The organism is Microbacterium aurantiacum (genome assembly GCF_021654035.1).
Lineage (GTDB): Bacteria > Actinomycetota > Actinomycetes > Actinomycetales > Microbacteriaceae > Microbacterium > Microbacterium aurantiacum.
In genome coordinates this window covers 1-48,558 of record NZ_JAJPDW010000010.1, presented here as the reverse complement: position 1 = coordinate 48,558, position 48,558 = coordinate 1, and the positions used below count along the sequence as shown (strand labels likewise).

Below are 48,558 nucleotides of genomic sequence, written 5' to 3'. Positions count from 1 at the left end.
ATGTCCGAAGAGCCGGTTATGGCGCAATGCTCATGACCGCTGATCAGGTGCGTCGCTTCCGCGCCGCAATCGATGAGTCGCGACGACCGGCGCATTCGCATCTGATGCGAACATGTCAGAGTTTGCTGGGGACCCGCGTTACCCGTTTTCTCACCAACGTCCGCGAGTTCGCGTCACGATCGCGCTGCGTCTTGAAGAACTTGGCCGATCCATTCGTGTCGGTCGAGGGCGTCAAGGTCGGCGAGTTCGACCCAGCTCGTTTCGATGAGTTCTGCCCGTTCGAGTGCGAACCTGTCGCTGGACAGCGAGCAGGCGTATGCGATCGTGACGTAGCCGACACGATCCCCGTTGGGATACGCGGCCTCCAGGGGCGGCCCGCCGTATGCACCGACGATGCCCTCCACCGTCGCATCGACGCCGAGTTCTTCGCGCACCTCGCGCCGGACGGCATCTGCTGGCTGCTCGCCAGGCTCGATGCCACCGCCGACGAGGCTCCACCGCTGTGTGTCACGCTGCCGTGCGAGGAGGAACCGATCGCCGTCGCGGATGACGGCCGTGACGGCTGGCAGCAGCAGAAAGTCGGTTCCGACGCGATCGCGGAGGCCTTGGACATAGTCGGATGCTGGCACGGCCTCGACACTATCCCGCAGCTACCGCTCGCTGACTAGGCTCCGCGGCCGTTCGGCAGGCGGTCGGGGGAGCGATTGCAAGAAACGCAAACGGGTAACGCAACTTCGGCTGGGAAACTGCGTTACCCAGATTCGCGGCAATTCTGGCTCAGCCGTTCGTTCGATCGTGGTTTCGCCCCCGCTTGAGGTCGACGTAGTCGCTCATGCGGGTGCCTGTCCGGGCGGCGTGCTGGGTGATGACCGCAGGGCTGTAGCCGAGCAGGTTGATGAGGGATCGGGCGTCGACATCGTGGACGAGGTCGCGAAGCGTGGCGTTGCGTGCGCGCTGTGCGTCAATTCCCAGAGCCTTGAGATGGGTCGACAGCGTTCCAGGGTGCAGGTGGGCTCCCGCTCTCGTCCCGGGAAACAACCAATCTGTGGAGGTGTTGGTGGTTTGCTGATTCGAGGGCCGTTGAGCGTGGCGCCAGAACAGTTCGGAGATCGCTTCGGGCACTGCGGCCGGTCGCGTTCCGAGCAGGATGGTCATTCCTGTCGGGCTTTGTTGCAGGTGATCGCTGCGAAGCATGACGATCTTGTTCAGTGGGTGAGCCCAGAGCAGCAGGATGAGGCCGGCGACGCGGAGCGATATGCCGACGCGTTCCCATTCGAGGCAGTTGCGCACGAGCGCGATCCGCTGGGTCTGGGTGATCATGGGCACCGACTTCGCGTCCCGATGCGGAGCGTCGAGGCGGCGGCTGGGACTGGATCGTTCGTGGTTGAGCCAGCGGACGTAGTTCCGGATGTGTTTGCGGGTGCTCGGGCCATCTGCGAGGTAGTCATCGACGTAGGCCTGGGTCAGGCTCGCGGCGTCGACGCCATGGGTGTCGGCAAGCCAGATGAGCAACTTCGCGGCTTCGGTGATCTCTTGTTTGGCAGCGTGAGTCACGGTCTCCAGATTCGCGGCGGGGTCAGCTGCGCGCTTGCGGAGGCGGTTCAAGTGGTGCCAGGTGGCGAACCGCTCGATCGCGGTGCGGGTGCTGTCGTCCGGCAGCGCATCGAGCTTCTGGGACAGCCACCGTTCGAAGCGGGCAAGCGGTTCGGGGCCTCGTTGCGGCAGCATCCCGTGGTGCATGAGCAGGGCGCGCAGGTGTTCGGCCGCGGTGGATCGGGCGAGCTTGTCGAAGGCGTCGTGTCGGATCGCGAGGCGTCGCTCTCCGATGGCAGTCAGCAGCTCACGTGTTTTCGCCCCACGCGTGTAGGTGTAGATGCTCTCGGGGCGCTCGGCGTCGGCGAGCACGCGGATGAGGCGATGCAGGCTGATGTTGTCGCCCGGTTGCAGCAGCGCGGTGAGGTCTTCGGTGACGACGCAGCGTGCGCAGTTCCCGGCTCGAAAGCGTTCGGCTTCGCGGCCGCATCGGGCGCAGACGAGTTGGGTGGTGATGCCGGCGCAGTGTCGGCAGATCGGCTTGCCTTGCTTGTTGCGGCCGGGGAGCATCCGGTCGGGCTCGAGGCAGTCTGGGCAGGTGCCGAAGGTGTGGGTGGCGGTGGTGAAGCAGATGCCGCAGATGGCGCCGTCGGGCCACCGGACGCGGATCTTCGCGACGTCGGTGCGGTGGCAGCGGTCGCAGGTCAGGTCACCGACCGAGCGGGGGCGGCCGCGTGCGGGCGGTTCGGCGGCGATGCGGACTGTGGGCGGTCGAGTAGAGCCGTTGCCGCCGGTCGCGGGTCTACTCATCGTCGTCGTCGACGATGCGGGCGCGGACCGGTCGGTAGTCGCGAAGATCGGGGAGGTCGTCGCCGGAGGCCTTGCGGCGGTGGCGGACTGTTTTCGCGTCGGCGGCAGTGTAGGTGATGAGGTCGTTGGGGGTGACGTCGAGCGCGTCGCAGAGCGCGACCAGCATCTGGAAGGAGATCCGTTCCGGGTCCTGCGACACGATCCGCCAGATGGCGTTCGGGGTGAGCGTGATTCCTCGCTCCTGGAGCAGGGGAGCGAGCTGCTTGGCGTTGAAGATGCGGCGGCGAGCCATGACCTCCCGCACCCGCCAGGTGTAGGTGATCTCGCGTCTGGTCATGGGGTGCTCCTGTCGTCGTTGCGCGGCCGGCGTGCCGCCGCGAGGGTGCGGTCGTGGGCGCGCTCGAGCGCGAGCCGCTGGTAGTCGGGGGAGGGGAGGGAGTAGATCGAGGTGGTCGAGGCGTGCTCGTGGCCGAGCTGCATCTGCACGAACGTCACGTCGAATCCCTCGCCGGTGATCAGGTGGGTGGCGTAGGCGCGTCGGAAGGAGTGCAGGTCCAGCCCGGGAGGGAAGCCGAGCTCGTCGACCAGCGTCCGCAGCTTATGGATCAGGTGCGTCTCGGAGAGCAGACCGCCGGTGCCGGTGGGGAAGAGGTCGGTGACGGGGTAGCCGTAGCGGGGGAGCCCGCGTTCCACCCAGTCATGGATGGTGTCGGCAGCCCACTGCCAGACGGTGAGCACGGTGCGCACCTTCTTCGCGGAGCCGCGGTGCGATTTACCCCACCGCACCCGGAGCACACCGTGATCGCCAAGGTAGGGCGCGCGGTTGTTTCGGGAGAAGTCCACCTGCTGCAAGTGGCGGAGCTCGTTGACCCGCAGCCCCCAGCCGTAAGCCGTCTTGAACGCGACCGAGTCTCGCCATGCCGCCAGAGCGCCACGCCGACCGGAGTCGAGAATGCGGTGCACCTCGAGGTCGGCGAGATCGAAGAACTCCTGCAGCTCGCGCTGCGTGAAGGGCCGTTTCGCCGGCCGCGCGTCGGTCGGGTGCGCATGGGTGACCTTATTCAGCTCGGTGACGATCTGCCCGAACACCCGCCCGAACAGCGTGGCCGCCTGCTCCGACCAGTCGTAGCGGGGGTCGCAGGCGTAATCGCAGAACAGTTTGATCGCGCCCTGGTAGGAACGCACCGTCGAGTGCGAGAGATTGCGGACGCCGCGGGCATGCGAGAAGAAGTCGTCCGCGTCCGCCATCGTCCAATCCCACGGATAGTGGCCGGTGAAGTCCACCATCGCCAGCACCAGCCGCCGACGACTGCGGATCGTGGCGGCGGAGAAATCCTTCGCGCGCTGCTGACGCTCCCACCCGTCCAGCACGCTCGCCAGGAACATCTCCGGATCGGGCGCCTGTCCACCGAACGGCGCGAACAGCACGTTCTCCGGACCATCTGCCATCGGCGCTCCCGACCCCTCAAGTCGATTGCGAGTTTCGCACACAGATTGCGAGAACCGCAATCATCGTAAGAGAAACACCAGGTCAGGCGCGGGTCAAGGGGCGGCTGTACGTACACATCTCAGCACAACGCGACCCACCGCGGGCAAGCAGCGTGATGGGTGAGAATACCTGGTCAGGTTAGCTTTCAGGGGAGCGCGTCGGGTGATACCCGTTTCTGCAGTAATTGCGAATCTCGCAAATAGTACAAGTTCAAGCTGACATAATGTGCATTATCGGCAATTACGATCTTCTCGGGGTGACCCCGATCGGGGTCGTCATCCGTCGTGCCGAACTCCTCTGATTCGACGCGACGCGTCGCGAGACCGCGGCGTCCCTGCCGCGGGTGCGCCGGATCTGAGGAGTTCGGCACAGGGCGCCCGCGGCGGGCCGAGCGCGCCGGACCGGGCTGCACCGAACGCAGCTGAGTCGGATGTCGGGCTTCGCGCCGGACCCAACTCCTCCGAATCGCCCGGTTTCCCGGTCCCCTCGATGTGGAACCGATTCCATCCAGTGGGAATGAGGAGTTAGGCGCGGGCGGGGCGGACCATCCGGGCGTCGGTGATGGCGGGCGCCCCGGGGTCGGACTTCTCCGTGCCGTCCAGGACGAACCCGTTCCTCCGGCATCGCTCTCAGGCGACGCAGGATGGCTCATCCACTCCGAGAGGTCGTCGAGGTCGTCCGCACCGCCCGGGTGCGCCGTCCCGGACGGCGGCGTGATCACGGGGAGTCCGCGACGGCCACCTCGAAGGTGACCGTGACCTGCGATGACGGCGTGTCGACGGTGATCTTGGCGGACGAGAGCGCGCCGTTGTGCTGGACGGGCTCGATCGCGGCGGAGTACTGATCGGCGCCCTCCTCGCGCGATGCGGCGGTCAGATCGTCCTGCAGGGCTGCGACGTCGGCCGCCGTGAAACCCCATCGCTCTGCCACGGAATTCAGGTAGGGGAAGACGGTGAGCCACGCGCCATCGCTGACTCGTGAGAGCTCGATCGAATCCACCCGTCCGTCGGTGGTGGTGACGGTGAAGGACCGGACGAGGTCCATGCTGAAGACGCCGTCCCCGCCCAGGATGATCGCGGTGACCGGCACGATGGGTTCGAACCGCTCGCTGCCGTCGGCGGGCAGGCCGAGCTCGTCCGCAGGCAACGCGTCCTCCGTGACGCGGATCTTCATCAGGCCCTGGCGGCCGATGTAATCGATCCCCGCGCCGGTGAAGATCGACATCCCGTCCGCTGCCTCCTGATCGGCGGATGCCGGGCGATCGGCGTCGATCCACCAGGAGTTCTGCATGGCGACCGCCGCGACGACGAATCCCACGCACAGCAGAGCCACGATGGTGATGGGTATCCAGGACAGCAGCTTCCGTCGCGAACGGCGTCGCGCGATGATGCGGGTCGAGGACGCGGCACCGGGGGGCCGCGTCGCAGGCTCGGTCGTGGTCATCTCGTGTCTCCGCGCTCAGAATCGGCTGGTGGGGGCGAGGAGCGTGCGGCAACCCTAACAAACCTCTCGACTCTCTAGGCTCGAAGGGTGTGCGAGTCGCTCACGGGATTCGTCGTCGTCGGTGTGGCGATCGTCGTCGGATGGATCATCGGCCGCATCGATTTCCTGGGAGAGCATGCGCGTCCGGTCCTCGCGCGTCTGACGTTCTTCGTCCTCTCCCCCTTCCTGCTGTTCGTGGTGCTGGCGCAGGCAGACGTGCGCACGCTGTTTTCCGCCCTGCTCCCGGTGTCGCTGATCGCCGCCGTCGCAGTGATCGCCCTGCACGCGGTGATCGCGCGTGTCATCTGGCGCCGGAGCGTCGGTGAGACGGTCATCGGCGCACTGTCGGCCGGGCAGGTCAACTCCAACAACATCGGCCTCCCGCTCTCGCTCTACCTCCTCGGGAGCGCCGCCTTCCCCGCGCCGGTGATCCTCATGCAGCTGCTGCTGTTCACCCCGGTCACTCTTGCGATCCTGGATGCCGCGACGTCCGCACGATCGTCCTGGCGATGCACGCTCGTCCGAGCGATCACGAATCCGCTGGTGCTCGGATCCGCACTCGGCGCGTCCGTCTCCGTCAGCGGCGTGCCGCTTCCCCCGGTCCTCCTCGAGCCCGCGGTCCTCATCGCCAACGCCTGCGTGCCGGTGCTCCTCATCTCCTACGGGATCTCGTTGCACGGGCAGCGCGTGCTCGGCGCGCCTGGGCGCCGCCGCGACGTGATCCTCGCGAGCGGTCTGAAGCTCCTCGTCATGCCCGCCGCGGCGTGGGCGGTGGCGGAGTTCGTCTTCGGGCTGTCGGCGCAGGATGTGCTTGTCGTCGTCGTGCTCGCGGCATTGCCCACCGCCCAGAACGTGTTCAACTACGCGCAGCGGTACGATGTCGGCGAACCGATCGCCCGAGACACCGTCTTTCTGACGACGATCGGCTGCATCCCCGTGCTTCTGGCTGTGACGCTACTCCTCGGGTGACCCCTCCCCCGGCGTCACACACGGATATCATCCTGCGCGGCTGAGGGAAAGCGTTGAACCGCGGGTCTACAATGCAACCGACCCTTCCCAGGGAACTCTCAGAAAGGACGGACATGTCCATTGAATCAACGGTCGAGAAGTCGGCCGTCAACGGAATTCGCACGGCGCTCGGAATCGGCGGTGTCCTCGCGGTCATCGTCGGCATCCTCATCCTCGCCTGGCCGGGCAAGACCGCAATGGTCGTCACCGCCATCATCGCGATCTACGCCATCGTCGCCGGTCTCGTCTACGCGGGGCTCGGCATCTTCGCCAAGACGAAGGGCGGCTGGGCGCGCGTCGGCCACATCGCGCTGGGTGTGCTGTTCATCATCGCGGGTGTCGTCGCGCTGTTCAACCTCGGTCAGACGACCGTCTGGCTCGCGTTGTTCCTCGGCATCCTCGTCGGCATCATGTGGATCGTCGAGGGGATCGTCGCGCTGTCGACCCTCGGCGACGCCGCATCGAAGGGGTGGTCGATCGCGTTCGCCATCCTGAGCATCATCGCCGGTCTGGTGCTGCTGTTCTCGCCGATCTGGGGCGCCGTCGTACTCTGGTGGCTGATCGGCATCTCCCTGATCGTGCTCGGCCTGATCAACATCATCCGGGCTTTCACATTCAAGGGCGCCATCTGACGCGCAAGATAACGAGAGGGCGGGTGGGGAAAGCCGGATCGGCATCCCCCACCCGCCCTCTCGTGCGCGGGGTGGTCAGCGCGGTTGCGCGTCGCTCCAGTGCGGGACGTCGCCGACACCGTCGGCCTCGGCGGATGCCCGCGCGACCGGGATGCGCGTCCCGACGACCTGAGCCACGACGTCCTGGGCGATCTTCGCCGCAGTGAGCCCCGCATCTTCGAGGATCTGCTCGCGGCTGGCGTGGTCGATGAATTCGTCCGGCACACCGAGCTCGTCGACCGCCGTGTCGACGCCGGACTCACGGAGAACCTGGCGGACACGCGTACCGATACCTCCGACGCGGATGCCGTCCTCGATCGTGATGACGAGCCGGTGGCGGGCGGCCAGATCGACGATCGACGGCTGCACCGGCACCACCCAGCGGGGGTCGACGACGGTGGCGCCGATGCCCTGGGCGCGTAGCCGCTCGCCGACCTCGACAGCGACGTGGGCCATCGGTCCGATGCCGACCAGGAGCACGTCCTCGGAGTCGCCGCGGGCGAGCACATCAACGCCGTCGTGCAACCGCTCGATCGCGGGAAGGTCCGCGCTCACGCTTCCTCGAGGGAAGCGGACGACGGTCGGCGCATCCTCCACCGCCACCGCTTCGCGCAGTTCCTCGCGAAGCCGCTCGCCATCCCGCGGAACGGCGATCCGGATGTGAGGCACGAGCTGGAGCATGGCGAGGTCCCAGATGCCGTGATGGCTGGGGCCGTCGGGACCGGTGACGCCGGCCCGGTCGAGGACGAACGTCACACCGGCGCGATGGAGGGCGACATCCATCAACACCTGATCGAACGCACGGTTCATGAAGGTCGCGTAGATCGCCACGACCGGATGGAGGCCGCCGTAAGCCAGGCCCGCGGCCGAGGCCACTGCGTGCTGTTCGGCGATGCCGACGTCGTAGACGCGATCGGGGAACTTCTGAGCGAACGGCAGGAGTCCCGTCGGGCGGAGCATCGCGGCGGTCATGGCGATCACGTCAGAGCGGTCTTCACCGACGGCCAGCAGCTCGTCCGCGAACACATCGGTCCACGCGGGTGCTCCCCCACCGCCCAGCGCGACGCCGGAGACGGGATCGATCTTGCCCACGGCGTGGAATTGGTCGGCTTCGTCCTTGCGGGCGGGCTCATAGCCGCGGCCCTTCTCCGTGATCGTGTGGACGATGACCGGGGCGCCGTAGCGCCTGGCCTGCTCGAGTGTCTCGATGAGCGCCGTGAGGTCGTGTCCGTCGATGGGCCCGAGGTATTTTATGTCAAGGTTCGAATACAGATCGCCGTTGTTCGTGAAGCGCGACAGGAACCCGCGGGTTCCGCCGCGGACACCGCGATACACCGCACGGGCGGCCGGGCCGAGCTTGCGGAAGAGGTCGTCCGACCCGCGACGGAGATGACGGTAGGTCTCTCCCGTCCGGACGCGGTTCAGATAGCGGGCCATGCCGCCGATCGTCGGGGCGTAGGAGCGACCGTTGTCGTTGACGACGATGACGAGGTTGCGGTCGTTGTCGTCGGAGATGTTGTTCAGCGCCTCCCACGTCATTCCGCCCGTGAGGGACCCGTCTCCCACGACGGCGACGACGTGGCGGTCTTTCCGCCCGGTGAGGGTCATGGCGCGGGACACGCCGTCGGCCCAGCTGAGCGAACTGGACGCGTGGGAGGACTCCACCACATCGTGCGGGCTCTCGGACCGCTGCGGATAGCCGGCCAGTCCCCCACGTGCGCGAAGGCCCGAGAAGTCCTGGCGCCCCGTGAGCAGCTTGTGCACGTAGGACTGGTGGCCGGTGTCGAAGATGACCGGATCCTCGGGAGAGTCGAAGACCTTGTGGATCGCGATCGTGAGCTCGACGACTCCGAGGTTCGGACCAAGATGCCCACCCGTGCGCGCGACGTTCTCGATGAGGAATGCACGGATCTCGTCGGCGAGATCGACGAGCTGGTCCTCGTTCAGGGCATCCAGATCACGAGGTCCGCTGATCGATGAGAGCAACGACATGGCGAGCTCCTTTCCGCCCCCGGGCGGGGTCGTCCCAGTGTAATGGCCGGGAAAGGAAAAGGGCCGGGCCTCGACGGCACCGGCCCTTTCCCTCACGGATCAGACGAGCGACCGGAGAACGTACTGCAGAATGCCGCCGTTGCGGTAGTAGTCGGCTTCACCGGGGGTGTCGATGCGGACCGTCGCGTCGAACTCGACGGTCTCCTTGCCGGCGGGCGAGAACTCGCTCGGTTCGGCGACCACGCGCACGGTCGTCGGGGTGACACCCTCGTTGAGCTGCTCGAGACCGGTGATCGAGATGATCTCGGTGCCGTCGAGGCCCAGGGACTTCCAGCTCTCCCCCGCGGGGAACTGCAGCGGCACGACGCCCATGCCGATGAGGTTGGAGCGGTGGATGCGCTCGAAGCTCTCGGTGATGACGGCCTTCACGCCCAGGAGACGCGTTCCCTTGGCCGCCCAGTCGCGCGACGAACCCGAACCGTACTCCTTGCCGCCGAAGATCACCAGGGGCGTCTCCTGCGCCTGGTAGTTCATCGACGCATCGTAGATGAACGACTGGGGGCCGCCCTCGAGGGTGAAGTCGCGCGTGTACCCGCCCTCGATGACTTGACCGTCGTTGACCGCCGCGACGAGCTCGTTCTTCAGCCGGATGTTGGCGAAGGTGCCGCGAATCATCACCTCGTGGTTTCCGCGCCGCGAACCGTAGGAGTTGAAGTCCTTCTGCGCGACCCCGTGCTCCGTCAGGTACTGCGCCGCCGGGGTGCCGGCCTTGATGTTGCCGGCCGGGCTGATGTGGTCCGTCGTGACGGAATCCCCGAGCGCGGCCATGACGCGCGCGCCGCGGATGTCGCTCACCGGGGTGAGTTCCATCGTCATGCCGTCGAAGTACGGCGCCTTGCGCACGTAGGTCGAATCCTCGTCCCACGCGAAGACCGGCCCGGTGGGAGTGGGCAGGTTCTTCCAACGCTCGTCGCCTTCGAAGACGGTGGCGTACTGCGTGATGAACTGCTCACGCGAGATGGAGGAGTCGATGATCTCCTGCACCTCGTCGGGCGCCGGCCAGATGTCCTTCAGGAAGACGTCGTTGCCGTCGGCGTCGCGACCCAGGGGGTCGGTCTCGAAGTCGAAGTGCATCGAGCCCGCCAGCGCGTACGCGACCACGAGCGGCGGCGACGCGAGGTAGTTCATCTTCACGTCCGGGCTGATGCGCCCCTCGAAGTTGCGGTTGCCCGAGAGGACCGCGGTCACGGCGAGGTCGTGCTCGTTGATCGCGGCGGAGACCTCTTCGATGAGCGGCCCCGAGTTGCCGATGCAGATCGTGCAGCCGTAGCCGACGGTGTAGAAGCCGAGTCCTTCGAGATCCTTGTCGAGGCCCGACTTCTCGTAGTAGTCGGTGACGACCTTGGATCCCGGGCCGAGCGTGGTCTTCACCCACGGCTTCTGCTTCAGGCCCTTCTCGCGCGCCTTGCGGGCGAGAAGACCGGCGGCGATCATGACCGACGGGTTCGACGTGTTCGTGCAGGAGGTGATCGCCGCCAGCGTGACCGCGCCGTTGTCCAGGGTGTACGGGGAGCCCGTCGGGGGCGTCACGCGCACAGGGTTGGAGACATCCGCCGGTGCACCGCTGGAGATGTGGACCTCGCGGGTCTCGCTCTCTTCGTCGCCGGGAGCGGCGCCGGGGTCGGATGCCGGGAAGGAGTGCTTGGATTCCAGGTCGACGATGTCGTTGGACACGGAGGGTGAGGCGTATCCCACGATGTCCTTCTCGAACTGGGCCTTCGCCTCGGAGAGGAGGATGCGGTCCTGAGGACGCTTCGGCCCCGCGATGGAGGGGACGACCGTGGAGAGGTCGAGCTCGAGGTACTCGCTGAAGACGAGTTCGCGAGACGGGTCGTGCCACAGCGACTGCGCCTTGGCGTAGGCCTCGACCAGCGCGACGGTCTGCTCGTCGCGACCTGTCAGGCGCAGGTACTCGAGCGTCACGTCATCGATCGGGAACATCGCGGCGGTCGAGCCGAACTCCGGGCTCATGTTGCCGATGGTGGCGCGGTTCGCCAGGGGCACCGATGCCACGCCCTCGCCGTAGAACTCGACGAACTTCCCGACGACCCCGTGCTTGCGAAGCATGTCGGTGATGGTGAGGACGACGTCGGTCGCGGTGACGCCGGCGGGGATCTCCCCGGTGAGCTTGAAGCCGACGACCCGCGGGATGAGCATCGACACGGGCTGGCCGAGCATGGCTGCCTCGGCCTCGATCCCGCCGACGCCCCATCCGAGCACACCGAGGCCGTTGACCATCGTCGTGTGGGAGTCGGTGCCGACGCAGGTGTCGGGGTAGGCGCGCAGGACGCCGTCGACGGAACGGTCGTAGACGACCTTCGCGAGGTGCTCGATGTTCACCTGGTGGACGATGCCGGTGCCCGGGGGGACGACCTTGAAGTCGTCGAAGGCCGTCTGGCCCCATCGCAGGAACTGGTAGCGCTCGCCGTTGCGCTCGTACTCGATCTCGACGTTGCGCTCGAGCGCGTCTTCGCGGCCGAAGAGGTCGGCGATCACCGAGTGGTCGATCACCATCTCGGCGGGCGAGAGGGGGTTGATGCGCTTGGGGTCGCCACCGAGGGCGGTGACGGCTTCGCGCATGGTCGCGAGGTCGACGATGCACGGCACACCCGTGAAGTCCTGCATGACCACGCGGGCGGGGGTGAACTGGATCTCTGTGTCCGGTTCGGCCGCGGCATCCCACGATCCGAGAGCCTGGATCTGCGCCTTCGTCACGTTCGCACCGTCTTCGGTGCGGAGAAGGTTCTCGAGGAGGACCTTCAGGCTGAACGGAAGCTTCTCGTAGCCCTCGACCGTGTCGATGCGGAAGATCTCGTAGTCGGTGCTGCCGACCGTCAGGGTGCTCTTCGCACCGAAGCTGTCAACCGTGGACACGTCATGTCTCCTTCGTCGGCGGCGGGACGGCCGATGGGCCGGCTCCCCCATCTTCCTCCGCTCGGATCCCGGCTGCCAGTGAGGTTCGCCTTAGAACGAGCGGAGCGTATTTATCTTGATGTCAAGATAAATGTATCACTTGGGCTGTGCGGGGTAGAGAGCACGGACGGCGAGCCAGGTGACGGCGACCATCGGGGCGAACAGTGGAATCCCCATCAGGAGCTTCGCCGTGCCGAGCGCCGTCACGTCGCCGGCGAAGTACAACGGCACCTGCACCAGCAAGCGTGCGGCGAAGAGCGCCGCCCACCCGATGGAGAGCCAGAAGAACGTCCGACGCTTCCGCCGATCCTGGCGCCATGCGGTGCCTTCGCCGAGCAGGAACCCGGCGGCGAGGCCGATCAGCGGCCACCCCACCAGCGCCGATACGGCGAACGCGCCCCCGTAGACGCCGTTGGTCAGGAATCCCCAGAGGAAGTTGTCCTCTGCGCGTCCGGTCCACAGTGCGAGTGCGGCAGCGGCAGCCGCTGCGATCAGGCCCCCGAGCGCCGCCGAGGGCGGCTGCTTCTGCAGCAGACGGGCCAGGGTGAACACCGCCGCCGATCCCACCGAGATCGCGAGGGCGAGGACCAGGTTCTGGGTGAAGGTGAACAGGACGACGAAGGCCAGACTCGGCAGCACCGATTCCAGGATGCCGCGCCAGCCCCCCATGGCGTTCCACACGGCGTGCCGCGTGTCCTCGGTGGAGTTCGGATCGAGCCCGGCCCTTCGGGCGGCGTCACCCAGGGCGGCGCCCAGCACCTCCGAGGCGCGTGGGGCCGGCGGCGGCGTCATCCCGGGTGCGCCCTCGTCCACGCGGGGGATGTCCGCGGGAGCGGCGTCGCCGGTCGCGCCGACGCGGGGGTCGCGGTCGGGATCGGTCACGCGGAGCCCGGGGTCGCCGGCATGCGGAGTGGGATGAGATCGCGCGGCGGCATCGGCGTTCCTCCGCGGACGACCACGATCGACCGGAACAGGTCCTCGACCTTGGCGGCGGCGTCGACATCCGCCGTCGCCGCGCCTCCGATGACACCCCGGAGGAACCAGCGCGGTCCGTCGACGCCGACGAAGCGCGCGAGGCGCTTGCCCGCGGCGCCGTCGGCGCCCGCGACGACGGGGACCTCGGCGAGGAGTTCCGGTCCGAGCGGACCTTCCCTCTCCTCGACGCGTCCACCCTGCTGGCGGATCTGCGTCCGGATCTGCTCGCGGGTCTCCTCCCACAGTCCCTGGGATCGCGACGCGGCGAAGGGCTGCACCTGCAGGGTCGAGTCCGCGTAGTCCAGACCGACCGCGACGATCCGCTTGGTCTGCTCCTCGACTTCCAGTCGCAGGTTCAGGCCTTCCCGCGGGAGGATCTTGATTCCGCCGAGGTCGATGTAGGGACGGACCGGGTTCGCTTCGCTCTCGTCGAAGGGTCCGGCCGACGCGCGGTCACCGGATGCCGGGACCAGGTCGCCGGCGGAAGTGGGATCGGTCATCGGAATTCTCCATCCTGGGTGTATCCGGTCGAGCCGAAGCCTCCTGCGCCGCGGACGCTGTCGGGGAGCTCCTCGACGGGAAGGAACTGCGCCCGGGCGACCGGCATGACGATCAGCTGCGCGATGCGATCGCCGACCGAGACGTCGTAGGGGTGCTCCCGATCGGTGTTCAGGAGCGTGACCATGATTTCGCCACGGTACCCCGCGTCGACGGTTCCCGGCGCGTTGACCACGGTGATGCCGTGCTTGGCGGCGAGTCCGCTGCGGGGGACGACGAACGCCGCGAACCCGTCGGGGAGGGCGATTCGCACGCCGGTGCGGACCAGTGCGCGGTGTCCGGGGTCCAGGCGGACCGCCTCCGCGGACACGAGATCCGCCCCCGCATCGCCGGGGTGCGCGTAGCGCGGCGGCTCTGCCGCGATAATGGGGATGTCCACCGTTGAAGTCACCCATCGAGGGTAATGCAGAAGCACACACAGAGCATCGGCGAAGGCGTGTACCGCGAGAGGCTCACGCCGTCGTTGTGGATCCTCGTCTCCGCGGCCGTCGTCGCCCCCATGGCCTCACTGGTCTTCGTTCCGATCGACACGACCCTCGCGCTGATCGCGGGGCTCGCCGTCGGTGTGGCCGTCGTGGCACTGATGATCGCCGGTTCCCCGGTGATCGAAGTCCGTGACGGCGCGCTCCGTGCGGGGCGTGCGCGAATCGAGGTCCATCACCTGGCAGATCCGCGGGTGGACGAAGGTGAGGATGCGCGCCTCGCGCGCGGAGCGCGTCTGGCACGCGACTCATGGCATCTCATCCGCGGGGGGATCGATGCGACGGTGACCGTCGAGGTCATCGACCCCGACGATCCGACGCCGTCGTGGGTGATGTCGACGCGGACGCCGGACCGCCTCGCGGCGGCGATCCGTCACGCGCAGGTCAGGAGCACTCCCGGCAGATAGGACCGTCGGCGCTGTCGTGGTCGACCTGGGAGCGGTGCTTCACGAGGAAGCAGCTCGCGCAGGTGAACTCGTCCTGCTGTGGGGGCAGGACGACGACGTCCAGATCGAGGTCGGAGAGGTCGGCACCGGGGAGTTCGAAGCCCGAGGGGTTGTCGGCGTCCTCCACGTCCACCGCACCGGACATCTTGTCGGGAACGCGCTCCTTGAGCGCCTCGATCGACTCGCTGTCGTCCTCGGTCTTGCGGGGGGCGTCGTAATCGGTGGCCATGCGTGGACGTCTCTACTTCCGGGTGATTCTCTCGGGTGGGTCGCTGTGCGTGCCCTGACGGGCGGCCATAGTTTGCATGACCACGGTCCGATTCGCAAATGCGGGCCGCTCGCCGGCGGATGCTGCGAACCGATCAAACTCGCGGCGCGCGCAGGATATTCCCGGGCCCCCCGGAAGTGCGTGTCAGCATGGACCGACACTCTGATCGGAGGGGCTTCCGCATGGAACAGCTCAAAGTGATCGCCACGGAGGACGATCGCATCGTCCTGGCGAACGAGTCGGGCGACCGCTTCTCTCTCGCCATCGATGATGTGCTGCGCGCGGAGGTGCGTCGTGCCCGGCGCGAACGCGACCCCGATGCGGGTACGCCCCGCCCCAGTCCCCGCGAGATCCAATCGCACATCCGCGCCGGTCTCAGTGCGGCGGAGGTGGCCGAGCTGCTCGGCGCGCGGGTCGAGGATGTCGCTCGCTTCGAGGGGCCCGTGCTCGCTGAGCGCGAGCACGTCGTCGGACAGGCGCTCGCCGTGCCGGTTCTGCTCGGCAACGATTTCGACGGCGACGCGAACACCACGTTCGGTGCTGCGGTGCGCGCGAAGCTTGCGGAGGTCACGGCCTCCCGCGAGCGATGGACGAGCTGGAAAGAGCCGACCGGCTGGGTGGTGAAGCTGGAGTTCACGGCCGCCGAGATCGACCACGACGCACGGTGGGGCTTCGACCCCCGGCGCAGCACGCTCTCGCCGCTGAACGCGGATGCCATCCAGCTCTCGCGTCAGGGTCCACTGCCGGAAGGGCTCATCCCGCGACTGCGGGCGCTGGAGACGGCGCAGGCGTCGGCTGATGATTCGAAGTTCGACAGCGGAGCATTCGGACCTCGCCACCTCGACGCGTCGATCGCGTCGCCCGAGCTGCCCACCCCCGTCGCGCCGGCGGTGTCCAAAGCGGCGATCAAGAGAGCCGATGAGCCCGCGCTCACCTCGGCCGAGACAGCCGACCTGCTCGAGGCCCTCCGGCGACGCCGCGGCCAGCGCGAGCCGTTGCCCGCCGCGGAGGAGGAAGAGTCGCCTCGACCGCACGCTCCCGTGGCTCTTTTCGATGCCCTCGAGCCCGGGTACGAACAGACGGACGAGGATGCCGAGCCCGAGACGCCGCGCGAACAGGCCCCGTCCGCGGTCGCCGAGGGCGGGCGGCGCAAGGGGCGGACCTCCATGCCCTCCTGGGATGAGATCGTCTTCGGGGCACGATCCGAGGACTGAGGCTCAGGCGAAGGCGCCCAGCCTGACCAGAGGAACGATCCGTTCCTCGGAGGTCAGAGAGCCGTGCTGGCCCACCATCCGTTGCGGCGCCTTGTCATGGAGGCGATCGTCGTAGTACGCGATCGCGGAGCGCGCGGCAACGAGGACATCCCCGATCCGGGGCGCGACCGCGGCGTCGACGGGGCCGAACAACCCCGAAGCGATCGCTTCGTCCCGGGTCATCACCCATGCGCGGCTCGACTCGGCGTCGCGCCAGCGCCGGGCCACATCGGCGGCGGTGCCGGGTGGGGTGTAGAGGTGCAGCATCCGGGGCTCGCCGCCGATGTCCTCGACGTCGGTGAGCAGCTCGTCACCTTCCCCGAGAAGCACGTGGCGGTGGCGGGGGACGTCGATCATGCCGTGGTCGGCGGTGACGATCAGTCCGGTGGTCGGTGAGATGTCCCGAGCAAGATCGCGGACCACGGCGTCGACGCGCTCCAACGCCGCCGTCCACGCGTCCGATTCCCAGCCGTGCTTGTGCCCGATCGCGTCCAGGTCCGGTGCGTAGAGATAGACGAAGGATCCGGGATGCCGCGCCGCGAGTTCGGCCGCGCGTGCCGCCCGCTCCTCGAGGGCGCTCAGCGCTTCGACGTCCGCGTCGCCGACGGTGGCACGGGTGAATCCGCTTCCGACGTATTCCGGTCGCGTGACGACGAAGCTCCGCCGAGTCGCGGTGAGGGGTTCGGCGCGCTGCCAGTCGTCGGGCAACTCCCCCGCCTCCCACCCGCGGAGCTGGTTGGCGACGATTCCGGTCCCGGGGACACGGGTGCGGTAGCCGACGATCCCATGACGCCCCGGCGCGGTTCCGGTCAGCAGGCTCGTCAGAGCAGCCGCAGTCGTCGAGGGGAACACCGAGCGTGCGACATCCTTCTTTCCGCGGTGGGCCGAGAGGAAGCGCGCGTGCCCGGAACGTGCCCCGAGGTTCGCGGCGCCGAGGCCGTCGATGACGAAGACGATGGTGCTGGTGGCCGGGCCGAACCACTGGGAACGTCCGCCCAGAGCGGCCATGGCTTCCCGTGCGACATCGGTGAGGCTCCGGGCCGAAGAAGGGTCCGCGGGTAGGCTGAAGGACATCCGGGCCAGTCTCGCACACGCGTGACGCGGCCCCGTTCTTACGCCCGAGACCCGAGGCCTTCTGTCATGCCCGCATCCCGCACCGATTCGCCGCCGCCCGATCTCAGCCGCATCGAGGACGTCGATGTCTCGGCCGAGATGCAGGGATCGTTCCTCGAGTACGCCTACTCGGTCATCTACTCGCGTGCGCTTCCCGACGCGCGTGACGGTTTGAAGCCTGTGCAACGCCGCATCCTGTACCAGATGGCCGACATGGGCCTGCGACCCGATCGCGGCCACGTCAAGAGCGCCCGCGTCGTGGGCGAGGTCATGGGCAAGCTGCACCCGCACGGAGACTCCGCGATCTACGACGCCTTGGTGCGGCTGGCGCAGGGATTCGCCCTCCGGGTGCCCCTCGTCGACGGACACGGCAACTTCGGATCCCTCGATGACGGCCCCGCGGCGGCCCGCTACACGGAGGCGCGCCTCGCTCCCGCCGCGCTGGCGCTGACGGAGAACCTCGACGAGGACGTCGTGGACTTCATCCCCAACTACGACGGGCAGTTCCAGCAGCCCGAGGTTCTGCCTGCGGCGTTTCCCAATCTCCTCGTGAACGGCACGACGGGGATCGCCGTGGGGATGGCCACGAACATGGCGCCGCACAACCTCATCGAGGTGGTCGCAGCCGCCATCCACCTGCTCGAGAACCCGCACGCCACGTTGGACGAGCTGATGGAATTCGTCCCCGGCCCCGACCTCCCGGGCGGCGGCGTGATCCTCGGGGTCGACGGCATCAAGGACGCCTACGCCGGGGGGCGCGGGAGCTTCCGCACGAGGGCCAAGGTGTCGGTGGAGTCCCTCGGTCCGCGACGCACCGGGCTGGTGGTGACGGAGCTGCCCTATATGGTCGGACCCGAGCGCGTCATCGAGAAGATCAAGGATGCCGTGGGGGCGAAGAAGCTCACCGGCATCGCCGATGTGACCGACCTCACGGACCGCAACCACGGACTCCGCCTGGTGATCGGGGTGAAGACCGGGTTCGATCCGAACGCCGTCCTGGAGCAGCTCTACCGCCTCACGCCGCTGGAGGACTCCTTCGGCATCAACAACGTCGCGCTCGTCGACGGGCAGCCGCAGACGCTCGGGCTCAAGGATCTGCTCCGGGTGTATCTCGACCACCGGATTCAGGTCGTCACCCGCCGCAGTCGCTTCCGACTCGCCAAACGCCAGGCCCGCCTCCACCTCGTCGAGGGTCTGCTGATCGCGATCCTCGACATCGACGAGGTCATCCAGCTCATCCGCGGCTCCGATGACACCGCGCAGGCGCGTCAGCGTCTGATGGACGTCTTCGACCTCTCTACGCTCCAGGCCGATTACATCCTCGAACTGCAGCTGCGTCGCCTCACCCGCTTCTCACGCATCGAGCTGGAAGCGGAACGCGACGAGTTGAAGGCCGAGATCGCGGCGCTCGAAGAGCTGCTGGCGAGTGATCGGCTGCTCCGGGCGCAGGTCGCGCGCGAGCTCGAAGCCGCCGCCGAGGCCTACGGCACGCCGCGGCGGACGCTGCTCCTCAACGGCGGGCCGGTGCCCTCGCGGTCGCGAGCCGCCGCACCGGCCGATCTGCAGATCGCCGACGCGCCCTGCCGGGTGTACTTCTCCGCGACGGGACGGATGGTGCGCGCCGAGTTGATCGCCGACGCGCCGAACGGCGGCATCGTCCCTCCGGCCCGCCGCTCGAAGCACGATGCGATCCGGAATGCGGTCGACACCACCACCAGAGGTGATCTGGGTGCGGTCACGTCGTCCGGACGACTGGTGCGCTTCTCCCCCGTCGACCTGCCGTCGGTGCCCGGGAACTCGATCCAGATGGCCGCCGGGGTCCGCGCGGACCAGTACATCGGCGTGCCCGCGGGCGAGCACGTCGTCGCGATCGTGCCGCTCGTCGCGGACCCGGTCATCGCCCTCGGCACCCGGGACGGGGTGGTCAAACGGGTCGCGGCCGACGAGATCGCCGGCAAGCCGGACGTGGAGATCATCTCGCTGAAGCCCGGCGACGCGGTCGTCGGCGCCGCGCCCGCCGCCGATGGTGCGGAGCTCGTCTTCGTCACGTCCGATGCCCAACTGCTCCGCTTCGACGCGGCGTCGGTCCGCCCTCAGGGTCGGGCCGCAGGCGGGATGGCGGGGATCCGGCTGGGCGAGGGCGCTCGGGTGATCTCCTTCACCGCTCTCTCCTCGACCGAGGAGGCCGTCGTGGTCACCATCGCAGGGACGACGACGGCCTTGCCGGGCACGGATGCCGGCAGCGGCAAGGTGTCGGCGTACTCGGAGTTCCCGGCCAAGGGCCGGGCGACCGGCGGCGTCCGGGCCCAGCGGTTCCTTCGCGGAGAGGACGTGCTCACCCTGGCGTGGGTCGGAGTGGATCCGCGTGCGGTCGCGGCGGACGGGGCGGTGCGCGCGCTCCCCGACGTCGGCGCCAAGCGCGACGCCTCGGGCCAGCCGCTCGACGCGGTCATCGCCGCCGTGGGCACGGCGGCTCTCTGAGACGACGCCTGACCGCCGCGCGCGGCGGTCAGGCGTCGATCGCCTCGCGATCCAGGCGGTCCGCCGACGAGACGATGAAGTCGCGTCGCGGCGCGACCTCCGAGCCCATGAGCAGCTCGAACACGTTCATCGCGGCTTCGGCGTCCTCGACGCGGACCCGCCGCAGCGTTCGCCCGTTGCGGTCCATCGTGGTCGTCGCGAGCTGATCGGCATCCATCTCGCCGAGGCCCTTGTACCGCTGAATGGGGTCGTGCCACCGCTTGCCGGACTTCTGCAGACGCGCAAGCAGGGTGTGCAGTTCCTTCTCCGAGTACGTGTAGATTGTCTCGTTCGGCTTCGATCCGGGATTCATCACGATCACGCGGTGGAGCGGCGGGACCGCGGCGTAGACGCGGCCCGCTTCGATGAGGGGACGCATGTAGCGGAAGAACAGAGTCAGCAGGAGGGTCCGGATGTGCGCGCCGTCGACGTCGGCGTCGCTCATGAGGATGATCTTGCCGTACCGCGCCGCGTCGAGGTCGAAAGAGCGACCGGAGCCCGCGCCGATGGTCTGGATGATGGCAGCGCACTCGGCGTTGGAGAGCATGTCGCTGACCGACGCCTTCTGCACGTTGAGGATCTTCCCCCGGATCGGCAGCAGAGCCTGATACTCGCTGTTGCGGGCGTGCTTGGCCGTCCCGAGCGCGGAGTCGCCCTCGACGATGAACAGCTCCGTCTGGTCCACGTCACTCGTCCGGCAGTCGGCGAGCTTCGCGGGCAGGGACGAGGATTCGAGCGCGTTCTTCCGGCGCTGGGTCTCTTTGTGCGTCCGGGCGGAGATGCGTGCCTTCATCTCCGAAACGACCTTGTCGAGGACCAGGGCTGTCTGCGCCTTGTCGTCGCGCTTGGACGAGGAGAACCGTGCCGCGAGCTCCTTGCCCACCACGGTGGAGACGATCGCGCGGATGCCCGGGGTGCCGAGGATCTCCTTGGTCTGTCCCTCGAACTGCGGCTCGGGGAAGCTCACGGTGAGGACGGCGGTGACCCCGGCGAGGATGTCGTCCTTCTCCAGCTTCTCGCCCGCGCCCACCTTCAGGCGCCGAGCATTCTGAGCGACCTGATCGCGGATGACTTTCATCAGGCCCTGTTCGAACCCGGCCTGGTGCGTGCCGCCCTTGGGGGTGGCGATGATGTTCACGAAGGAACGCGTGACCGTGGCGTACCCGGTCCCCCAGCGAAGGGCGACGTCGACGATGCACGTGCGCTCCACTTCGGTGGGGACCATCGCGCCGGAAGGCTGCAGGACGGGCACGGTCTCCGTGAAACGGCCTTCGCCCTGCAGCCGCCACGTATCGGTGACCGCGGGGTCGGGGGCGAGGAAGTCGGTGAACTCCGAGATGCCGCCGTCGTAGCGGTAGCTGGTCTCGATGCGCTCGTCGCCGCGCTCATCGATGATCAGGATCTCGAGTCCCGGCACGAGGAAGGCGGTCTGACGGGCGCGCTGCTCGAGTTCGTCCAGGATGAAGGCGGCATCCCTGGTGAAGATCTGACGGTCGGCCCAGTACCGGATGCGCGTACCCGTGACACCCCGGGGCGCCTTCCCGACGACCCGCAGCTCCGAAGACTTCTCGAACGGCGAGAAGGGCGAATCCGGTTGGGGTCCTGCGAAGATGCCGGGCTCCCCGCGGTGGAAGGACATCGCGTGGGTCTTGCCGCCGCGGTCCACCTCGACGTCGAGGCGCTCGGACAGCGCGTTGACCACCGAGGCGCCGACACCGTGGAGTCCACCCGAGGCCGCGTAGGACCCTCCCCCGAACTTGCCGCCGGCGTGCAGCTTCGTGAACACGACCTCCACGCCGGTGAGGCCGGTGCGGGGCTCGACGTCCACGGGAATGCCCCGGGCGCGGTCGCGCACCTCGACACTGCCGTCCGCGTGGAGGATGATCTCGATCTTGTCGCCGTGGCCGCCGAGGGCCTCGTCCACGGCGTTGTCGATGATCTCCCACACGCAGTGCATGAGACCGCGGGAGTCGGTCGAACCGATGTACATACCGGGGCGCTTGCGGACGGCCTCGAGGCCTTCGAGCACCTGGAGGTGGTGGGCGGAGTACTCGGAGGTCACAATCGTCTAGATTATCCGCCGCCCCACCGGGGTCGGGGTCGACACGCATCAACGGCGGCGCACCGTACGCGCTCAGCGAAATGTGACCGCTACGCGGCATCCTCGAGACAAACCCGTGGTTGGATTCAGAGACTCGACGATCGACTTATTGCACGAGGAGGCACTGAGATGAACACGCTTTCGACCCCGACCGAGCCCGGTACCGTCCTCGAGCACCGCCTCACCGCCGCGGACCGTTGCGACTCCTGCGGCGCGCAGGCCTACATCGCCGCGGAGGTCAACGGCAGCGAACTGCTCTTCTGCGCCCACCACGGTCGCAAGTACGAGGAGAAGCTCCGCGCCGTCGCGACCTCCTGGCACGACGAGACCGCCCGGCTCCACGAAGCCGTCTGACGACCCACCGGCACCCCGCCGACACGAACGCGGGGCCCCACCGACGCCCGATCAGCTCTGCGGAGCAGATCGGGCGTCGTCGTCTTCGCGCCGCACCGCCGGCGAGAGTCGGACCGCGATCTCTTCGCCGATCGTGTCGAGGGCCTCGGCGAGATCCGTCGACGTCGGTTCCCCGTGCGAGCCCGAGCCGTAGATGACGACCTCATCCCCGATGGCCATTCCCAGCCACCCCGCCACGCGGGAGTCCTGCCCCACGCTCACGAGGCGTCGTGCACCTCCGGGGGTTCCCACGTTCACGCGGCCGGCGAGAGGAGAGGGCAGACCGTCGAAGACGCCGATGTCGACGATCGCGTCGTCGCCGTCGACGGCGATGACGGAGGCCGTGAGCGTGCCGATCGGTGTCAGACCCAGGTCGGCCGCGGAGGGCCCGCCCGCGGGTGCGATGCCGTAGCAGAAGGCGCCCACGCGCGTCATCTCGTAGCGGAACTCCGGCCTCGTGGTGCCGGCCGCGCTGGCCGCGAGGTGTCGAAGGGCGGGCGTGACGCCGGCCGCCCGCGCAACCTCGACGGCGTGATCGAATGCCGCCCGTGCGGCGTCGTCTTCGTCGTCGGAAGCCTCGGCGATGTGACTCCAGATGCCGACGACCTCGATGAGCCCGGCATCCTGAAGGGAACGCGCCCGCCCGACGGCGTCGGCCCAGTCCTCCGGGCGTATGCCGTTGCGGTGCAGCCCGGTGTCGATCTTGAGGTGCACACGGGCTCGCCGTGAGCGGGCCGCGGCGACCGCCGCGACATCCTCGAGGACATCCGCGTCTCCGACGCCGATGTCGGTGTCCAGCGTGAGAGCGTCACCGATCTCCTGTCGGCCGGGTACGAGCCAGACGAAGATGCGAGGACCGTCCCCCGCCGCGCGTCGGACCGCTGCGGCGGTGGCGACATCGAACGCGCCGAACCAGGACACGCCGAGCGCCGACGCGCGCGGGACGATGCGGGAGATCCCGTGCCCGTACGCGTCGTTCTTGACCACGAGCATGAGCTCCGCGGGCGCGAGGCCCGTCTGAACGCGGCGGATGTTGGCGTCCAGCGCGTGGAGGTCGACGATGAGGCGCGCGGTCATTCGATGATCCTCCGAGCGTGGGCGCCGACCGCGGCGGCGAGCTCTGCGACGTCCATTCCGGTGACCCGGCTCCACTCCCTCAGGGGTGGGTGACCCTCCGTCTCGTCTCCGAAGAACCACGCGGTTTCGCCGCGTGCGACGGCGGCGCCGGCGATGTCGACCACGCAGACGTCCATCGCCACACGCCCGAGGATGGGGCACGCCCGTCCCTCGATGCTCACGTGCGCGGCGCCACCGAGGGCACGGACGACTCCCTGGCCGTAACCACCGGAGATCAGCGCGACCCGGGTGTCCTGCGGTGCCCGGTACCGGTACCCGTAGGACACGCCCTCGCCGCGTCGCAGGACCTTGGTGCCGAGGACGGTGCCGCTCAGCCGCATGACGGGCGTCGTGGCACCGGCGAGCCCGTACAGCTGCCGGGCATCCACGAGATCATCCGCGTGCGCGCGTGCGTCGACGACGCGGATGCCGAGCTCGGCGAGGTCGGCGCCGGCGTCGGGGTCGGCGCGCACGGCGTGCAGGCCCAGGGGGCGCAACGCCGCCGCGACCGACGCGGTACCGTGCCCCCACGCGTCCCATCGGAGGTCCAGAACAGCGTCGGCGAGGGGTGCCCGCTGGGCGTTGTCGCGGAGCGCGTCGATCCGGATCCGTGCGACGGGGTTCATCGGCGCAGCGCAGACCCCATGGCGCGCTCGTGGCGGGGGCGCGATCCTTCACGGATGCCGGTGGCGCTCACCCTCGTCTCGTACAGGCCGGGCGTCCAGTTGCCCTCGATCAGGACGGGACCGTCCGGGCCCACGGCGACATCCCACCCGACGTAGGGCACCGCGGGGATCTGTCGGGCGGCGCGATCGACGAGGTCCAGGACCTGGTCCCACAGCGGGACCGCGAAGTCCACGATCGACATGTGCGAGTCGGGGTGCTCGAGGTAGCGGCTCTTGTGCTTGCCGGTGTGCCCGGGGCCGACCGAGTGGCCGTCGTCGTCGAGCATCGTGAAGAAGCCGCCCCAGGTGAACTGGTCGCTGACGGCTCCGCGGCCGAACTTCTGCACCATCACGAGCGGGTGCACCCGCTCACCGTCGAAGTACGTCGTGATCCGCGTCGTGTTGACCGTCCCTGCACAGTACGAGGACAGGTACGGATGCTGCACGATCGGCTGCTCGATGAGGATCTGCCCCTTCTCGACCAGCTCAGACCGGAAGGCATCCCAGTCCTCGACCTCGGCGGTGTCGTATCGGAAGACGCCCTTGCCCTCGCGGCTGACCGGAACCTTGGCGATGATCACCGGGTGCCGCCGCGCGAACTCGCGGAGGCCCGCGGCATCCGTCTCCTCCAGGGCGAGCCATTCACGCCCGAGGAACGGCTCGAACGCGCGGTTGAAGCGGATCTTGTCTTCGAGCGTCTTCGCGACCTCGCGGTCGTTCAGAGCGTTGGCCAGGTGGTGCTGCAGGAGCGAGGTCATGAACGTCGCGCGTTCGCGTCGATTCAGGAGCGCGAAGTCCGCCTCGTAGTAGTCGATGTACGCGGTGTCGCGGAAAGCCGCCGACCACAGCATGTCGACGAACACGGGGACCGCCCACCGACCCTGCTCCTGAGAGATCTGCCGCGCGAAGCCCCACACGCGACTCGGACGGAACGCGGTGGCGCGCTTGAAGAGGTAGCCCGCGCGGGCTTTCAGCGAGATGTCCATAGAAGGACTGATTATACGAGGGTGCGGCCGGTCGTCCCCCGAAGACGGCGGAGGGCGCTGTGTTAGCGTGAGGAGGTGTCACAGGTCTCCCTGCGCGTGCGCTATCTGCTCCAGCGGGCCCGGCGCCTGAACCTCGGAAACGTGACGGAGTTCGCCCGCCAATCGCAGCGTGTGTCGAGGGCACCGCTGCCCGTGATCGTCGCCGACATGCTCTGGTGCTCCGTGCGCTACGAGATGGGTTTCCGCGACTACGCGGTGTGGGACATCCGCACACTGAACCGCCGCGAACGCGCGACGTGGATGACGCATCCCAAGGCCATCCGACTGAACAACACCCTCAACGGACCGGACTCCGCCGCCTTGCTCGGCGACAAGCCGCGGTTCTACCTCGATTTCGCCGACATGGTCGGTCGGGAGTGGATCGATGTGGAGGATGCCGCGGTCGAGGACGTCTCGGCGTTCCTCGAACGGCATCCCCGGGTCCTCGTCAAGCCGGCCCGCGGCGAGGGCGGGCGGGGCATCTCCGCGTTCGACGCGTCCGAGATCACGGATGTCGCCGCCTGGCGGGCGCGGTTGATCGACGAGGGCGGCACGCTCGTCGAAGAGATCCTGCCCCAGCACGAGCGCCTGTCGGAGCTGTACGGCGGGAGCGTGAACACTCTGCGGATCATCACCTATCGCGCACCCGATGACACCTTCCACGTCATCGCCTCGGTGCTGCGCATCGGCAACGGCGGCGTCGTCGACAACTTCGCCGGTGGGGGCATGTTCACGATGCTGGACGACCAGGGCGTGGCCCGGTGGGCCGGGGTGGACAAGAACTCCCAGGTCTTCGAGCGGCATCCGGTGACCGGGGTGGAGATCGCCGGCTTCGCCGTGCCCTTCTACGCCGAGGCGCTCGCGATGGTCGAGCAGGCTGCTCGGCGCCTGCCGTCCGTGCCGTATGTCGGGTGGGACGTCGCCATCACGCCGTCCGGTCCCGCGCTCATCGAGGCGAACCACAATTCCAGCGTGTTCCAGATGAAGCCGAGCGTCTCGGGGATCCGCACCGGCCTGCTCTCGCGGTACCGCGATGCGGTCGGCGCCGGCGTCCTGGATCGACGGGGCTGACTCAGCGAGAGAACCGCGACCGGACCATGCCGATCGCCGTCGCGAGCTCCGGGGTGCGGAGGGCGGCGAGGATGCCGAGATAGACCAGCGCGCTCACCGCGCAGATGAGGAACGTCCCCGCGGCCGCGGCGAAGACGTTCGCGAGCATCCATCCCGTCGCGCCTCCGGACCACACGTACACACCGAACCCCAGCGCGCACGCGGGGACCGCGGCGAGCACGAAGCGCAGAAGCGCCAACGTGGGACGACGGAGCCCGAGCGGACCGAGCTTCCTGCGGAGCAGCCAGATGGCCAGCAGGAGTTCGATGATCCCGCAGAGGGTCTGCACCGCCGCCACCGACGCCGTCAGGTGCTCGCGCGGCACGGTGGCGACCGCGGTGATCGTCAGCGCGACGACGAGGATCCCCTGGGCGAGGGTGAAGAAGAACGGCGTGCGCGTGTCGCCGTAGGCGTAGAAGGTGCGCTGGATGATGAACAGGACGGCCATGGGGATGAGACCGAACAGGAAGGCGACGAGCACGGGCGCGGCGAGGAGGGCGTCGACGGCGGCGTTGGTGAAGATCCGCGACGCCGGCACGGCCGCGGCGATCAGGGCGGCGGCGGCGATCACGACGAACAGCCCGAGGGTGCGGATGGCTGCGGAGATGTCTTCGCGGAGGGCCACGTCGCGCTGGGCGGCGGCGTGCTCGGCGATCCGGGTGAAATAGGGCGTTCCGATCGACAGGACGATCAGGGCGTACGGCACCATGTACACCAGCCAGGCGTTGCCCCAGACCGTCACCGAGACGTTGTCACCGGAGGCTTCGGACATCGCCCGCACCTGGACGATCCCGGCGAAGAGGGTCACCAGGACCATGCCGAAGGTCCAGGAGGCGAGCGCGCCCATGCCGCCGAATCCGACGCCGCGCCAACGGAAGTCGGGCTTGAGCGGGATGCCGGATCGGCGCCAGACGATCGCGAGGACGACGGCCTGCACCACGATCCCCAGCGTCGCCGTCCCGCCGATCAGCGCGACCGCGGTGGGAGTCCACCCGACCAGATCGCTCCGATCGCTGCCGAAGACGACGATGAAGGCGCCGAATCCGATGATCGACACGATGTTGTTCAGCACCGGCGCCCACGCGTACGGCGCGAAGATGCGCCGTGCGTTCAAGCTCTCCCCCATGAGGGCGAACATGCCGTAGAAGAAGATCTGCGGGAGGCACCAGTAGGCGAAGGCGGTGGAGAGCGCGCGCTGCTCGTCGGAGAAGCCGTTGGCGAGCACCCAGATGAGCCACGGCGCGAGCAGCATCGACACGACGGTCGCGAGCATCAGGATGCTCGCCCCGGCCGTGAGGAGCTTCGGCAGGAACACGCGGCCGCCGTCCGCCTGGGCGCTCACCGCGACGACCCGGGGGACGATCACACCGGTCAGCAGTCCCGTGGAGATGAGCGTGAGCACCGTGTTCGGCAACTGGTTGGCGACGTAGAAGGCGTCGCCCGCCGCGTACACGCCGATGGCGCTGACCAGCACGACCGTGCGGACGAGTCCGGTCAGACGCGAGGCGAGCGTGCCGGCGGCGATGAGGGAGGTCGCGCGTGCGAGGTTCATCGTGGAGGTGGCAGTGCGGCGATCGGGACGGTCAGGCGGCGCGGACGATTCCCAGCGGCGTGGACTGGTGGCCCTGGCCGAGGGGGTTGTCCTTCAGGATCGCCAGCAGACGACGCTCGGTCGCTTTGTCCACGGTCGAGCCGAGGATGTTCCCGCCGAGGTCGTTGATGTCGACGACGGCGACCTCGCAGACCGATCCGAGAAGCGCCTTCAGGCGTTGCGCCACGTCGCGGGGCCGTTCGGGTCCGAGGACCACGGCCTTGTTGTAGGGCGGGATGGTGCCGCTGGTGGGGCCGTCGATGGCGCGGGCCCTGTCGCCGGCGATCCGGTAGAAGTCGCCCTTACGCCCGAACGCCTTCGTCACCGCGGAGACGGCGGCGGCGAGGAGGATGCGGGGAGTCCCGCACTCACGCAACGCCATCTCCATCGTCTCGGGCATCCCGAGACCGATGCCGTAGGGCGTGCGGGTGACGTACTTGGACAGGAACAGCGCGAGACGTCGAGGCTGGATCTCCTCGACGAGGTAGGACCGCCCCTGCGTGATCGCGACGATCTTCTCCGTCACGAAGAGCAGATCCCCCGCCCGCACCTGATCAGCCGCGTACTCGCGGATGAACGCGTCCAGGTCATCACCCGGCATCACGACCCGTGTGCGGATCGGGATGCGCGAGAAGGACGCGCCCTCGAGCGTGACCGTGAGCGCCTTGCCGTCGTTCGCCTCGCTCACTCGAGGTAATCCCGCAGCGACTGCGACCGTGACGGATGCCGGAGCTTGGCCATCGTCTTCGACTCGATCTGGCGGATCCGCTCGCGGGTGACCCCGAACGTGTCGCCGATCTGGTCGAGGGTCTTGGGCTGACCGTCGCCGAGGCCGAAGCGCATGCGGATCACGCCCGCCTCGCGCTCGGACAGCGAATCCAGGAGCGACTCGAGCTGACGCTGCAGCATCGTGAAGCCGACCGCATCGGCGGGCACAACCGCCTCGGTGTCTTCGATGAGGTCACCGAATTCGCTGTCGCCGTCCTCGCCGAGGGGCGTGTGCAGCGAGATCGGCTCGCGGCCGTACTTCTGCACCTCGATGACCTTCTCGGGCGTCATGTCGAGTTCGCGGCTGAGCTCTTCGGGCGTGGGTTCGCGACCGAGGTCCTGCAGCATCTGGCGCTGCACCCGGGCGAGCTTGTTGATGACTTCCACCATGTGCACCGGGATGCGGATGGTGCGGGCCTGGTCGGCCATGGCGCGCGTGATGGCCTGTCGGATCCACCACGTGGCGTAGGTCGAGAACTTGAAGCCCTTGGTGTAGTCGAACTTCTCGACGGCACGGATGAGGCCCAGGTTGCCTTCCTGGATCAGATCGAGGAACTGCATGCCGCGGCCGGTGTATCGCTTGGCGAGCGACACGACCAGGCGGAGGTTCGCGCCGAGCAGGTGGCTCTTGGCGCGCTGGCCGTCACGGGCCACCCACTGCAGATCGAGTCCGAGCTGCGACGACTTCTCGGCCGCCGACATCTGCGACAGCTTCTCCTCGGCGAACAGGCCCGCCTCGATGCGCATCGCAAGCTCGACCTCTTCGGCCGCGTTGAGCAGCGGAACCTTGCCGATCTGCTTCAGGTAGTCCTTGACGGGGTCGGCGGTGGCGCCGGTGATCTGCGTCGAGTAGACGGGGATGTCGTCCTCATCGCTGGTCGAGATGACGATGGCCCCGGTGGGCAGAGGTTCGGCGGCGGCGGGCTTGGTGTTGCTCTCGTCGTCGTCGTCACCGTCGGACTTCTTCTTCGCCGCAGTGTCGTCCGAGGCGTCGTCGTCGGAGCTGTCGTCGTCGGCGTCGATCTCGACGTCATCGTCGACCTCGTCGTCCTCTTCCGGCTCTTCCGCTGCGGCCGCCTTCTTCGGTGCCGCCTTCTTCTTGGTCGCCGTGGATGCGGCACGCTTCTTGGGCGACGCCTTCGGGGTCGTCGTCACCTTCTCGGCCTCGTCCAGCTCCGTGTCCGTCGCTGCGGTCGGGGCCGCTGTGGTCTTCGTCCCTGAGGTCACGTTTCGCCTTTCACCGGAGCGCGTCGGGCGATGCCCTCCGGGAGATTTCGGACACTAGTAAGACCCTTGTCAAGTCCCCGAGATGTGAAGGACGGGCCTGCACACGGGGTGACAATGGGTCGAGAACTCCAATTGTCTCATACTCGCCGCACGCATCCGCACGAAGCGGCTGGCGGGGCGCTCTTCTCCCAACGCCTCGGCACGGACCGGCATTCCCCGGCGTCAGCCGCGCTTGTCGTCGTCCGGCGGCCGCGTCGCGAGGAAGCGCTCCAACTCCGCGGCGAGCTCGTCTGCGCTCGGCAGGTCGCCCGTGTGGATCATCGGCGTCGCCTGCGTCGCCCCGGCCATGTAGGCGTCGTAGCGCTCTTCGAGCGTGTGGATCATCCGCGACAGCTCGTCGCTGCCCTCGACCTGGTCCTCGACCTTCGACAGATACTCCTTGTTCTCGTCCCGGAGGTCCTCGCCCGCGAACATCAGGCCGGTGGCGACGGTGAGGCTGTCCAGTGCCGCGAGGGCCGCCGCCGGGTAGTCGGTGTCCCCGAGGTAGTGCGGGACGAGCAGGACGAACCCGGACACGCGCGCGCCCGTCGCCGCGAACCGGTACTCGAGAAGGTGGCCTGCCGTCGACGGCACCTGTGTCTGCGGTTGCCAGACCGAGTGGGCTTTCGTGAGGTCGGTGCGCGTGCCGCTCACCGTCGTGCCGATCGGCCGCGTGTGGGGTACCGGCATCGGGATGGCGTGCACCCAGGTGACGGTGGACGCGCCGTACTCGTCGGCGAGGGCGACCACGGCGTCGGCGAACGCGTCCCACGCGAAGTCCGGCTCGTAGCCGGCAAGGAGGAGGAAGGGCGTGCCGAGGGCGTCGTGTGCGAGCGAGAGCTCCAGCCGGGGCATCCGGAACTCCGACAGGTGATCGCGGTCGAACGTGATGATGGGACGGCGCGCGCGGTAGTCCAGGAGGACGTCGTTGGTGAACTGCACCATCGGCACGGGGTTCGCCTCGTCTCGGAAGTACTGCACCAGACGGCTCACCGCGTTGCCGGCGTCTGTGAAACCGGTGAGGGCGATCACGAGGGGGATCCCCCGGGGGACGGGCGGGGCGGAGGCCGACCGCTCGTACAGGGGTGCGTTCAACGGCATGGCTCCATGCTACGAGCCGAGGTGCGCCCGAGGGGCTGTCGGCCTGCCGCTGAGGGCGAACACGTCGGGGTACCTAGGATGGAGCGCATGTCGTTTCCCGTCGTCGCGCACCGATCCACTCCCGTTCGAGACACGGACGCCGATGCGGTCCTCCTCCTCCTGCCGCCGTCGTCGAGCTGGACGCCGGACGCGGAGCAGTGGCCCGGTCTGTCCGACGCCCTCGAGGCGGTCGGCTTCACCGGCGCGAAGGGCGCGTTCCAGCGGGTGTACGTGCCGACGCTCGGCCCTCTCCCCGTCGCCGTCGTCGGGACCGGGCCCGCTCCGGGGATCTCGGCACTGAGGGAAGCGGCGGGCACCGGCATCCGTCAGCTCGTCGGTTTCGCGCACGTCGCCGTGCACGCCCCGGCTGCCGCCCCGGAGACCTGGCCGGCGATCGCCGAAGGGGCGGGGCTCGGCGGCTACCGCTTCGACGGCTACAAGAGCGAGGCGCCGAAGCCCCGCGCGTCCCGTGTCAGCGTCCACACGTCCGCCCCCGAAGACGCCGCCGCCCTCGCCCGCGCCGAGGCCCTCGCCGGAGCGGTGGCCGTGGTCAAGGACCTCGTCTCCATCCCTGCCGACCGTCTCGGACCGGCCGACGTCGCCGAGCGGTCGGGCGATCTGCTTCAGGGGCTCGATGTGACCGTCGAGGTGCTCGACGAGGTCGCCCTCGAGGACGGTGGATACGGCGGAATCCTGGGTGTGGGCCGAGGCTCGGACCGTCCCCCCCGACTCGTGCGGGTCGACTACGCGCCCGCGGACGCGACGCGCCACGTCGCCGTCGTCGGAAAGGGCATCACGTTCGACACCGGCGGTCTCTCGTTGAAGCCCCCCGCCTCGATGGTGGGGATGAAGTACGACATGTGCGGCGCCGCCACCGCGCTGGCCGTGGTGCGTGCGGCGGCCCAGCTCCAGCTTCCCGTGCGCGTGAGCGCGTGGCTGTGTCTGGCCGAGAACATGCCGTCCGGGCGCGCGACACGACCCGGCGATGTCCTGCGCATGCTCGACGGCACGACCGTGGAGGTCCTCAACACGGATGCCGAGGGACGCCTCGTGCTCGCGGACGGGCTCGTCGCAGCGAGCCGCGAGCACCCCGACCTCCTCGTCGACGTCGCGACGCTCACCGGTGCCATCACGATCGCGCTGGGCAACCGGCACATCGGGGTCATGGGCGAGGACGACGCGGTCGCGTCGTTCCTCGACGCGGCTGCCGACGAAGGTGAGCTCGCGTGGGCACTCCCCCTGCCCGACCACATGGTCGAGGAGCTCGACTCCCCGATCGCCGATCTCCAGAACGCCAAGGTCGGCGACCCCGCCGGCGGGTCGCTCTTCGCGGGGCTGTTCCTCCGTCACTTCGTCGGAACCGTCGGCGAGGGTGACGAGGCGCGTCGGATCCCGTGGGTGCACCTCGACATCGCGGGCGTCGGCATGAACAAGGGCGGCGGCCACGGCTTCACCGACAAGGGCGCCACCGGGGCGAGCGTGCGCAGCATCATCCGCCTGATCGAAGCGCAGGCCGCCCGATGAGCGAGCACGTCTTCGACGCGGTCGTGCTCGGCGGTGGCAGCGGAGGCTACGCCGCCGCCATCCGGCTGTCCGAGCTCGGACGCTCCGTCGCCCTCATCGAGAAGGACAAGGTCGGCGGGACGTGCCTGCACCGCGGGTGCGTCCCGACCAAGGCGCTGCTGCACGTCGCGGAGGTCGCCGACGTCGCGCGGGATGCGGCATCCGTCGGCGTCATCGCCGAGGTGCAGGGTCTCGACCCCGACCGGATGCGTGCCTATCGGGAGGGGATCGTCGCCAAGAAGCACCAGGGTCTCCAGGGCCTGCTGGCCGCGCGCGGGATCACGGTCGTCGCGGGCGAAGGGACGCTCGTCTCCGGTCCGGCGGTCGCGGTCGGAGACGACCTCTATCGCGGGACCGATGTCATCGTCGCGACCGGCTCGTACTCGCGCACGCTTCCCGGTGTCGAGGTGGGGGGACGGATCCTCACGAGCGAGACCGCGCTGGAGCTCCCGGAAGTGCCGCGTCGGGTGATCGTCCTCGGCGGCGGCGTCATCGGTGTCGAGTTCGCCTCGCTGTGGCGCTCCCTCGGCGTCGACGTCGTCATCGTCGAGGCGCTGGACCACCTCGTCCCCAATGAGGATCCCGCCCTCAGCAAGGGTCTGGAGCGTGCGTTCCGCAAGCGTGGGATCGTGTCGCACCTCGGCGCGCGCGTCGCGGGTGTGGACTCCTCGGCCGACGAGGTTTCGGTGCGCCTCGAGAACGGCACGTCGCTCACCGCCGACTACCTGCTCGTCGCGGTCGGACGAGGGCCGGCGACCGCCGGCCTCGGGCTGGAGGAGGCCGGGGTCGCTCTCGATCGTGGATTCGTCGTCACCGACGATCGCCTGCGGACGGATGCCGCGCATGTCTGGGCCGTCGGGGACATCGTGGCCGGGCTCCAGCTCGCACATCGCTCCTTCCAGCAGGGTGTCTTCGTCGCCGAGGAGATCGCGGGCCTCGATCCCGTCATCATCCCCGAGGCGCAGATCCCCCGCGTGACCTACTCCCACCCCGAGGTCGCCTCTGTCGGCCTCACGGAGGCGCAGGCGGCCGACGCGCACGGACGAGACCGCGTCGCCGCGTACGAGTACAACCTCGCGGGGAACGCCAAGAGCGAGATCATCGGCACAGGCGGCGTCGCCAAGGTCGTCCGGATCGTGGACGGGCCCATCGTCGGCGTCCACCTCGTCGGAGACCGCGTGGGTGAGCTCATCAGCGAGGGGCAGCTCGCCGTCGGCTGGGAGGCCCACCCCGAGGACATCGCTCCGTTCGTGCACGCACACCCCACCCAGAGCGAAGCGCTGGGCGAGGCCTTCCTCGCTCTCGCCGGAAAACCCCTGCACGCGCTCTGACCATTCCGGCACCAACCCATCACTAAGCTAAGAACGACATCAGGAATCCTGAAGGAGACAAGCCCATGAGCACTTCCGTGGTCCTCCCCGCGCTCGGAGAGAGCGTCACCGAGGGAACGGTCACCCGCTGGCTGAAGCAGGTCGGCGACACCGTCGAGACCGACGAAGGTCTGCTCGAGATCTCGACCGACAAGGTCGACACCGAGATCCCCTCCCCCGTCAGCGGGGTCATCGAGGAGATCCTCGTCCAGGAGGACGAGACGGTGGAGGTTGGAGCTGTCCTCGCGAAGATCGGCGACGGATCCGGTGCACCCGCCGGCGACGCCGCGCCGGAATCCGTGCCCGACGAAGCCGCAGCACCCGCCGCCGAGGCTGAGCCCGCCGAGCAGGCGCCCGCGGAGACCGCGCCCGAGCCGGCCGCCGCGCCGGCCGCGTCGGGTGGCAAGGACGTCGTCCTCCCCGAGCTCGGTGAGAGCGTGACCGAGGGTACCGTCACACGCTGGCTGAAGCAGGTGGGCGACGATGTCGCCGTGGACGAGCCGCTCCTGGAGATCTCCACCGACAAGGTCGACACCGAGATCCCCTCGCCCTTCGCCGGCACGCTTCAGGAGATCCTGGTCCAGGAGGACGAGACCGTCGAGGTCGGTGCCGCACTGGCCCGCATCGGTGACGGCGCCCCCGCCGAGGCCGCGCCGCAGCCCGAGTCCGCGCCGGCCGCAGAGGCCGCACCGGCCGCAGAGGACGCGCCCGCACAGGAGCCGGAGCCCGAGAAGGCGCCCGCGCCCGCACAGGAGCCCGAGAAGGCGCCCGCGCCCGCTCCGGAGCCCGCCTCGGTCCAGGAACCGGCCCCCGCCGCCGGCGTCGCGTCTTCCGCGGACGACGCGACGCCGTACGTGACGCCCCTCGTGCGTCGACTCGCTCAGCAGCAGGGCGTTGACCTCACGCAGGTCACCGGCACCGGTGTCGGCGGCCGCATCCGCAAGGAGGACGTCCTGAAGGCTGCCGAGGCCCCCGCGGCGTCGGCGCCCGAGACGGCTGCCGCCCCGGCCCGTCGCGAGCCCGTCGTCTCCGAACTGCGCGGGACGACCCAGCCCATGTCGCGACTTCGGAAGGTGATCGCCGAGCGTGCCGTGGCGTCGATGCAGGCGACCGCGCAGCTGACCACCGTGGTCGAGGTCGACGTGACGCGCCTGTCGGCGTTCCGCGATGCGGTCAAGGCGGACTTCCACTCCAAGACCGGCGACAAGCTGTCCTTCCTGCCCTTCTTCGCGGTGGCCGCCGTCGAGGCGCTCCAGCAGTTCCCGATCATCAACGCGACGGTCGACGGCAATGACATCGTCTACCCGGCCATGGAGAACATCTCCATCGCCGTGGACACCGAGCGTGGGCTCCTGACGCCGGTCGTCAAGGACGCCGGGGGGAAGAACCTCGCCCAGTTCGCGCGTGAGATCGCCGATCTGGCCGCCCGGACGCGCGACAACAAGCTGAAGCCGGACGAGTTGGCCGGGGGGACGTTCACTCTCACCAACACCGGTTCGCGCGGTGCCCTGTTCGACACTCCGATCGTCTTCCTGCCGCAGTCGGCGATCCTCGGTCTCGGGGCCGTGGTGAAGAAGCCGGGCGTCGTCACGGTGGATGGGAAGGACGCGATCTCGGTCCGGTCCTACGTCTATCTCGCATTGTCCTACGATCACCGCATCATCGACGGTGCCGACGCCGCGCGCTTCCTCGGCGCCGTCAAGGCGCGTCTCGAAGCGGCGGAGTTCGAGGCCGATCTCGGGATCTGATCCGCTCCGGATCACGGTTCGGGCTGTTGCGGGACGTCATGGACGTCCCGCAACAGCCATTTTCCGTCTCGGAGGGCGAGGACGACCAGCTGGGGTGCGTGTCCGTCGACATCGAGACGGAGCACGGCGACCCCGCCGAGATCATCGAGCAGTGTGATCCGACGCTCGGTCGAAGGCGCGTCGATGGCCCCTGAAGGGAAGACCGTCGACGGGTCGAGGACGACGCCCGAGAGGCACGACGGATCTACCGCGCAGGTCAGGCGGCTCTGGATCAGCGAGTCGGCGGTGGACGGCATGTCCGCGGCGCCGGTCGCGCCGTCCGGGGTGGGGGATGTCACGGGCTCGGACTCCTGCGGGGCATCCGCGGGCGCGTCGGACGCGACGGTATCCGTCGTGGCGGCGGGCGCGTCGCCCGAGGTGGCAGCGCCCGCGGCCGGCCACAGGAGACCCGCGGCGAGCACGCCGGCCCCGGTGACGCCGGCGAGGACGACGGGCAATCGTCGTGATCTCTGCGGCAGTCGCGTTCGGCGCCAGACTTCGGTCGTCCACCGGGAGAACAGATCGGCGAGATCGGCGTCGAGGAATCGCGCCCACGACGCGAGCATCCGCGGGGATGCGTCCTCGACGATTCCGGCGGTGTCGCGCTCCGGACGGACGGATGTCATCGGTCGAGGCGCCGTCCCAGGGTGGGACAGCGGCTGCGGTTCGGCGATGGCGAAGAGCCCGTCCTCGACCGCGCGGATCTCGCGAGCGGACGATCGAGTCCGCTCGAGATCGGCGAACACCGGTGCCCAGACAGGGTCCGCGGGTGAGGCGCCACTGAGTTCGAGACAACGTCGGGTGGCGGTGCGCGCGTCCGCCTCTCCGGCGCCGTCGCCGATCGCGAGGACGGGGCGTCCGCCCGCGTCGACCCACCAGGAGCCGGACAGGCGGGCGTGATCGCCCGCTTCGCGAAGTCCGCGCAGAAGGCTGAGGGCGAGGGTCACCGCCTCCCCCGCGGGCAGGCGCTCCCCGGCGGAGACGCGGTCGGACAGCATCCGATCGAGGCGTCGACAGACCGGCAGCAGCGCATCGTGTCCATCGGGGCGTCGAACGACGTCGAGGGGACTCAGGAGGTGGCCGTCGTCCCGAGCCGCCCAGCCCGGCCAGGTGGATCCGAGGATCTCGGCGTCGACGAGGAGCCCTCGGCCCCCGTCCTGCAGCGCGACTCCCAGCCCGGGCCAGGGTCCCTCGATGCCCGCACCCACGCGGCGTACCGCGCGGTAGGGCGAGAGGAGACGCTCACGTGCGATGTTCACGCCCCCAGCGTAGGCCGACGCGCGGGCGGGCGACGGGGTGGGAACGTCATCTGTGGATGCGGCACGGGTGCGCCGCGGCTGTGGAGGAGGGGCGGAACGCGCCGAAAAGGTAGTCTGGACCCATGGCCGCGCGTACCACCAGCCCCGAGAAGCGTCCGGGGTTCTTCTCCCAGCTCCGCACGCTCTACACCTTCACCCAGAAGGCGTTCCCCTGGCTCCCGTTCCTTCTGATCGGCATCCTCCTGGTCGGAATCGCGCTGGGCGTCGGCATCGGCTTCCTGCTTCCGCCCGTGGCGATCTGGAGCGTGATCCTCTGGGGCATCACCGGTCTGCTCCTGGGTGTCCTCGCGTCCCTCATGACCATGACGCGGCTGTCGACGCGCGCGATGTACCGCCGCCTGGACGGGATGCCCGGTGCGACCGGCCACGTCATCTCCACGTCGCTCGGACGTCGGTGGCAGGCGAGCGAACTGCCGGTCGGCGTCAACCCGAAGACCCAGGATGCGGTGTACCGGGCCATCGGTCGCGGTGGGGTGGTGATCGTCGGCGAGGGTGCGCGGGGTCGACTGACCCGGCTCGTCGCCGACGAGCGCACGAAGGTCCAGCGTGTGGCCTCGGGCGTTCCGGTCACGGTGCTCTACATCGGTCACGGTGAGGATGAGGTCCCCATCGGCAAGCTCGCCTCCACGATCAAGGCTCTGCCCAAGGCGGTCGACCGCGCGACGATGGCAGCGGTCATCAAGCGCGTCGAATCGGTCTCCCAGTCGCTGACGTCGTTGCCCATTCCGAAGGGCATCGACCCGACCAAGGTGCGCGCGCAGCGTCCTCGCTGAGTCGGCGCCGCCGACCCGATCCGAGCTCAGGAGCGGACGAGCACCGTGCCCGCGGCCTTGTCGTGGACACCACGGTGGTCGCTGTCCCAGATGACGGCGGGAATGACGAGGATCAGCAGGATCGTCCGGACGACGGGACGCCACAGGCCCACCCAGCCGCCGTCGGATCGGCGCAGGGTCAGGCCGAATAGCCGGTGGCCCGGGCTCCCCTGGAGCGTCGGGAGGAAGACGATCTGGATCGCGCCGAAGATGATGAGGATGGCCAGCGCATCCCACCCGAAGAAGCCGGACAGCAGGTACGCGGCGCCGTAGTCGACGAAGAGGGCGCCCACCCGACGACCGAGGCCGCCGATCGACCCGCGCCCCTCGCGTGGAAGGCCGAGGCGTTCGCCGGGATACGGTTCGGACGATGGGGTCACCCCTCCAGCGTATCCAGGCCTCTGTAACATGGCCGAAACATAGGTGTCACTGCCGGGCAATCCCCTGTCGATACCGTTCCACCATCCCGCAACGCGGGTGGCAATTCCCGATGCCCTATCTCTGGAGCCTTCATGTTCAAAGATTCATCCGAGGTGCTCAAGTACATCAAGGACGAGGACGTCAAGTTCCTCGACATCCGATTCACGGATCTTCCCGGTGTGCAGCAGCACTTCAACATCCCGGCCTCCACCGTCGATGAGGACTTCTTCACGGTGGGGCAGCTGTTCGACGGCTCCTCGATCCGTGGTTTCGCAAACATCCACGAGTCGGACATGCAGCTGATCCCGGATGTCTCCACCGCGTACCTCGACCCGTTCCGTGAGGCGAAGACCCTGATCATGGTCTTCGACATCTACAACCCGCGCACCGGTGAGATCTACGCCAAGGACCCCCGTCAGGTCGCCAAGAAGGCTGAGAAGTACCTCGCGTCGACCGGCATCGCCGACACCGCGTTCTTCGCTCCCGAGGCCGAGTTCTACATCTTCGACGACGTCCGCTACGAGGTGAAGCAGAACTCCGCGTTCTTCTCCGTCGACTCCGAAGAGGGCGCCTGGAACACCGGTCGCGTGGAAGAGGGGGGAAACCTCTCGAACAAGACCCCTTACAAGGGCGGATACTTCCCCGTCAGCCCGGTCGACAAGACCGCGGACCTCCGCGACGACATCAGCCTCCGCCTCATCGAGTCGGGTCTGCACCTCGAGCGTGCGCACCACGAGGTGGGCACCGGTGGCCAGCAGGAGATCAACTACCGCTTCGACACGATGGTGCACGCGGCGGACGACATCCTGAAGTTCAAGTACATCGTCAAGAACGTCGCGAACGAGTGGGGCAAGGTCGCCACCTTCATGCCGAAGCCGCTCTTCGGCGACAACGGCTCGGGCATGCACACGCACCAGTCGCTGTGGCTCGACGGCAAGCCCCTCTTCTACGACGAGGCGGGCTACGGCGGGCTCTCCGACCTCGCACGCTGGTACATCGGCGGCCTGCTCGCGCACGCCCCCGCGGTCCTCGCGTTCACCAACCCGACGCTGAACTCCTACAAGCGCCTGGTCAAGGGCTACGAGGCTCCGGTCAACCTGGTCTACTCGGCCGGCAACCGCTCCGCGGCCATCCGCATCCCCATCACGGGATCGAACCCCAAGGCCAAGCGCATCGAGTTCCGCGCGCCCGACGCCTCCGGCAACCCCTACCTGGCCTTCGCGGCGCAGATGATGGCCGGCCTCGACGGGATCATCAACCGCATCGAGCCGCACGAGCCGGTCGACAAGGACCTGTACGAGCTTCCCCCCGAGGAGGCCAAGAACATCCCGCAGGTTCCGAACTCGCTGCTCGACTCGCTGGAGGCGCTGCGAGCCGACCACGAGTTCCTCACGCGCGGCAACGTGTTCACGCCCGAGCTGATCGAGACGTGGATCGAGTACAAGATCGAGAACGAGATCCAGCCGATCAACGCCCGTCCGCACCCCTTCGAGTACGAGCTGTACTTCGGGGTCTGATTCCGGGAGGCCCTCAGAGCCACACTTCCGGTTTCTGAGCCCAGCAATTTACTGAGCCCCAGACGGCAGATGCCGTCTGGGGCTCAGTCTATCTCTGGACGTTTACGGACGGCTACGGAGAGTAAACGGACAGGATTTCGGACAGCGGCGCACGAGCTGCTTGAGCGAAACCCGTCCACCCTTTCGTAGATCCAGGTGGTCAAAGGTCGGGTAGCGCGCACAGGTGCCTCCCCTCTCGTCGGCGAGCTGGTCGGCCGAGCGTCGGAGGGCTCCACTAGCGTGGAAAAGTGGATGCGATTCTTGAACCGCGAGCAGTCGGTGACGTCACAGGAGCCTTCTTCGTTCCCGGTTATCAGCGGGGTTACCGTTGGGGTCCTGACGAGGTGGACCGTCTCCTCGCAGACATCTGGGAGAGCAACGGCGCCCCGTACTACCTTCAGCCCGTGGTCGTAAAGCGGATGGCCGACGGTCGATGGGAACTCATCGACGGCCAGCAGCGGTTCACCACTCTGTACCTGATCTTCCAGTACATGCGGGATCAGGGGCTGCAAAGCGCCGGCGCTGGCTACTCGATCGAGTACGAGACACGCCCCGGTAGCCAAGAGTTCCTACGGTCGCCGATAGCCGACCACAAGGACGACAATATCGACTTCCACCACATCTTCGGAGCGTACGAACGGATCCGCTCATGGTTCGAGGCGTGGGAGCATCGCACTCAGCACGTCGCCAACAAGTTCTACGGCTACCTCTTCGACTCGGTCAAGGTGATCTGGTATGAGGCATCGCAAGATCTCGACTCCATTACCCTGTTCACCCGGCTGAACGTCGGGCGGATCCCGTTGACTGACGCCGAACTCATCAAGGCGCTCGTGTTGGCAAACAGCCGCGCGCGTCCTGGATACTCAGACAAGAGCGAGCAGATCGCGGCGCAGTGGGATCAGTTCGAGCGGGAACTTCGCGCGCCGGAGGTCTGGTCATTCATCACGGGCCGACACGAGAGCGAGGCAACTCACATCGGGCTCGTCCTCGACACTCTCGCCGATCAGATCGGCGGGAGGGAAGCGCCGCATGCTTCCCGCGTCGCATTGGCTCGACAGCCCGTATGAGCCGGACACCGCCGGGAGGTAATCCCGGTGCGCCTCGACGGGCATACCCTCGTGATACACGCCGTAGAAGTGTTCACTCCCACCCCACGGGTCGGTGCGGTGGAACCTTCTCGTCGGATCGAGTTGTGCGACGCGGCGCCCGATCACCGTCAAGGCGTCGTCGGAGGTCCGCGTGCCGGGGTTCTCGTTGCCGCCACCCCATAGCACCAGCGAGGGATCGTTGCGCAGGCGCCGGACGTTACGCGTCGTAGGCTCGTCGAAAGCGATCTTCCGCCCGACTACGCGCGCGAGCCTCGAACATCCCGCATGAACTGGATCGCCCGAGAGAGCTGCATGCCGCCGTTGCGGGCCCGCCTGCGCGCATCCGACGGGTGACGCTCAGGCCACGATGTCCGGGTTCGACGCGATGAGCGCGGCCTGCTCGGTCCATGACAGGCCGACGATGCTGAGCACGACTCGGGCGATGACCGACGGGTTGCTTCCTGTTAGGCGAGTCTGGCGCAATGTGGCGCGGGCTGTCTCTTCGATGAGGATGGCGAGGACTTCGGGCGAAACGTCTCTTCGGAAGGCCCCCGCTGCCGTGCCGGTATCTGTGAGCTCGCGGATTCGTCGTCGAAGGGGCGCGAGCGAACGGACTGTGTCTGCGACATGGGCATCACTGAGGGCGATATTCGCGGCAGCGCGCACTGCTGAAGCTTCGCGCCAAAGACGCACGGCGAGGCGGGCCAAAGCGACGCGCGGGTCGGCGTCGTCGATGACGTGGGCGATCGCATTGAACCGCTCAGCGCCGAGCGCGATGACCTCTCTCAGCAGGGTGTCCCTGTCGGGGAAGTGGCCGTAGAGAGCCCGTCGCGACAGTCCGGCTGCTTGCGCGATGGTGTCGAGGGAGGCCTGTGGATTCTCCGCGAGCACGGCCTGCGCAGCGTGCAGAAGTGCTTTGTGATTGATTGTGGCGTCACTTCTGCGCTCGCGCGTAGGAACCGATTCCGGCCGGACGGGGGACTCTTGCGTGGACATGATCACCTCTCGCGGACGCTCACATGAGCTTGGTGGATTCAAGCGCTTCGGACAGGCCTCGGTTGTATGCGATCAGGGGTCGCCGCAGCACCAGGCCGAGCAGCAGGGCCGGGACGATGAAGAGGGCGAGCAGGAGAAGAGAGATCCAGTAGTCCCCTGCGTAGACGCCGGCAATCGCCGATCGCATGGCCTGGATTGCGTAGGTGGCGGGCAGGAATGGGCTGATGTTCTGGAACCACTCGGGGAGGAGCTGAAGGGGGTAGGCGCCGCCGGAGCCGGATATCTGGATGACGAGCAGCAGCACGCATAGTGCCTTTCCGGCGTTGCCGAACGCGACGACCGCGGTGTAGACGATCAGTGTGAAGACGAGGGAGATGATCCATCCGGCGAGGATCATGAGCAGTGGGTGCGCGGGCTCGATGCGGACGAACAGGATGAGCCCGAGGGTGAGGAGTGTGCTCTGGGCGAGGCCGACGAGTCCGAAGATGCCGTACCGTCCGAGGTATTTCTGGGTCGTGGTGAGTTCGGGGGTACCGGGAAGTGTGTTGTGGTTGACGTCGACACGGATGGTGACTGTCATCAGCAACGCTCCCACCCAGAGCGCGAGGACGGTGTAGAGCGGTGCCATGGCGGCGCCGAATCCGGCGACCGGGAACACCGCAGTGCGGTCCACCCGGACGGGTTCGGCCAGTGAGGTGGCGAGGACGCCGGGATCGCCTCCGATGATGTCGCGGAGTTCACTGAGATCACCGGTGTCCGCTGCGGTTCCGAGCGCCCGGTCGAGCTCGTCGAACCGGTCGGCCAGTTCACCCAGTGAGGTGGAGATCCCGTTTGCGATGGTCTTTCCCCGGTCGATGGCGGTCATCACGGAGTCCGATGAACCCGACAGGCTCGAGGACACGCCGGCAAGGTCGTTGGACACGATGGAGATGTCCGAGTCGAGCCGTGAGAGCGTCGAAGACAGGAGGTCCAGTTGCGGCTTCAGTCCGTCGGTGTATGCGCTCTGTGCGTTCTGTACGGCGGTCTTCGCATCGGCGATCGTGGCGAGGATCTCCTGGTGAGAGCCCTGCTCGGAGGCGTTGTCGTCCTGGATGTCCTGCGCAGCTTGGCCGAGACTGTCGTGCACAGCCTGCTGCCTGGCGATCGCGTCGTCGAGGGCGGCGATGACGGTATCAAGGGCGCCTTCCGCGGCCTCGGGCAGCGTGGGCCGAACCTCGGTATCAAGGGCGTCGCGAATGGTGCGGTATCGGTCGACCTGGTCCTGGACTCGTGCCGCTAGGTCAGCGAGCACCGTCACGCGATCGCCGCTGAGGGAATCCATGTCCACGTAAAGGTCGTCGATGCGATCGCCGACCGCGTTGTAGCTGTCGGTCGTCGCGGACAGGGCGTCGGAGACTCCTTGGGTGGCGGTGCGCAGAGCGGAGGCGAGGGACTCGACCGCGTCGCTTCCGCTGCCGACGGCGTCGGAGGCGTCGCTGAACGCGCTTCCTGCCGTGTCGACGAGTTGGGAGGCGCTGTTCACCACGGGGATGCTGGAGTCGAAGAGGGCGGAGAACATGTCGGCGGTCTGCGCACTCGACCGCAGCTGCGTCGACATGCTGGCCACCCGTGCTTGGAGCCGGGTCAGTGCGGCCTGGGTGTCGTCGTCGGTGAGGTAGTCGGATAGGGAGGAGAGCAGGCTGAGCGCGATCTCGCTGAGGGTCTGGGTGAACGTCTCGGTGATCTGCGCGGACACACCGTCGGCACCCTGTCCGGTGATCTTGGGAGCGAGGGCGTTCTTCTTCTCATTGGTGTACAGCGCGATGTCGGTGTGCTCCGCACCGTCGACGTAGAACGTCATCATGTCGGTACTGAAGGATGGCGGAAGCACGATCGCGGCGTAGTACGCACCCGACTTCGTACCGTCGATCGCATCATCTTCGGTCGTGATGACCCAGTCCAGATCGTCGTTGGCGCGCAGCGCGGACAGGACCTGCTCGCCGACGTTGATCCGGACCGGAATCAGGTCGCTCTCGTAGCCGGTGTCGGTGCTGGCAACGGCGACTTTCAGGTTGCTGGTGTTCGCGAACGGATCCCAGCTGGCGATCACGTTGAACCAGGTGAACAGGGACGGGATCACGACAAGACCGAAGATGACGATGCACGCCATCACGTTCTGTGTCGCGTGACGAACGTCGCGCCCCACCAGTCGCAGGATGACCCTCACGGCTGCTCCCCCTTCCCCGCAGGGCCCTCGTCCTCTAGCTGCGCTCCGCCCTCGTTCCCATCCGATTCCGCGGGCTCATCGTGGCGCGCCGCGTTTGCGGTCGTCGGCTCGGGCACGTTAGCGTCCGCGTGGGCGGAGTCGTCGGCTGGGGGCTCACCCTGGAACCAAGTCGCTATGACATCATCCACGTCAGGGGCGTGCCCATCCGTGTCGCCGGTGGCAGCGATGTCGGCGGACGGGCTTTCCTGGAGGGGATCACCGGAGCTCAGATCCTCTGCGAGCAGATGTTGCGCGCCGGGAACGGACTCGCGTCCCGTGAGCACCTCTGAGGAGACGACGGTGGCGTGCGCCTGCGCACCACCGGCGAAGACCGCTTGGCGCAGGTCGGCGTCATCGAGCTCGGCGATTTCTCCGGCTCGCGCGAAGCTCCATCTGGCGTACTCGATGGCGACGAGGAACCCGATGACCAGAAGGCACCAGAGCGTTCCTATGCCCAGCAGCAGCGCCTTGACGTCGGCGAACGTGACAGCGGCGGCGGCGAGCAACGCGAGCCCCGTGAGCCCGACGACCAGCGTCGCCCGCAGCAGCACAGGATAACGGTGTGTGAACGGGCGGGCCCGGCGGGTGAGCTCGTCCCGGTAGGCGCTGCGGTTCGAGAGTGCGTGGATGATCTCGCTCAGCCGGTAGCCACTGCCGGCGACCTGGACGTTCTCGCCGATCAGCAGGTCGGTTGCGGCGACCTCGCGGTTGAACAGGATGTGGAAGCTGGCGAGTCTGCGCCGCAGGACCAATCCGAGGAGGAACGCAAGGGCGACGAAGACGGCGAGCATCCCGAGGAACCGCCAGTAGTGGCCGCCGTAGAACCCGGCGATCGTCTCCCGCATTGCGTCGATGCCGTAGGAGAACGGAAGCAGGGGATAGATCGCGCGGAAGAAGTCGGGCATCAACTCGATCGGGTACAGCCCTGACGCGCCGGGGATCTGCATGATCACCAGCAGGATGCACAGACCTCTCCCGACATGCCCGAACGCGACGCAGAGCGCGTAGATGATGCTCACGTACGCCAAGGCGATCAGCACAGCGGTCCCCACGAAGGCGACGGCGCTCACGGTCTGGACACCGATGACGAGGTTCCCGATCGAGACCACCAGCGCCTGTCCGACAGCGAGCAGCGCGAACAGGCCGAACCGTCCCAGGTAGGCCTCGCGGACCGTGACGCCCTCAACACCTTCTGTGTCGACCTCGATCTTGAAGATCACCATCAGCACGAATGCACCGATCCACAGCGACAGGTTCGTGAACAGTGCCGCCATCGCGGACCCGTAGGAGGACACCGGGAACATCGTCTGCTCCTCGACGACGACGGGCGAGGCGATGAAGCGGGCGATGTCGTCCGCGTCCAGTCCGGTGATCGTGCCGAGCGCACCCCACTCCGCTGCGGCGGCGACCGCTTCGATATCGGTGCGCGCGGCCTGCAGGTTCGACTCGACGCCGGCGATGTCGGCGTCGAAGCTGTCGAGCGCCGTCGAGGTGGATGCCAACTGCGTATCCGCGCTGCGCAGCAGGCCGCCGACTTGGGTGAGTACTTGCCGCTGTGAGGCGACCGCCGCCGAGAACTCTCCCGCGCTGGAGGACAGGCGGGCCATCGCGCTGTTCAGCGCCGGAAGGTTCTGGGTGAGCACCGTCCGCAGATCGGATGCCGCAGTCTGGGTGCCCTGGACCGCCTCGTCGACGGCATCTGCAGCCGCCTGCAGCCCCTGGATGGTGTCGCCGGTGCTGGCGCTCAGTTGCGACAGATCCGCGAGGAGCTGCTGATCGGCAGCGTTTCGCGCCTGCAGCGCCTCAATCACCCCGGACAGACGCTGCTGCGTCTCAGGATCCAGATCGAAGTCATTCATCAAAGCCTGCACCTGCGCGATCGCGGCCTCGTTCGCCTTGAGAACGGTCTCGACGTTGTCGATCGCCGCGTCCACCCGCAGCCCTGCAGCAGTCAGAGCCCCCGTCACCTGGGTGATCGAGGAGTTCGCGGAGGCGGAGGCATCCGCGAGCAGTGTCGTGCCTGTGAGGTACGCGGCCGTTGCGGCATCGGTGAACCCGATCACCTGCTCCTGTGCGTCGGCGATGATCGACTGCGCTTCCGCTGTGGCCTGCTGAACGTCCGCCAGCGTCGAATCGACATCCGTGAGCGTGTCCTGGGCGGCCGACAGCGTCGCGCGAGAACCGGCGATTCCGTCCTGGAGGTCGGTGATACTGCTCCGCGTCGATGCCAGTGACTGCGAGGTACTGTCGAAGGTGTTCAGCGCGTCGTCTTTCGCGGTCAGCAACCGCGACTCCACGTCATCCCCCGCATCCCTCACCGCGTCTGTCGCAGCCAGGGCGACCTGCTCCGTGAAAGCGGCCGTGATCTGCCGGTCAAGCTGAGACGCGCCGACATCGGTGATCTTCGGCGCGATCGCGCTGGCCTTCTCGTTGACGTAGTACTGCAGCGCCGGCTGGGTGAACTCGCCGCTGGTGATGCTGAGGAGGTCCTCGCTGAAGTCTGCGGGGATGACGATGGCGGCGTACACGTCACCGCGCCGGACGGCCTCGGCGGCCTCCTCCTCGCCCATGAAGACCCAGCCGAGCTGATCGTTCTCCTCGAGCTGCGCACTGACCTGATCACCGACATTCAGCGCCCCCGTCAGCTCCGACGATGCGCCCTCGTCGAGGTTCGCCACTGCGACGCGAATGCTCTCAGTGTTCGCGTACGGATCCCAGAACGCGTTGATGTTGAACCACGCATACAACGCCGGAGTGATCAACACGCCGATCACGATGATCCACGCCTTCCGAACACGGAACAGCCGGGTGACGTCCCTTGTGAAAACCCGCCAGCTCATCCGCACGCCCGCAAGCATACACAGTTTGCACAGCTCTGTGCACGTTACCGAAGTGGCCTATCGCCGATCATGTGCGCACGCCCTCCTTGCGGTCCGCAAGAAAATGAGTACGCTCATTCGTGTGAGCGGGATGCAGCAGCTGTCAGAGCACGGACGGCGTCCGGGCGTGGGGGGAATGGAGCCGCGCCGCGAGCAGAACATGCGGCTCAAGCGAGAGCGGATCTTCCGCGTCGCGTCTGACCTGTTGCGTACGCGGGGCTTCTCCGCGGTGACAACGCAGGAGGTGTCCGCTGCGGCCGGGGTCGCCGCGGGGACCCTGTTCCGCTACGCCGCGACCAAGAGCGAGTTGCTGCTCATGGTCTACAACGAGGCACTCCGGTCGTCGATCGATGAAGGCGCCGCGCGTGCGGCGTCGACGCCGGATCCTTCCGCCGCGGTCTTCGCCCGCCTGTGCCCGCTCGTCGCCGCCGCCGCACGGGAGCCGGAGAACAGTGCTGCGTACCAGCGGGAGCTGCTGTTCGGGCCTCACGACGCGAAGTTCCGAGCCGAGGGCATGGCGTTGATCCTCACGCTCGAGAAGTCGCTCTCTGACACGCTGCGCCGCGCCGCGCCGACCCTCAGCGACGAAGAGGCACGGGTCGCAGGATCCTCGCTGTTCGCCGTCACTCATCTCGCGATCGCTCGGATGACGGCCTCGGACACCCCCGAGGCTGACGCGATCGACGACCTCAGACGTCAGGTCACGCACATCGTGACCGGCGTGCTGCACCACACCCCGGCGGCCCGATCGGCCGCTCGAGAAGAAATGAAGGAGACAAGACAATGAGCAACATCACACACGTGACCGTCCTGGGAACCGGGGTCCTCGGCACCCAGATCGCCTTCCAGACCGCCTACCACGGCTTCCAGGTCACCGCATATGACATCAGCAACGACGTCATCGAGGCAGCCAAGAAGCGGTTCGATGCTCTCGTCACCACCTACAAGGACGACGGAGTCGCGGGGGCAGCTGAGGGGAAGGCGGACGAGGCGCTTACCCGCGTCCGGTTCTCCTCCGACCTCGCCGACGCGGTCGCGGACGCGGATCTGGTCATCGAGGCGATCCCCGAGGTGCTGTCCATCAAGCAGGACACCTACCGCAAGCTCGGCGAGCTCGCACCGGACAAGACGATCTTCGCGACCAACTCGTCGACGCTTCTGCCCAGCGACCTCAAAGACTTCACCGGACGCCCCGCCAAGTTCCTCGCGCTGCACTTCGCGAACCGGGTCTGGAAGTTCAACACCGCCGAGGTGATGGGCACCGCCGACACCGATCCGGCCGTGTTCGACGATGTCGTCGCCTTCGCCGGCGATATCGGGATGGTTCCGATCCCCGTGCGCAAGGAGAAGTCGGGCTACGTCCTCAACTCGCTCCTGGTGCCGTTCCTCAATGCCGGGTACGCACTCGCCGCCGGCGGGTACGCCGAGCCGAAGGACATCGACAACGTGTGGCGGATCGGCACGGGAGCGCCGATGGGACCCTTCCAGATCACCGATGTCATCGGCCTGACCACCCCGTATAACATCCTCGCTCACGGCGGGGAGAAGGACCAGGCGCTCGCGGCCTGGCTGAAGAGCGAGTACATCGACCACGGCAAGCTCGGCGTCGCCACCGGCGAGGGCTTCTACACCTACAACTGACCCCACGACCGCAGCAGAACACTCCACGAGAAGACCTCCACAACAGATGTACTACAGCAGCGGAAACTACGAAGCCTTCGCCCGCCCCCGCAAGCCCGAAGGTGTCGAGAACGGGCGTGAGGAACGAATGGGTC

40 protein-coding genes are annotated in these 48,558 nt (G+C 67.9%); 15 read left to right on the top strand and 25 right to left on the bottom strand.

Translation table 11 applies throughout. From position 1 onward, the window contains the following. Nucleotides 1-173 precede the first annotated feature (173 nt). The 5 genes from LTL01_RS14320 to LTL01_RS14300 form a co-directional block, all read right to left on the bottom strand. On the bottom strand, nt 174-629 hold the full coding sequence (locus LTL01_RS14320) for an NUDIX domain-containing protein (protein ID WP_236969043.1): 456 nt from the start codon (nt 627-629) through the stop codon (nt 174-176). Between the two features lie 148 nt (nt 630-777). Continuing rightward, nucleotides 778-2,343 (bottom strand): site-specific integrase, encoded by a 1,566-nt coding sequence (locus LTL01_RS14315; protein WP_236969042.1) that lies wholly within the window; start codon nt 2,341-2,343, stop codon nt 778-780. After that, a complete protein-coding gene (locus LTL01_RS14310; protein WP_236969041.1) occupies nt 2,336-2,680 on the bottom strand; it encodes a helix-turn-helix domain-containing protein in 345 nt (114 codons plus the stop codon). The genes LTL01_RS14315 and LTL01_RS14310 overlap by 8 nt, the downstream gene beginning before the upstream one ends. Then, entirely contained in the window at nt 2,677-3,792 is a 1,116-nt protein-coding gene (locus tag LTL01_RS14305) for a tyrosine-type recombinase/integrase (RefSeq protein ID WP_236969040.1), read from the bottom strand. Before LTL01_RS14305 ends, LTL01_RS14310 begins: the two co-directional genes overlap by 4 nt. A 757-nt stretch (nt 3,793-4,549) precedes the next feature. Then, nucleotides 4,550-5,275, bottom strand: coding sequence for a hypothetical protein (locus tag LTL01_RS14300; RefSeq protein WP_236969039.1), 726 nt, complete (start codon nt 5,273-5,275; stop codon nt 4,550-4,552). Between the two features lie 87 nt (nt 5,276-5,362). On the opposite strand from LTL01_RS14300, the gene LTL01_RS14890 reads away from it, so the two are divergent. After that, complete coding sequence (locus tag LTL01_RS14890) at nt 5,363-6,283, top strand: AEC family transporter (RefSeq protein ID WP_236969038.1); 921 nt, start codon at nt 5,363-5,365, stop codon at nt 6,281-6,283. Between the two features lie 113 nt (nt 6,284-6,396). Beyond that, nucleotides 6,397-6,954, top strand: coding sequence for an HdeD family acid-resistance protein (locus LTL01_RS14290; protein ID WP_053548685.1), 558 nt, complete (start codon nt 6,397-6,399; stop codon nt 6,952-6,954). A gap of 75 nt (nt 6,955-7,029) precedes the next feature. On the opposite strand, the gene dxs is transcribed toward LTL01_RS14290, so the two are convergent. From dxs to dut, 5 genes are all read right to left on the bottom strand, one after another. After that, on the bottom strand, nt 7,030-8,985 hold the full coding sequence (gene dxs / locus LTL01_RS14285) for a 1-deoxy-D-xylulose-5-phosphate synthase (protein WP_236969037.1): 1,956 nt from the start codon (nt 8,983-8,985) through the stop codon (nt 7,030-7,032). Between the two features lie 99 nt (nt 8,986-9,084). Further along, nucleotides 9,085-11,919 carry an aconitate hydratase gene (locus LTL01_RS14280; protein ID WP_308195193.1) on the bottom strand — a complete coding sequence of 945 codons (2,835 nt, stop codon included), beginning with the start codon at nt 11,917-11,919 and terminating at the stop codon, nt 9,085-9,087. Nucleotides 11,920-12,054: 135 nt separating this feature from the next. Then, nucleotides 12,055-12,750: a DUF3159 domain-containing protein gene (locus LTL01_RS14275; RefSeq protein WP_236969046.1), complete on the bottom strand. Its 696-nt coding sequence runs from the start codon at nt 12,748-12,750 to the stop codon at nt 12,055-12,057. 86 nt (nt 12,751-12,836) lie between these two features. Continuing rightward, nucleotides 12,837-13,433: a DUF3710 domain-containing protein gene (locus LTL01_RS14270; protein WP_236969035.1), complete on the bottom strand. Its 597-nt coding sequence runs from the start codon at nt 13,431-13,433 to the stop codon at nt 12,837-12,839. Continuing rightward, nucleotides 13,430-13,882 carry a dUTP diphosphatase gene (dut, locus tag LTL01_RS14265; protein WP_236969034.1) on the bottom strand — a complete coding sequence of 151 codons (453 nt, stop codon included), beginning with the start codon at nt 13,880-13,882 and terminating at the stop codon, nt 13,430-13,432. The genes LTL01_RS14270 and dut overlap by 4 nt, the downstream gene beginning before the upstream one ends. Nucleotides 13,883-13,894: 12 nt before the next feature. Here dut and LTL01_RS14260 point away from each other — a divergent pair, with 12 nt between their 5' ends. Beyond that, on the top strand, nt 13,895-14,380 hold the full coding sequence (locus LTL01_RS14260; RefSeq protein WP_236969033.1) for a DUF3093 domain-containing protein: 486 nt from the start codon (nt 13,895-13,897) through the stop codon (nt 14,378-14,380). Here the strand turns inward: LTL01_RS14260 and LTL01_RS14255 are convergent. Continuing rightward, a complete protein-coding gene (locus LTL01_RS14255) occupies nt 14,358-14,648 on the bottom strand; it encodes a DUF4193 domain-containing protein (RefSeq protein WP_053548679.1) in 291 nt (96 codons plus the stop codon). The two genes, LTL01_RS14260 and LTL01_RS14255, sit on opposite strands and share 23 nt — an antisense overlap. A 221-nt stretch (nt 14,649-14,869) precedes the next feature. On the opposite strand from LTL01_RS14255, the gene sepH reads away from it, so the two are divergent. After that, the gene (sepH, locus tag LTL01_RS14250; RefSeq protein ID WP_236969032.1) at nt 14,870-15,901 is read left to right on the top strand and encodes a septation protein SepH; all 1,032 of its coding nucleotides are present in this window, start codon (nt 14,870-14,872) and stop codon (nt 15,899-15,901) included. 3 nt (nt 15,902-15,904) lie between these two features. Here sepH and LTL01_RS14245 read toward each other — a convergent pair whose 3' ends face one another. Next, nucleotides 15,905-17,014, bottom strand: a complete 1,110-nt coding sequence (locus LTL01_RS14245) for an alkaline phosphatase family protein (RefSeq protein WP_236969031.1) — start codon at nt 17,012-17,014, stop codon at nt 15,905-15,907. Nucleotides 17,015-17,080: 66 nt separating this feature from the next. Here LTL01_RS14245 and LTL01_RS14240 point away from each other — a divergent pair, with 66 nt between their 5' ends. Then, entirely contained in the window at nt 17,081-19,534 is a 2,454-nt protein-coding gene (locus tag LTL01_RS14240; RefSeq protein WP_236969030.1) for a DNA gyrase/topoisomerase IV subunit A, read from the top strand. Between the two features lie 28 nt (nt 19,535-19,562). Here LTL01_RS14240 and LTL01_RS14235 read toward each other — a convergent pair whose 3' ends face one another. Then, on the bottom strand, nt 19,563-21,638 hold the full coding sequence (locus LTL01_RS14235) for a DNA gyrase/topoisomerase IV subunit B (protein ID WP_236969045.1): 2,076 nt from the start codon (nt 21,636-21,638) through the stop codon (nt 19,563-19,565). A 165-nt stretch (nt 21,639-21,803) separates the two neighbouring features. On the opposite strand from LTL01_RS14235, the gene LTL01_RS14230 reads away from it, so the two are divergent. Continuing rightward, nucleotides 21,804-22,028 (top strand): DUF7455 domain-containing protein, encoded by a 225-nt coding sequence (locus LTL01_RS14230; protein ID WP_053548674.1) that lies wholly within the window; start codon nt 21,804-21,806, stop codon nt 22,026-22,028. 51 nt (nt 22,029-22,079) lie between these two features. Here the strand turns inward: LTL01_RS14230 and LTL01_RS14225 are convergent, their stop codons facing one another. From LTL01_RS14225 to LTL01_RS14215, 3 genes are read right to left on the bottom strand one after another with little or no spacing between them, the layout of a single operon-like run. Beyond that, entirely contained in the window at nt 22,080-23,144 is a 1,065-nt protein-coding gene (locus tag LTL01_RS14225) for an alanine racemase (RefSeq protein WP_236969029.1), read from the bottom strand. Then, the gene (locus LTL01_RS14220) at nt 23,141-23,809 is read right to left on the bottom strand and encodes an alanine racemase C-terminal domain-containing protein (RefSeq protein ID WP_236969028.1); all 669 of its coding nucleotides are present in this window, start codon (nt 23,807-23,809) and stop codon (nt 23,141-23,143) included. Before LTL01_RS14220 ends, LTL01_RS14225 begins: the two co-directional genes overlap by 4 nt. Then, nucleotides 23,806-24,834: a sugar-transfer associated ATP-grasp domain-containing protein gene (locus LTL01_RS14215; RefSeq protein ID WP_236969027.1), complete on the bottom strand. Its 1,029-nt coding sequence runs from the start codon at nt 24,832-24,834 to the stop codon at nt 23,806-23,808. The genes LTL01_RS14220 and LTL01_RS14215 overlap by 4 nt, the downstream gene beginning before the upstream one ends. Before the next feature lie 75 nt (nt 24,835-24,909). Between LTL01_RS14215 and LTL01_RS14210 the strand changes: the two genes are divergently transcribed. Then, the gene (locus tag LTL01_RS14210) at nt 24,910-25,944 is read left to right on the top strand and encodes a sugar-transfer associated ATP-grasp domain-containing protein (protein ID WP_236969026.1); all 1,035 of its coding nucleotides are present in this window, start codon (nt 24,910-24,912) and stop codon (nt 25,942-25,944) included. A gap of 1 nt (nt 25,945) precedes the next feature. Here the strand turns inward: LTL01_RS14210 and murJ are convergent, their stop codons facing one another. The 4 genes from murJ to LTL01_RS14190 form a co-directional block, all read right to left on the bottom strand. Further along, nucleotides 25,946-27,535: a murein biosynthesis integral membrane protein MurJ gene (gene murJ / locus LTL01_RS14205; protein WP_236969025.1), complete on the bottom strand. Its 1,590-nt coding sequence runs from the start codon at nt 27,533-27,535 to the stop codon at nt 25,946-25,948. Between the two features lie 31 nt (nt 27,536-27,566). Continuing rightward, a complete protein-coding gene (locus tag LTL01_RS14200; RefSeq protein WP_236969024.1) occupies nt 27,567-28,262 on the bottom strand; it encodes a coenzyme F420-0:L-glutamate ligase in 696 nt (231 codons plus the stop codon). Next, nucleotides 28,259-29,569: an RNA polymerase sigma factor gene (locus tag LTL01_RS14195; RefSeq protein ID WP_372461360.1), complete on the bottom strand. Its 1,311-nt coding sequence runs from the start codon at nt 29,567-29,569 to the stop codon at nt 28,259-28,261. Before LTL01_RS14195 ends, LTL01_RS14200 begins: the two co-directional genes overlap by 4 nt. 222 nt (nt 29,570-29,791) lie before the next feature. Beyond that, nucleotides 29,792-30,709, bottom strand: coding sequence for a proteasome assembly chaperone family protein (locus LTL01_RS14190; RefSeq protein ID WP_236969023.1), 918 nt, complete (start codon nt 30,707-30,709; stop codon nt 29,792-29,794). Between the two features lie 87 nt (nt 30,710-30,796). Between LTL01_RS14190 and LTL01_RS14185 the strand changes: the two genes are divergently transcribed. The 3 genes from LTL01_RS14185 (at nt 30,797) to sucB (ending at nt 35,429) form a co-directional block, all read left to right on the top strand. Beyond that, nucleotides 30,797-32,272 (top strand): leucyl aminopeptidase, encoded by a 1,476-nt coding sequence (locus LTL01_RS14185; RefSeq protein WP_236969022.1) that lies wholly within the window; start codon nt 30,797-30,799, stop codon nt 32,270-32,272. Further along, the gene (gene lpdA, locus LTL01_RS14180; RefSeq protein ID WP_236969021.1) at nt 32,269-33,642 is read left to right on the top strand and encodes a dihydrolipoyl dehydrogenase; all 1,374 of its coding nucleotides are present in this window, start codon (nt 32,269-32,271) and stop codon (nt 33,640-33,642) included. The genes LTL01_RS14185 and lpdA overlap by 4 nt, the downstream gene beginning before the upstream one ends. Before the next feature lie 65 nt (nt 33,643-33,707). Beyond that, nucleotides 33,708-35,429 carry a 2-oxoglutarate dehydrogenase, E2 component, dihydrolipoamide succinyltransferase gene (sucB, locus tag LTL01_RS14175; protein WP_236969020.1) on the top strand — a complete coding sequence of 574 codons (1,722 nt, stop codon included), beginning with the start codon at nt 33,708-33,710 and terminating at the stop codon, nt 35,427-35,429. A gap of 11 nt (nt 35,430-35,440) precedes the next feature. Here sucB and LTL01_RS14170 read toward each other — a convergent pair whose 3' ends face one another. After that, a complete protein-coding gene (locus LTL01_RS14170) occupies nt 35,441-36,727 on the bottom strand; it encodes a hypothetical protein (RefSeq protein ID WP_236969019.1) in 1,287 nt (428 codons plus the stop codon). A gap of 122 nt (nt 36,728-36,849) precedes the next feature. Here LTL01_RS14170 and LTL01_RS14165 point away from each other — a divergent pair, with 122 nt between their 5' ends. After that, complete coding sequence (locus LTL01_RS14165; protein WP_053548662.1) at nt 36,850-37,560, top strand: DUF4191 domain-containing protein; 711 nt, start codon at nt 36,850-36,852, stop codon at nt 37,558-37,560. Nucleotides 37,561-37,586: 26 nt separating this feature from the next. On the opposite strand, the gene LTL01_RS14160 is transcribed toward LTL01_RS14165, so the two are convergent. After that, a complete protein-coding gene (locus LTL01_RS14160) occupies nt 37,587-38,009 on the bottom strand; it encodes an RDD family protein (RefSeq protein WP_272878148.1) in 423 nt (140 codons plus the stop codon). Nucleotides 38,010-38,111: 102 nt separating this feature from the next. Here LTL01_RS14160 and glnA point away from each other — a divergent pair, with 102 nt between their 5' ends. Both glnA and LTL01_RS14150 read left to right on the top strand, forming a co-directional pair. Next, nucleotides 38,112-39,536, top strand: a complete 1,425-nt coding sequence (glnA, locus tag LTL01_RS14155; RefSeq protein WP_053548660.1) for a type I glutamate--ammonia ligase — start codon at nt 38,112-38,114, stop codon at nt 39,534-39,536. A gap of 287 nt (nt 39,537-39,823) precedes the next feature. After that, complete coding sequence (locus LTL01_RS14150) at nt 39,824-40,642, top strand: DUF262 domain-containing protein (protein ID WP_236969017.1); 819 nt, start codon at nt 39,824-39,826, stop codon at nt 40,640-40,642. Between the two features lie 378 nt (nt 40,643-41,020). Here LTL01_RS14150 and LTL01_RS14145 read toward each other — a convergent pair whose 3' ends face one another. From LTL01_RS14145 to LTL01_RS14135, 3 genes are read right to left on the bottom strand one after another with little or no spacing between them, the layout of a single operon-like run. Continuing rightward, on the bottom strand, nt 41,021-41,659 hold the full coding sequence (locus tag LTL01_RS14145; RefSeq protein WP_236969016.1) for a TetR/AcrR family transcriptional regulator: 639 nt from the start codon (nt 41,657-41,659) through the stop codon (nt 41,021-41,023). A gap of 19 nt (nt 41,660-41,678) precedes the next feature. Then, nucleotides 41,679-43,865 carry a YhgE/Pip domain-containing protein gene (locus LTL01_RS14140; protein WP_236969015.1) on the bottom strand — a complete coding sequence of 729 codons (2,187 nt, stop codon included), beginning with the start codon at nt 43,863-43,865 and terminating at the stop codon, nt 41,679-41,681. Further along, nucleotides 43,862-46,678 (bottom strand): YhgE/Pip domain-containing protein, encoded by a 2,817-nt coding sequence (locus tag LTL01_RS14135; protein ID WP_236969014.1) that lies wholly within the window; start codon nt 46,676-46,678, stop codon nt 43,862-43,864. The genes LTL01_RS14140 and LTL01_RS14135 overlap by 4 nt, the downstream gene beginning before the upstream one ends. On the opposite strand from LTL01_RS14135, the gene LTL01_RS14130 reads away from it, so the two are divergent. Both LTL01_RS14130 and LTL01_RS14125 read left to right on the top strand, forming a co-directional pair. Beyond that, a complete protein-coding gene (locus LTL01_RS14130; RefSeq protein WP_236969013.1) occupies nt 46,659-47,570 on the top strand; it encodes a TetR/AcrR family transcriptional regulator in 912 nt (303 codons plus the stop codon). The two genes, LTL01_RS14135 and LTL01_RS14130, sit on opposite strands and share 20 nt — an antisense overlap. Then, the gene (locus LTL01_RS14125) at nt 47,567-48,424 is read left to right on the top strand and encodes a 3-hydroxyacyl-CoA dehydrogenase (protein WP_236969012.1); all 858 of its coding nucleotides are present in this window, start codon (nt 47,567-47,569) and stop codon (nt 48,422-48,424) included. Before LTL01_RS14130 ends, LTL01_RS14125 begins: the two co-directional genes overlap by 4 nt. Nucleotides 48,425-48,558 lie beyond the last annotated feature (134 nt).

What these genes read in the sequence shown, in the direction of transcription:
- lpdA (WP_236969021.1), top strand. Translation starts at nt 32,269, where the DNA reads ATGAGCGAGCACGTCTTCGACGCGGTCGTGCTCGGCGGTGGCAGCGGA.
- LTL01_RS14230 (WP_053548674.1), top strand. Translation starts at nt 21,804, where the DNA reads ATGAACACGCTTTCGACCCCGACCGAGCCCGGTACCGTCCTCGAGCAC.
- LTL01_RS14225 (WP_236969029.1), bottom strand. Translation starts at nt 23,144, where the DNA reads ATGACCGCGCGCCTCATCGTCGACCTCCACGCGCTGGACGCCAACATC.
- LTL01_RS14305 (WP_236969040.1), bottom strand. Translation starts at nt 3,792, where the DNA reads ATGGCAGATGGTCCGGAGAACGTGCTGTTCGCGCCGTTCGGTGGACAG.
- sepH (WP_236969032.1), top strand. Translation starts at nt 14,870, where the DNA reads ATGGAACAGCTCAAAGTGATCGCCACGGAGGACGATCGCATCGTCCTG.
- LTL01_RS14165 (WP_053548662.1), top strand. Translation starts at nt 36,850, where the DNA reads ATGGCCGCGCGTACCACCAGCCCCGAGAAGCGTCCGGGGTTCTTCTCC.
- LTL01_RS14260 (WP_236969033.1), top strand. Translation starts at nt 13,895, where the DNA reads ATGCAGAAGCACACACAGAGCATCGGCGAAGGCGTGTACCGCGAGAGG.
- LTL01_RS14275 (WP_236969046.1), bottom strand. Translation starts at nt 12,750, where the DNA reads ATGACGCCGCCGCCGGCCCCACGCGCCTCGGAGGTGCTGGGCGCCGCC.
- dxs (WP_236969037.1), bottom strand. Translation starts at nt 8,985, where the DNA reads ATGTCGTTGCTCTCATCGATCAGCGGACCTCGTGATCTGGATGCCCTG.
- LTL01_RS14160 (WP_272878148.1), bottom strand. Translation starts at nt 38,009, where the DNA reads ATGTTACAGAGGCCTGGATACGCTGGAGGGGTGACCCCATCGTCCGAA.
- LTL01_RS14215 (WP_236969027.1), bottom strand. Translation starts at nt 24,834, where the DNA reads ATGGACATCTCGCTGAAAGCCCGCGCGGGCTACCTCTTCAAGCGCGCC.
- murJ (WP_236969025.1), bottom strand. Translation starts at nt 27,535, where the DNA reads ATGAACCTCGCACGCGCGACCTCCCTCATCGCCGCCGGCACGCTCGCC.
- LTL01_RS14300 (WP_236969039.1), bottom strand. Translation starts at nt 5,275, where the DNA reads ATGACCACGACCGAGCCTGCGACGCGGCCCCCCGGTGCCGCGTCCTCG.
- LTL01_RS14310 (WP_236969041.1), bottom strand. Translation starts at nt 2,680, where the DNA reads ATGACCAGACGCGAGATCACCTACACCTGGCGGGTGCGGGAGGTCATG.
- LTL01_RS14245 (WP_236969031.1), bottom strand. Translation starts at nt 17,014, where the DNA reads ATGTCCTTCAGCCTACCCGCGGACCCTTCTTCGGCCCGGAGCCTCACC.
- LTL01_RS14315 (WP_236969042.1), bottom strand. Translation starts at nt 2,343, where the DNA reads ATGAGTAGACCCGCGACCGGCGGCAACGGCTCTACTCGACCGCCCACA.
- LTL01_RS14125 (WP_236969012.1), top strand. Translation starts at nt 47,567, where the DNA reads ATGAGCAACATCACACACGTGACCGTCCTGGGAACCGGGGTCCTCGGC.
- LTL01_RS14190 (WP_236969023.1), bottom strand. Translation starts at nt 30,709, where the DNA reads ATGCCGTTGAACGCACCCCTGTACGAGCGGTCGGCCTCCGCCCCGCCC.
- LTL01_RS14255 (WP_053548679.1), bottom strand. Translation starts at nt 14,648, where the DNA reads ATGGCCACCGATTACGACGCCCCCCGCAAGACCGAGGACGACAGCGAG.
- LTL01_RS14240 (WP_236969030.1), top strand. Translation starts at nt 17,081, where the DNA reads ATGCCCGCATCCCGCACCGATTCGCCGCCGCCCGATCTCAGCCGCATC.
- LTL01_RS14145 (WP_236969016.1), bottom strand. Translation starts at nt 41,659, where the DNA reads ATGTCCACGCAAGAGTCCCCCGTCCGGCCGGAATCGGTTCCTACGCGC.
- LTL01_RS14270 (WP_236969035.1), bottom strand. Translation starts at nt 13,433, where the DNA reads ATGACCGATCCCACTTCCGCCGGCGACCTGGTCCCGGCATCCGGTGAC.
- LTL01_RS14290 (WP_053548685.1), top strand. Translation starts at nt 6,397, where the DNA reads ATGTCCATTGAATCAACGGTCGAGAAGTCGGCCGTCAACGGAATTCGC.
- sucB (WP_236969020.1), top strand. Translation starts at nt 33,708, where the DNA reads ATGAGCACTTCCGTGGTCCTCCCCGCGCTCGGAGAGAGCGTCACCGAG.
- LTL01_RS14185 (WP_236969022.1), top strand. Translation starts at nt 30,797, where the DNA reads ATGTCGTTTCCCGTCGTCGCGCACCGATCCACTCCCGTTCGAGACACG.
- LTL01_RS14220 (WP_236969028.1), bottom strand. Translation starts at nt 23,809, where the DNA reads ATGAACCCCGTCGCACGGATCCGGATCGACGCGCTCCGCGACAACGCC.
- glnA (WP_053548660.1), top strand. Translation starts at nt 38,112, where the DNA reads ATGTTCAAAGATTCATCCGAGGTGCTCAAGTACATCAAGGACGAGGAC.